Annotated in this window: 56 protein-coding genes (2 of these 56 running past the window's edge); 25 read left to right on the forward strand and 31 right to left on the reverse strand. The window is 61.5% G+C overall.

Features of this window, described 5'->3' with window-relative positions:
- A protein-coding gene (locus tag ACL9RI_RS16735; protein WP_422727645.1) for an alpha-2-macroglobulin family protein crosses the window boundary here: on the reverse strand, positions 1-1,270 show its start. Its footprint begins 4,460 nt before the window's first position; only the first 1,270 of its 5,730 coding nucleotides appear in the window; the start codon lies at positions 1,268-1,270; the stop codon falls past the left edge of the window.
- Between the two features lie 486 nt (positions 1,271-1,756).
- On the opposite strand from ACL9RI_RS16735, the gene ACL9RI_RS16740 reads away from it, so the two are divergent.
- Both ACL9RI_RS16740 and ACL9RI_RS16745 read left to right on the forward strand, forming a co-directional pair.
- A complete protein-coding gene (locus ACL9RI_RS16740) occupies positions 1,757-2,785 on the forward strand; it encodes an OmpA family protein (protein ID WP_422727646.1) in 1,029 nt (342 codons plus the stop codon).
- Positions 2,786-2,854: 69 nt separating this feature from the next.
- Positions 2,855-3,802 carry a YihY/virulence factor BrkB family protein gene (locus ACL9RI_RS16745; RefSeq protein WP_422727647.1) on the forward strand — a complete coding sequence of 316 codons (948 nt, stop codon included), beginning with the start codon at positions 2,855-2,857 and terminating at the stop codon, positions 3,800-3,802.
- 10 nt (positions 3,803-3,812) lie between these two features.
- Here ACL9RI_RS16745 and ACL9RI_RS16750 read toward each other — a convergent pair whose 3' ends face one another.
- The 3 genes from ACL9RI_RS16750 to ACL9RI_RS16760 form a co-directional block, all read right to left on the reverse strand.
- Positions 3,813-5,003: an AI-2E family transporter gene (locus ACL9RI_RS16750; RefSeq protein WP_422727648.1), complete on the reverse strand. Its 1,191-nt coding sequence runs from the start codon at positions 5,001-5,003 to the stop codon at positions 3,813-3,815.
- 90 nt (positions 5,004-5,093) lie between these two features.
- Entirely contained in the window at positions 5,094-5,405 is a 312-nt protein-coding gene (locus ACL9RI_RS16755) for a BON domain-containing protein (RefSeq protein WP_422727649.1), read from the reverse strand.
- Positions 5,406-5,524: 119 nt separating this feature from the next.
- The gene (locus ACL9RI_RS16760) at positions 5,525-6,079 is read right to left on the reverse strand and encodes a hypothetical protein (RefSeq protein WP_422727650.1); all 555 of its coding nucleotides are present in this window, start codon (positions 6,077-6,079) and stop codon (positions 5,525-5,527) included.
- 313 nt (positions 6,080-6,392) lie between these two features.
- On the opposite strand from ACL9RI_RS16760, the gene ACL9RI_RS16765 reads away from it, so the two are divergent.
- The gene (locus tag ACL9RI_RS16765; RefSeq protein WP_422727651.1) at positions 6,393-6,827 is read left to right on the forward strand and encodes a glycine zipper 2TM domain-containing protein; all 435 of its coding nucleotides are present in this window, start codon (positions 6,393-6,395) and stop codon (positions 6,825-6,827) included.
- Between the two features lie 41 nt (positions 6,828-6,868).
- A complete protein-coding gene (locus tag ACL9RI_RS16770; RefSeq protein WP_422727652.1) occupies positions 6,869-7,021 on the forward strand; it encodes a DUF3309 family protein in 153 nt (50 codons plus the stop codon).
- A 180-nt stretch (positions 7,022-7,201) separates the two neighbouring features.
- On the opposite strand, the gene ACL9RI_RS16775 is transcribed toward ACL9RI_RS16770, so the two are convergent.
- The 8 genes from ACL9RI_RS16775 to ACL9RI_RS16810 all read right to left on the reverse strand — a co-directional run bounded on the left by ACL9RI_RS16775 (position 7,202) and on the right by ACL9RI_RS16810 (position 12,706).
- Entirely contained in the window at positions 7,202-8,332 is a 1,131-nt protein-coding gene (locus ACL9RI_RS16775; protein WP_422727653.1) for a patatin-like phospholipase family protein, read from the reverse strand.
- 121 nt (positions 8,333-8,453) lie between these two features.
- Entirely contained in the window at positions 8,454-9,422 is a 969-nt protein-coding gene (locus ACL9RI_RS16780; RefSeq protein WP_422727654.1) for an IS1595 family transposase, read from the reverse strand.
- A gap of 129 nt (positions 9,423-9,551) precedes the next feature.
- The gene (locus ACL9RI_RS16785) at positions 9,552-9,896 is read right to left on the reverse strand and encodes a hypothetical protein (RefSeq protein ID WP_422727655.1); all 345 of its coding nucleotides are present in this window, start codon (positions 9,894-9,896) and stop codon (positions 9,552-9,554) included.
- Between the two features lie 62 nt (positions 9,897-9,958).
- Entirely contained in the window at positions 9,959-10,345 is a 387-nt protein-coding gene (locus ACL9RI_RS16790; protein ID WP_422727656.1) for a phage holin family protein, read from the reverse strand.
- Positions 10,346-10,362: 17 nt separating this feature from the next.
- Positions 10,363-10,665 (reverse strand): DUF883 family protein, encoded by a 303-nt coding sequence (locus ACL9RI_RS16795; protein WP_183676866.1) that lies wholly within the window; start codon positions 10,663-10,665, stop codon positions 10,363-10,365.
- Between the two features lie 78 nt (positions 10,666-10,743).
- Entirely contained in the window at positions 10,744-11,280 is a 537-nt protein-coding gene (locus ACL9RI_RS16800) for a ferritin-like domain-containing protein (protein WP_422727657.1), read from the reverse strand.
- Between the two features lie 116 nt (positions 11,281-11,396).
- Positions 11,397-12,275: an OmpA family protein gene (locus tag ACL9RI_RS16805; RefSeq protein WP_422727658.1), complete on the reverse strand. Its 879-nt coding sequence runs from the start codon at positions 12,273-12,275 to the stop codon at positions 11,397-11,399.
- Between the two features lie 17 nt (positions 12,276-12,292).
- On the reverse strand, positions 12,293-12,706 hold the full coding sequence (locus tag ACL9RI_RS16810; protein ID WP_422727659.1) for a DUF4398 domain-containing protein: 414 nt from the start codon (positions 12,704-12,706) through the stop codon (positions 12,293-12,295).
- A 256-nt stretch (positions 12,707-12,962) separates the two neighbouring features.
- Here ACL9RI_RS16810 and ACL9RI_RS16815 point away from each other — a divergent pair, with 256 nt between their 5' ends.
- Positions 12,963-14,996: an AsmA family protein gene (locus ACL9RI_RS16815; protein ID WP_422727660.1), complete on the forward strand. Its 2,034-nt coding sequence runs from the start codon at positions 12,963-12,965 to the stop codon at positions 14,994-14,996.
- Positions 14,997-15,201: 205 nt separating this feature from the next.
- A complete protein-coding gene (locus ACL9RI_RS16820) occupies positions 15,202-15,420 on the forward strand; it encodes a glycine zipper 2TM domain-containing protein (RefSeq protein ID WP_152244667.1) in 219 nt (72 codons plus the stop codon).
- A gap of 78 nt (positions 15,421-15,498) precedes the next feature.
- Here ACL9RI_RS16820 and ACL9RI_RS16825 read toward each other — a convergent pair whose 3' ends face one another.
- Complete coding sequence (locus tag ACL9RI_RS16825; RefSeq protein ID WP_422727661.1) at positions 15,499-16,242, reverse strand: Crp/Fnr family transcriptional regulator; 744 nt, start codon at positions 16,240-16,242, stop codon at positions 15,499-15,501.
- Between the two features lie 210 nt (positions 16,243-16,452).
- On the opposite strand from ACL9RI_RS16825, the gene ACL9RI_RS16830 reads away from it, so the two are divergent.
- The 4 genes from ACL9RI_RS16830 to ACL9RI_RS16845 all read left to right on the forward strand — a co-directional run bounded on the left by ACL9RI_RS16830 (position 16,453) and on the right by ACL9RI_RS16845 (position 18,565).
- Positions 16,453-17,106, forward strand: coding sequence for a glycine zipper 2TM domain-containing protein (locus tag ACL9RI_RS16830; RefSeq protein ID WP_422727662.1), 654 nt, complete (start codon positions 16,453-16,455; stop codon positions 17,104-17,106).
- A gap of 114 nt (positions 17,107-17,220) precedes the next feature.
- Entirely contained in the window at positions 17,221-17,526 is a 306-nt protein-coding gene (locus tag ACL9RI_RS16835; protein WP_422727663.1) for a hypothetical protein, read from the forward strand.
- A gap of 25 nt (positions 17,527-17,551) precedes the next feature.
- The gene (locus ACL9RI_RS16840) at positions 17,552-17,698 is read left to right on the forward strand and encodes a lmo0937 family membrane protein (protein WP_183676858.1); all 147 of its coding nucleotides are present in this window, start codon (positions 17,552-17,554) and stop codon (positions 17,696-17,698) included.
- 183 nt (positions 17,699-17,881) lie between these two features.
- Positions 17,882-18,565 carry an OmpA family protein gene (locus ACL9RI_RS16845; RefSeq protein ID WP_422727664.1) on the forward strand — a complete coding sequence of 228 codons (684 nt, stop codon included), beginning with the start codon at positions 17,882-17,884 and terminating at the stop codon, positions 18,563-18,565.
- Between the two features lie 72 nt (positions 18,566-18,637).
- Here ACL9RI_RS16845 and ACL9RI_RS16850 read toward each other — a convergent pair whose 3' ends face one another.
- Positions 18,638-21,484, reverse strand: a complete 2,847-nt coding sequence (locus tag ACL9RI_RS16850) for a M16 family metallopeptidase (RefSeq protein ID WP_422727665.1) — start codon at positions 21,482-21,484, stop codon at positions 18,638-18,640.
- 251 nt (positions 21,485-21,735) lie between these two features.
- On the opposite strand from ACL9RI_RS16850, the gene ACL9RI_RS16855 reads away from it, so the two are divergent.
- The 3 genes from ACL9RI_RS16855 (at position 21,736) to ACL9RI_RS16865 (ending at position 24,255) form a co-directional block, all read left to right on the forward strand.
- Positions 21,736-21,981: a hypothetical protein gene (locus tag ACL9RI_RS16855; protein WP_422727666.1), complete on the forward strand. Its 246-nt coding sequence runs from the start codon at positions 21,736-21,738 to the stop codon at positions 21,979-21,981.
- Between the two features lie 96 nt (positions 21,982-22,077).
- A complete protein-coding gene (locus ACL9RI_RS16860; protein WP_422727667.1) occupies positions 22,078-23,625 on the forward strand; it encodes a TerC family protein in 1,548 nt (515 codons plus the stop codon).
- A gap of 81 nt (positions 23,626-23,706) precedes the next feature.
- Positions 23,707-24,255 (forward strand): DUF3617 domain-containing protein, encoded by a 549-nt coding sequence (locus ACL9RI_RS16865; RefSeq protein ID WP_422727668.1) that lies wholly within the window; start codon positions 23,707-23,709, stop codon positions 24,253-24,255.
- On the opposite strand, the gene ACL9RI_RS16870 is transcribed toward ACL9RI_RS16865, so the two are convergent.
- Entirely contained in the window at positions 24,243-25,331 is a 1,089-nt protein-coding gene (locus ACL9RI_RS16870) for a porin (RefSeq protein WP_422727669.1), read from the reverse strand. The two genes, ACL9RI_RS16865 and ACL9RI_RS16870, sit on opposite strands and share 13 nt — an antisense overlap.
- A 324-nt stretch (positions 25,332-25,655) precedes the next feature.
- Here ACL9RI_RS16870 and ACL9RI_RS16875 point away from each other — a divergent pair, with 324 nt between their 5' ends.
- Together ACL9RI_RS16875 and cls are read left to right on the forward strand one after the other, a co-directional pair.
- The gene (locus ACL9RI_RS16875) at positions 25,656-27,764 is read left to right on the forward strand and encodes a site-specific recombinase (RefSeq protein ID WP_422727670.1); all 2,109 of its coding nucleotides are present in this window, start codon (positions 25,656-25,658) and stop codon (positions 27,762-27,764) included.
- Positions 27,761-29,152, forward strand: a complete 1,392-nt coding sequence (cls, locus tag ACL9RI_RS16880) for a cardiolipin synthase (protein WP_422727671.1) — start codon at positions 27,761-27,763, stop codon at positions 29,150-29,152. Before ACL9RI_RS16875 ends, cls begins: the two co-directional genes overlap by 4 nt.
- A gap of 44 nt (positions 29,153-29,196) precedes the next feature.
- On the opposite strand, the gene ACL9RI_RS16885 is transcribed toward cls, so the two are convergent.
- From ACL9RI_RS16885 to ACL9RI_RS16895, 3 genes are read right to left on the reverse strand one after another with little or no spacing between them, the layout of a single operon-like run.
- Positions 29,197-30,033, reverse strand: coding sequence for a metallophosphoesterase family protein (locus tag ACL9RI_RS16885; RefSeq protein WP_422727672.1), 837 nt, complete (start codon positions 30,031-30,033; stop codon positions 29,197-29,199).
- Between the two features lies 1 nt (position 30,034).
- Positions 30,035-30,955: a diacylglycerol/lipid kinase family protein gene (locus ACL9RI_RS16890; protein WP_422727893.1), complete on the reverse strand. Its 921-nt coding sequence runs from the start codon at positions 30,953-30,955 to the stop codon at positions 30,035-30,037.
- A gap of 8 nt (positions 30,956-30,963) precedes the next feature.
- The gene (locus tag ACL9RI_RS16895; RefSeq protein WP_422727673.1) at positions 30,964-31,692 is read right to left on the reverse strand and encodes a phosphatase PAP2 family protein; all 729 of its coding nucleotides are present in this window, start codon (positions 31,690-31,692) and stop codon (positions 30,964-30,966) included.
- Between the two features lie 182 nt (positions 31,693-31,874).
- On the opposite strand from ACL9RI_RS16895, the gene ACL9RI_RS16900 reads away from it, so the two are divergent.
- Positions 31,875-32,099 (forward strand): hypothetical protein, encoded by a 225-nt coding sequence (locus tag ACL9RI_RS16900; protein WP_183676844.1) that lies wholly within the window; start codon positions 31,875-31,877, stop codon positions 32,097-32,099.
- Positions 32,100-32,192: 93 nt separating this feature from the next.
- Here the strand turns inward: ACL9RI_RS16900 and ACL9RI_RS16905 are convergent, their stop codons facing one another.
- From ACL9RI_RS16905 to ACL9RI_RS16920, 4 genes are all read right to left on the reverse strand, one after another.
- On the reverse strand, positions 32,193-33,311 hold the full coding sequence (locus ACL9RI_RS16905; RefSeq protein WP_422727674.1) for an AI-2E family transporter: 1,119 nt from the start codon (positions 33,309-33,311) through the stop codon (positions 32,193-32,195).
- Between the two features lie 93 nt (positions 33,312-33,404).
- Positions 33,405-34,595, reverse strand: coding sequence for a DUF1501 domain-containing protein (locus ACL9RI_RS16910; RefSeq protein ID WP_422727675.1), 1,191 nt, complete (start codon positions 34,593-34,595; stop codon positions 33,405-33,407).
- A 9-nt stretch (positions 34,596-34,604) separates the two neighbouring features.
- Positions 34,605-36,146, reverse strand: coding sequence for a DUF1800 domain-containing protein (locus ACL9RI_RS16915; protein ID WP_422727676.1), 1,542 nt, complete (start codon positions 36,144-36,146; stop codon positions 34,605-34,607).
- 99 nt (positions 36,147-36,245) lie between these two features.
- Positions 36,246-37,160 carry a LysR family transcriptional regulator gene (locus tag ACL9RI_RS16920; RefSeq protein ID WP_422727677.1) on the reverse strand — a complete coding sequence of 305 codons (915 nt, stop codon included), beginning with the start codon at positions 37,158-37,160 and terminating at the stop codon, positions 36,246-36,248.
- Between the two features lie 107 nt (positions 37,161-37,267).
- Between ACL9RI_RS16920 and ACL9RI_RS16925 the strand changes: the two genes are divergently transcribed.
- Positions 37,268-38,281 (forward strand): zinc-binding alcohol dehydrogenase family protein, encoded by a 1,014-nt coding sequence (locus ACL9RI_RS16925; protein ID WP_422727678.1) that lies wholly within the window; start codon positions 37,268-37,270, stop codon positions 38,279-38,281.
- 43 nt (positions 38,282-38,324) lie between these two features.
- On the opposite strand, the gene ACL9RI_RS16930 is transcribed toward ACL9RI_RS16925, so the two are convergent.
- A complete protein-coding gene (locus ACL9RI_RS16930) occupies positions 38,325-39,593 on the reverse strand; it encodes a glycerate kinase type-2 family protein (RefSeq protein WP_422727894.1) in 1,269 nt (422 codons plus the stop codon).
- A 21-nt stretch (positions 39,594-39,614) separates the two neighbouring features.
- On the reverse strand, positions 39,615-40,931 hold the full coding sequence (locus ACL9RI_RS16935) for an MFS transporter (protein WP_422727679.1): 1,317 nt from the start codon (positions 40,929-40,931) through the stop codon (positions 39,615-39,617).
- 144 nt (positions 40,932-41,075) lie between these two features.
- Between ACL9RI_RS16935 and ACL9RI_RS16940 the strand changes: the two genes are divergently transcribed.
- Complete coding sequence (locus tag ACL9RI_RS16940) at positions 41,076-42,233, forward strand: sugar diacid recognition domain-containing protein (RefSeq protein ID WP_422727680.1); 1,158 nt, start codon at positions 41,076-41,078, stop codon at positions 42,231-42,233.
- Between the two features lie 43 nt (positions 42,234-42,276).
- The gene (locus ACL9RI_RS16945) at positions 42,277-42,630 is read left to right on the forward strand and encodes a YnfA family protein (protein WP_422727681.1); all 354 of its coding nucleotides are present in this window, start codon (positions 42,277-42,279) and stop codon (positions 42,628-42,630) included.
- Here the strand turns inward: ACL9RI_RS16945 and ACL9RI_RS16950 are convergent, their stop codons facing one another.
- On the reverse strand, positions 42,631-43,041 hold the full coding sequence (locus ACL9RI_RS16950; protein WP_422727682.1) for a TerB family tellurite resistance protein: 411 nt from the start codon (positions 43,039-43,041) through the stop codon (positions 42,631-42,633).
- Positions 43,042-43,065: 24 nt separating this feature from the next.
- Complete coding sequence (locus tag ACL9RI_RS16955) at positions 43,066-44,025, reverse strand: TerC family protein (RefSeq protein WP_422727683.1); 960 nt, start codon at positions 44,023-44,025, stop codon at positions 43,066-43,068.
- A gap of 126 nt (positions 44,026-44,151) precedes the next feature.
- On the opposite strand from ACL9RI_RS16955, the gene nhaR reads away from it, so the two are divergent.
- The gene (gene nhaR, locus ACL9RI_RS16960) at positions 44,152-45,051 is read left to right on the forward strand and encodes a transcriptional activator NhaR (RefSeq protein WP_422727684.1); all 900 of its coding nucleotides are present in this window, start codon (positions 44,152-44,154) and stop codon (positions 45,049-45,051) included.
- A gap of 36 nt (positions 45,052-45,087) precedes the next feature.
- On the opposite strand, the gene ACL9RI_RS16965 is transcribed toward nhaR, so the two are convergent.
- Positions 45,088-45,471 (reverse strand): c-type cytochrome, encoded by a 384-nt coding sequence (locus ACL9RI_RS16965; RefSeq protein WP_422727685.1) that lies wholly within the window; start codon positions 45,469-45,471, stop codon positions 45,088-45,090.
- A 98-nt stretch (positions 45,472-45,569) separates the two neighbouring features.
- Complete coding sequence (locus ACL9RI_RS16970) at positions 45,570-46,583, reverse strand: zinc-binding alcohol dehydrogenase family protein (RefSeq protein WP_422727686.1); 1,014 nt, start codon at positions 46,581-46,583, stop codon at positions 45,570-45,572.
- 95 nt (positions 46,584-46,678) lie between these two features.
- Here ACL9RI_RS16970 and ACL9RI_RS16975 point away from each other — a divergent pair, with 95 nt between their 5' ends.
- The 3 genes from ACL9RI_RS16975 (at position 46,679) to ACL9RI_RS16985 (ending at position 49,640) form a co-directional block, all read left to right on the forward strand.
- Positions 46,679-47,596, forward strand: a complete 918-nt coding sequence (locus tag ACL9RI_RS16975; RefSeq protein ID WP_422727687.1) for a LysR substrate-binding domain-containing protein — start codon at positions 46,679-46,681, stop codon at positions 47,594-47,596.
- Between the two features lie 124 nt (positions 47,597-47,720).
- The gene (locus tag ACL9RI_RS16980) at positions 47,721-48,167 is read left to right on the forward strand and encodes a cupin domain-containing protein (RefSeq protein WP_422727688.1); all 447 of its coding nucleotides are present in this window, start codon (positions 47,721-47,723) and stop codon (positions 48,165-48,167) included.
- A gap of 135 nt (positions 48,168-48,302) precedes the next feature.
- Positions 48,303-49,640, forward strand: coding sequence for a chloride channel protein (locus ACL9RI_RS16985; protein ID WP_422727689.1), 1,338 nt, complete (start codon positions 48,303-48,305; stop codon positions 49,638-49,640).
- On the opposite strand, the gene ACL9RI_RS16990 is transcribed toward ACL9RI_RS16985, so the two are convergent.
- The 3 genes from ACL9RI_RS16990 to ACL9RI_RS17000 form a co-directional block, all read right to left on the reverse strand.
- Positions 49,630-50,151, reverse strand: a complete 522-nt coding sequence (locus ACL9RI_RS16990) for a MarR family winged helix-turn-helix transcriptional regulator (protein WP_422727690.1) — start codon at positions 50,149-50,151, stop codon at positions 49,630-49,632. The genes ACL9RI_RS16985 and ACL9RI_RS16990 overlap by 11 nt on opposite strands.
- A 128-nt stretch (positions 50,152-50,279) precedes the next feature.
- Complete coding sequence (gene msbA / locus ACL9RI_RS16995; protein WP_422727691.1) at positions 50,280-52,118, reverse strand: lipid A export permease/ATP-binding protein MsbA; 1,839 nt, start codon at positions 52,116-52,118, stop codon at positions 50,280-50,282.
- Between the two features lie 122 nt (positions 52,119-52,240).
- Positions 52,241-52,615: a hypothetical protein gene (locus tag ACL9RI_RS17000; protein WP_422727692.1), complete on the reverse strand. Its 375-nt coding sequence runs from the start codon at positions 52,613-52,615 to the stop codon at positions 52,241-52,243.
- Between the two features lie 184 nt (positions 52,616-52,799).
- On the opposite strand from ACL9RI_RS17000, the gene ACL9RI_RS17005 reads away from it, so the two are divergent.
- Complete coding sequence (locus ACL9RI_RS17005) at positions 52,800-54,314, forward strand: amidohydrolase family protein (RefSeq protein ID WP_422727693.1); 1,515 nt, start codon at positions 52,800-52,802, stop codon at positions 54,312-54,314.
- A gap of 33 nt (positions 54,315-54,347) precedes the next feature.
- Positions 54,348-55,025 carry the 5' portion of a ribonuclease Z gene (locus ACL9RI_RS17010; RefSeq protein WP_422727694.1) on the forward strand. It continues 306 nt past the right edge of the window, so 678 of the gene's 984 nt are visible here — the first part of the coding sequence; its start codon is at positions 54,348-54,350; its stop codon lies off the right edge, out of view.

Genomic DNA, 55,025 nt, shown 5'->3' on the forward strand with positions numbered 1-55,025 from the left:
GCTCGATATTGCGCACGGTGACCGGCAGCAAACCATCGCCCTTCGCTTCCAGGATGCCGAAGGGCGCCGGGAATTTCAGCAGCGGCGGCTGCTGGCCGGTGCGCACCGTCATGGGAAAGCGTCCGCGGTTCAGCAAGTTGCGGCCTGCATCGTCCGTCAATTTATTCGGCAAGCTCAGTACAAAGCTGGCCTGTTCGGGGAATGGGCCTTTAAAAGTGGCGTCGGTGAGGAATTCCGCCTTTTCTTCTTCCTTCGATATCGACGGCGCATACGTCTTGCCGCCGCCTTTCAGGGTGATGGCCCGCACCAGCGCGGCTTTCACGGGCGCAGAAAACTGCACGCGCAGGGGTAAGAACGGGATGCACTGATCCTTGGGATTGCTGCGTTCGCAGCTGAACCTGGCCGTAAAGTCAGGCCGCGTCTTGTAATGCAGGCTTTGCGCCTTGTCCGTGGCAATCGGGTCGGGACCGGCTGTAGCGATGCCCGCGCCCCACACCAGTGTCACCTTGGCGTTGGCGGGGAAGGTGCGCTTGCATTGCAGCACCGTGACGGGCAGCGGCGGCGCGCCCTTGACAAACATGGGCAACCCCGCCTTCCACACCACGCCGCGCGACTTGAAATACACGTTCAGGTAGCGGTCGACGAAGTTCTTGCGCAAGGCCAGTACTTGTTCCAGCTGCTTGCCCTGCAACAGGCGCACGCCGATCTTTTCATTGATGCCTTCCGCACTGCAATACGCATTAGTCGTAATGCTGGCCTCGCTGGCCACGGCGTCTAGGCCCAGCACGAAAATCTGGTTTTCATCGATGTACGGCTGGCCATCGTAGAGCGTGGCCTCGACGATGGCCGGCCCGCCCGTGTCAAAACGGTAGCTGGCGGCGCCCTTCCATGTCTGGCCAGCCAGGTCTTTCACTTCCGGTTTCAAGCTAAAGGTACACGCCACGCCAGCGGGCAAATCGCGCTCGAAATCATAGCTCCAGTTGCGTTCATCGGCCCAGCGCCCCTTGCCCGCCACCACAACCGGCTCTGCCTTGCCGCAATCGACAGTGAAGGGATCGGCCAGGGCCATGTCGCCAAACGGCACCATCGGCGTGGCAAATTGCGCCCGCACCTGGCGCACGGCCTTGACCGTGCCCGTCGGCGAAAACACCGCCACGCCGCTCTCGGCCAGGGCTGGTAAAGCCGTGCCCAGCGGCAGTATCAACAGCGCCGGCAAACTGAAACGGGCGAGCCTGGAAAGAATAGCCTTATGGAAAGTAACCTTGGGCACGGAGTAACTCCTGAATAGAAAGGCGCGATAACGCCGAATAGGGGCAAAACGGAATTGTTTCTCTATCGAACGCGGCAGGAATACAACATCGATGTAATATCGGTTTTAATCGTCAACAGTATTGATAATATACAGTGACAAGTTAGAAATAAGTTGTTCGCCAGGCGGTAACAAACAACAGGAACTTCGTGCTTTTCCTTTTATGTCTGGCTTATCAAAATTTGCATCGTCGAAATGAGTTGTTTTTGTCGTCAAACTGCAACACCATTGATATACAACAATGCTTTGTGCGCTAACGCACCGACCGGTCGAACCTGGATCCGTATTCTCCAGTCCAACAGCAGTGCAAATGTTGCGTGTAGCGCACCTGTCCAGACCTGTCATCAAGCCGCATTTTATTAGTATTGATATTTAATTCTTATTAATGTTTGGCAGTCTGTGTTTGTAGGCAGTAGAGAAAATCTCTTTCAACGTTGGGAGTTACTTGTGAATAATCTAAAAAAAATCGCCGTTGCCGCCGCAGTCTTGTGCTCCGCCCTCGGCGCACAGGCCCAGGAAATTAACCCATCCTGGTATATTCAACCTAGCATCAATGCACTGAAACCCGATTCTGATTTCTCCACCGACAAAACCGGCTATGGCGCCGGTCTGCGCTTTGGTAAGCCTTTGTCGCCTGAATGGGATATCCAGTTCGGCACCACCTATGCCCGCTCGAAAGGGAACAATGGCACGCGCTACCAGCAAAATACGCTGGGCGTCGATGGCCTGTACCTGTTCAGCCGCGATCCTGCTTTCGCCCCCTTCGTGCTGATCGGTGCTGGTATGCAACGCGACAAGGATACCGGCGTACTGGGTGACCGCAGCAAGAGCTCGCCATACGCCAGCGTCGGCCTGGGCTTCCAGGGCAAGATCAACGACCAGTGGTCGACCCAGGTCGATATCCGCAACGTGCATGGCTTCCTGCGTGGCGATACCTTCGCCAGCAGCAAGGCCAACAACTACTACGTCACCGTGGGCTTGAACTACGCGTTCGACAAACCGCCTGCACCGCCGCCGCCGCCACGCCAGGAAGTGGCGCCACCGCCGCCACCTCCACCACCACCGCCGCCACCTCCTCCACCGCCGCAACCACGGTTCGAGAAGGTAACCCTGTCGGCGACGGAACTGTTCGCCTTCGACAGCGCCAAGCTGGGGGCGACACAGTCCAGGCTGGACGAGATCGCACGCGTGCTCAACGCAGCGCCGGACGTCAACAACGTGGTGATCAGCGGTTACGCCGACCGCATCGGTTCGCCCAAGTACAACCTGAAACTGTCGAAGGAACGTGCTGACGCAGTCAAGGCTTACCTGGTCAACGCCGGTGTTGCCGCCAACCGCCTGACGGCCGAAGGCAAAGGCTCGACCAATCCAGTCGTTACTTGCGATAACAAGAAACGCGCTGACTTGATCAAGTGCCTGGAACCTAACCGTCGCGTTGAAGTCGAGCAAATCACCATCGAACGCCGCGTACAGTAAGCATCAACCATCAGTGGAAGGCCACTGCACAAAAAGGGGCTACGGCCCCTTTTTTTATTGAAAGCCATTATGAGTACTTCCTCTCCCCCTACCCGCCTGGCCCGGCTGGGCCCCTTCTGGCAACAGATGCGCAAGGTCGTCGTCTGCTCCGTCACCGAATGGCTGGAACACCGCGCCTCGAGCAAGGGCGCCGCCCTCGCCTATTACACCCTGTTTTCCGTCGCGCCCATCCTGGTGCTGGTGATCGCCATCGCCGGCTTTTTTTATGGCCAGGCGGCCGCGCGCGGCGAATTGATGGAGCAATTGCAGGGCTTGCTGGGCAAACAGGGAGCGGAAGCCATCCAGCTGGTGCTGGCCGGCGCACAGAGCCACGAACAGGGGCGCATCGCCACCCTGATTGCAGGCGGCTTGCTGCTGTTTGGCGCCACCAGCGTGTTTGCGGAATTAAAGGCCAGCCTTGATGAGATCTGGCAAGTGCCACCGCTGAAGGAAGCGGGCGCCTGGGACATGCTGCGCACGCGCCTGCTGTCCTTCGGACTGGTGCTGGTGCTGGCGTTTCTGTTGATGGTGTCGCTGGTGGTCAGCGCCGCCATGGCGATCCTGCAAAATTTTTGGGAAGGCGTGTGGAAAGATGCCGCCGTGCTGTTTGCCATCCTGTCCAACCTGATCGGCTTTGCCGTCATCGCCAGCCTGTTTGCCGTCATCTACAAGATGCTGCCCCGCGTGCGCCTGTCCTGGCGCGACGTGATGATCGGCGCGCTGGGTACGGCCTTCATGTTTTCGCTGGGTAAATATGCGATCGGCGTGTATATCGGCAACAGCGGCGTGGCCAGCAGCTATGGCGCCGCCGGTTCGCTGGTGGCCCTGCTGCTGTGGGTCTATTACTCGGCGCAAATCTTCTTCCTGGGCGCCGAATTCACGCGCCAGTTCACCTTGCAGCTGGGTAGCATGAAAGACATGGAAAAAACAGAAGATGGCGATGTGGTCACCAAGATTCTCAAGCACCACCAGTCGTAGACAACAGGATTTACTCTCCTAAAAGCTCGGCAACCACTTCCATGCCTTGCACGCGCTCGGCCACGACCTTGACGATCACGATGATGGGCACGCCCAGCAGCAAGCCCCAGACCCCCCATAGCCAGCCCCAGAACAGCAGGCTGATGAATACCGCCGTGGGGTTCATGCGGGCGATGCGGCCCGTCATCCAGGTAGTCACAAAGGTGCCGACCAGGGTGGCGATGCCCATCGAGGTGGCCGTCACCAGCAAGACCATTTCCAGCGATTCGAACTGCAAAAAGGCCACCAGCCCGGTGGCCAGGGTGATCAGCAGCGGACCGAAATACGGCATGATGTGCAGCAAACCGGCCACGATGGCCCAGGCGCCCGCGTTTTCCAGGCCGATCAGGCGCAGCGCGATCCACATCAGCAGTGCCAGCAAGCCATTCGTCACCAGCAGCATGAACATATAGTTCTGGATCGAGGTATTGATGTCTTCCAGGATATGCACCGTTACTTTCTTGCGGCTCAGCGACGGCCCCGTCAGCTTGACCAGCTTGCGCTTGAAGGTATCGCCGGACAGCAACAGGAAAAAGACGAGGAAAATCACCATGGTGGCCTGGCTCAAAAAGCCTGCCAGCCCCAGCGAACCGGCCCAGACCCAGTCCATCACCTTGAAATTGGGTGCATCGGGTTTGCTGGCGGCACGGCGGTCGGCACGGCGCGCCTCGGCGCCAGCCGCTACCTGTTCGATTTCATTGGCCACGGCTTGCATTTTTTGCAATGTGCTTTCCTTGCCGCCCGTGCTGGCGGCGATCAAACGGGCCAGCTTGTGGGTGGCGGCCGGCATTTCTTCGACGATGGATTCAAACTCGCCCTGCACGCGCTCGATCATGACGAGCGAACCGAACAGTATCAGGGCGGTGATGACGGTGGCGCCGGCGATGCGGGGCACGCGGATTTTTTCCAGCCAGACGACAAGGGGATTGAGGGTATAGGCGATGAAAATCGCAAAGACGACGGGGATCAGGAATTTCTGCGCCCATTGCAGGGCAAACACAAAACAGACGGTGGCGATAATGCCCAGCGCGACGCCGCGCGCATTGACGTGCAGCGGCAATTGCAAGGGGCGCTCCAGCGGCCCTGCGACAACGCTGGCGCTTGCTTCCGTCGGCGCAAGCTCGGCCGGCTCGGTGCTGCCCTCAGCTGGCGGAGTATTCATGGAGTCTCTTCTGCCCCGGCGGTTCAAGCCTGTTCAAGGCGATCCGCAGCACCGGCCAGGGGCCAGGTGCTGCGCAAGGCAATCCGGCGATTACTTGACGTGGAGATCGTTCTTGACCGATTTCACGCCTTTCACGCCGCGGGCAATTTCAGCCGCCTTGGCAATCGAGGCAGGATCGGCCACGAAGCCGCTCAATTGCACCACGCCCTTGAAGGTTTCCACGTTGATTTCCGTCGATTTCAGGGTAGGTTCATTGAAAATGCTGGCCTTGACCTTGGTCGTCAGCACGGAATCATCGACGTATTCGCCCGTGCCTTCCTTGGTCGGGGTCGATGCACAGCCGGCAACGGCGAACAGGGAAGCGACGAAAAGACCGGTGGCGATGGATTTGGTGAATTTCATGATTTTTTTCCTTTTGAATGGACAATTAACAGTCAAACAACGTGCTCGAACGAGCTTTTGATACAACTTTTCATACTGCTACGCATACCAGCCGCTTCCTTGCGCCCAACTATCGGGCCTCATTCATCGAACTGGATTTTTGCAGCCTTGATACAGTCATCCCTGGCTGCGCCGGCGAATGCATCGCATTTTTCTGCTGCGACCTTGTACTCGGCTTTTCTTTTTGCTTCACGCGCATCGCTGCGCGCTTCGATCACCTTCTTGTCTGCCTTGGCATCGGCCAGGGCGGCAATCTTGGTGGACTTGGCCAGCTTGACGCACACATCCTTGTCATTGCCCGTCAAGGCACCGCAGCGGGCCAGGTCGACATCGTAGTTGGCGTCGGCAATCTTGACCCGTGCCCTGGTATAGGCACGCAAGGTGTTCGTGTATTGCGCCTGCGCTACCGCTTCATCGTAGGCACGCACGGCCTTCGCTTCGGCAATACAGACATCTTTCGGATTACCGGCGACGCCATCGCACTGGGCGCGTGCCGTCTTGTACTTGGCAGCCGCCTGTTGATTCGCCGATTGGTAGAGGGCCTTCGCCTCGGCGCTGGCCGCGACAGCCTGGCCAGCCCAGCCAGCGCAAACCAGGCTGACGAGCACGGCTGCGACTAGTTTGTTCTTCTGCATAAACGACTCCCTGATTCCAGCATCAGAATCTTGTTGCTTCTTATCTATTGGCTAAACAACTACTTGCTTGGCATGACTACCGTTTTACGTGGATAGCGCCGTGCCTTCTGTACGCTGCCGTACACAAGCATGCTTATTGTGAAACAGTGGGGGAATCTGTCGTTAATCGCGCACAAGCACCGGCTTCAGCGCTGCAGGGGAGGACGGAAAAGTTCTTGCAGCGATGACAATTAAGTACGTGCGGCAGCGTACAGACCCGGCATGGCGCCGTGTCTAAGATGGACTCACACTTACACCACGTCAGGAGAATAAAATGAAAACCAATGCCACCTTGGCTGCACTGATGCTCGCCGCCACCGCCGTACTGAGCGGTTGCGCCAATACCGGTCCATCGCAAAACTATGGCGCGCCCCAGGGCGACTATTCCACCTACGGCACCATCGATTCCATCCAGGTAATACAGGGCGGCAGCAGCAGCGGCGCCGGCGCCATCGTCGGCGGCATTGCCGGTGCGCTGCTGGGTAACACCATCGGCTCAGGTGGCGGCCGCACTGCCGCCACCGTCGCGGGCGCCGTCGCCGGCGGCGTGGTCGGCAACCAGGTGGAAAACCGCCAGCAATCCGGCTTGAACTACCAGATCAGCGTACGCCTGGACAATGGTGAATACCGCACCATCGTGCAAGACAACGCGAACAACTTGCAACCGGGTAACCGCGTGCGCATCGTCGACGGCCGCGTCTACCGTTAATCATCTCAATCACCAATAATGAACAATAACAAGGAGATACCATGGGCACCATCATCCTGATTATCCTGATCCTGGCCCTGGTTGGCGTCCTGCCCACCTGGCCGCATAGCCGCAACTGGGGTTACGGCCCCAGCGGCGTGGCCGGGTTGATCGTCGTCATCCTGCTATTGCTGCTACTGACGGGCAGGCTGTAAAAAAAGGCGCTACGGCGCCTTTTTTTACATCTCAATCTGTTTTCTACAACGCCTAACAAAACCGTAGCGAGCGGATGCGAGTTGTGGATGAGAAGCGGCGCTGTGCTTGCACGGGGCCGCCGAGGTAGTGAGCATCGCAAGACGCAAATCTCGACGCGCAGCAGGTTTTGATAGGCGTTCTTAGGCGGCACGCTCGTACGGTGGCAGCTCATGCACGACCAGCGGCGTGTCTTGCGTCACAAACTCCAGCCAGCCGGCCGCCTTGATGGCGCGCAAGGCATCCTGGTAACCCTGCTCCCAGCGCCATTCGATAGAACCCTTGGAAAAATTGATGTCCTTGGCCGCCATATGCCAGTCGCGGCCCGCGTAGGGCAGGCGCACGATGTGCATGGTACTGTCGCAGCCCAGCGCCACCAGTTCTTCCGTTTGCTGGCGGTTATGCGCCGTATCGGGCAACTTGGCATACAGTTCGCGCAATTTGTGCTGCAGGGTGTGCGTGCTGACGTAGTCCTCGATATGGCGTTTGGAACGCGACGCAAACGTCACATCCTTTTGCCGCGTCTGCACTTCGTCCAGCGTGGTCGGTTCCGGCCCTTCCGAGCTCCACAAGTCCACCATGAAGACCAGCGTATCGACGTGCGGCGTATCGTCGAGCACGGTTTCCAGCGGCGTATTCGAATACAGGCCGCCATCCCAGTACAGGTCGCCATCGACGCGCACGCCGGCAAAACCGGGCGGCAAGGCGCCGCTGGCGCGGATATGGTCGGCGGTCAGCTGTTGCTGCTGGCTGTCAAAACTGGTCAGGCTGCCGCATTTGACGCGCAGCGCATTGACGGTCAGGCGCATGCCGCCCGGCTGGTTCAGGTAATCGAAATCGACCAGTTCATTCAGGGTGCTGGTCAGTTCGCTGGTATCGTAAAAGCTGGCCTGCTCGGGTTCGACGCTGATCCCGGCGGGAAACAGGCTGAAATGGCGCGGCTTGAAAAAGCCGGGCACGCCGCGCAAAACGGTGTCGAGGGTGGCCAGCCAGATATTCGAGCGGCGCTGCTGGTCGGAAACGCGGGTCATGTCGATGCTGTCGCGGTGCGAAATGCGCTCCCAGAACTGCTTCAGGCGCACAAGCCGGTCTTCTTCCTTGTTGCCGGCCAAGATCGCCGCATTGATGGCGCCAATCGAGGTGCCCACTACCCAGTCGGGCGCCAGGCCATGTTCGTGCAGCGCGTGATACACGCCTGCCTGATAGGCGCCAAGGGCGCCGCCGCCCTGCAGCACCAGCACGATGCGCAGGCGCGAAGGATTTAACGGATTCATCGTTGTCGTCAAGATAGCCCCATCCATAGTCTGCGTGCGGGTGTGCACCGTAAGCCATTGTAAGGGATAGTGCGATCGCCTGCCCGTGCACACGTCCCGGACCGGGAGCGCAAAAAAAAGGCTATGTCACCGTCAGGTTTGGGAACTCTCCCAAGGTTGCCTTCAATAATGTTTCAGCAGACAGGATGCGCCTGGCATCGAGTATCCAGCGCCAGCCTAGGTAATTCGGTAGATAACGCGTGGCCACGCCATGAAAAATGCTGAGCCATCCGCGCAAGCGGCTGTGATACGCGTTGACGTTCTGCACGTGGGCCGCGCCGCGCACGCGGATGCCAGCACGCAAGTTGACGGCTTGATGGCTGATGCCCGCTTCCCGGGCAAACGCGGCATACGCCGCATGGCCATCGGTCACCAGCAAAATATCCTTGTCGATCACGGGCGGCAAGCAATGCAGGAGTTGCTTCTTCGTGATGGGCCCCTTGCCAGTGACGAAAGCGATGGTTTGCCCGGTGCGGTCGCGCGCCACCAGGATGCAGACCTGTTCGCTGGAAATGCCGCGTTGGCGGGCGTGACCACCACGTCGGCGTGCCGGACGCCGCAAATGCCGCGCCCCTTTTTCCGATTCCAGCAGATACAGCTCATCAGCCTCGGTGATGCCATGCAGGCAACGCGGACGGTCGGTTTTTGCCAATGCTAAAAAACGGTGGCGCCAGCGAAAGCTGGTATTGCGGTGAATGTCCAGTTGCTGGGCAGCCTTGCGTACCGAGTCCGAGTTCAGCAAGCAATTCGCGTAGTCCAGCCACAAAGATTTATGGCGTAGATGGGCCAGGGGCGTACCCGTGAGCGCATTGAATGTTTTGCCACAAGGCACGCAGCGATAACGCTGCAGATCGTTGGCGCGGCCGTGCCGGTGCATATGCCGCGAGCGACATGCCGGACAGCATAATCGCGCTTGAGCCGTGCCTTCGATCAGCGCAGCGGCCGCCTGCCCGGGCGGCGCGCCGCCCAGCAGTTTTATTCCCTCCAAGCGTTGATGTCGAGAAAGCTTGGCGAACTGCGCGATCAATATCTGCCATTGCGGTTGTAGCATGGCGGCCTCCCTGGTGACTGCTCTGATCAGTCAGACCTCAGCCTTGCAGGCAGGTTCCCCTATTTAATGAGGACAGAGCCCAAAAAAAACGCCGTCGATGACGGCGTTGCGATGCAGCAGGTTTGTGTCTCAGCGCTGGCGCTTGCGGCGCAGCCAGCTGGTGGCCACGGCGGCAACCGCCACCAGCGCCAGGGCCGGCTTGACCAGCTTGCGGCGGCCGATGAAGGACAGCGCCGTCAGCACATAGGGCATCGCGCCCTGCAGGCGCATGCCACCCGGCGCCAGCAAGGATTCGACACGGTGGCCGGCAAACCCGACCGCCGTCTCGACCACGCCTTGCAACAGCGCCTCGGGACGCAGGGCATAGCCCACGTTGGCGCGCGCATGCACGATGCCCACGCGATACAGCTCGCCCTGGGCAATCAATTGCTGCTTGCGGGCGGCTTGCGCCGCCAGTTTGTCGTGTTCCGACATGAATTCTCCCGGTGAACCGGCGCGGCCGGCACGGGCAGGCCCGTGCCAGCCGCGCCTGGCAACTACATCAGCATGTCGCGATCAGCCTTCAATTCCGCCATGGTGGCCGGCATGGACAGCTTGCCCTGGCTCAGCATGGCCCGCGCATACAGGACCAGGCCGATGGCCAGCAGCACGAATACTGCCGTCATGATCAGGAGGATCTTCCAGCCCAGGCTATCCCAGGCCAGGAAGACGATCAGCACGCTGCCATACGCGATGGCAAACAGGCCTGCCACCGTCGCCAGTGCAAAGATGACGATCAGCTGCAGTACATGATTGCGCACTTCCGACAGCTCGATGGTCGCCAGTTCCAGCCGCGACAACATCAGTCCGACAGCGTTCCTGGCCAGACCGGCGAATGAGGCGATCAATCCGGCCCCCTGGTGAGACGAAGCAGACTTGTCCATATCGCTCCCAGGATGGATTACTTGCGGCCCAGGATGAAACCAACCAGTACGCCAACGCCAGCGGCAACCGCCACCGTGCGCCATGGGTTTTCTTTCACATAGCCATCGGCCTGGGCCGCGATCTGCTTGGTGGCGACGATGGCCGAAGCCTGGGCTTCCTGTGCCTTGACCAGCGCGGCGTCCAGGGTCTTCATGCCCTTGACGCGCACTTCGTCGGCTTTTTCGCCCGTCAGTGCGGCGGCGGCGCTGAACAGCGCTTGCGCATCCTTGACCAGAGTCTTGACATCGTTATTGACGGTGGTGATATTGTTTTCCAACATGGTTTAACTCCTCAGCGGTGGATGAATGATTTTAATTTCTAAGTTTTAAGTTCTGACACTTAACTTTACTACAGCATGCTATTCCATCAGATCGCGCATGTCATCGGCGTGCTCTTCTTCTACTGCCATGATCTTGATCAACAAATGCCGCGTGGTCGGGTCGCTATCGCCCAATTTCACAATCATCTGGCGATACGACTCGATCGCCACGCGTTCGGCGATCAGGTTGGCACGCACCATGCTTTGCACGTCGTCAGAGTCATCATACTCGGCATGGCTACGCGCGAGCAATGTTGCAGGATTAAAATCTGGTTTTCCATTCAATTGCACGATGCGTTCGGCCAGCCAGTCGGCATGTTCCTGCTCTTGCTCCGCATGTTCAAGGAACTCGGCCTTGATCGTGCCATTATCGCGCCCGCTGACGGTGTAATAGTGGCGTTTGTAGCGCGCGATGCACACCAGCTCGGTCGCCAGCGCGCCATTGAGCATGTTGATGACTTCCTGGCGGTCGCCCTGGTAGCCGGCCGTGACGGCGCCGTCATCGAGGTTCCTGGCGGCGGCGCGGATCGCGGCCGTATCGATACCGGCGGGGATGGCAACAGAGGTAGCACTCATGATGATTCCTTTCTGAACTGATTGGGTATCCACCGGCCGCCAACAGGCATGCGGCCGGTGCTGCCTTTTACTACGCGTGATACTGCACGCTTAATACTGCACGCTTGAGACTGCGCTTAACGGCGGGCGGGAATGGCCGTGTTGTCTTCCGACAGCACGATTTCCACGCGGCGGTTCAACTGGCGGTTCGATGCCGTATCGTTGCCGGCCGCCGGGTAGGCAGCGCCATAACCGCGCGTGGCGATGCGGTCGCGGGCGATGCCCTGGTCGAGCAGCGCATTGCGCACCGATTCGGCGCGCCGCTGCGACAGTTCCAGGTTATGCGCGGAACCACCGGTGCTATCGGTAAAGCCTTCGATCAGCACGGTGCGCTGGGGATTATTCTTGAGCACATCGCCCAGCTTACGCGCCGTATTCGTGCCATCGGCCGTCAGGTTGGCCTGGTCGGTGCCGAACAGCACGTCGCCCAGCGTAATGACCATGCCGCGCTCGGTTTTTTTCGCCGCCAGGTCATTCAGTTGCAGTTGCAGCGCAGCGGCGCGGGCCTGGGCGTCGCGCAGCGAAGCTTCCGCATTTTGCGCCTGGGCCTGGGCCGCTTCGGCGCGCGCCGTCGCCTGGTTGGCTTCCTGGGTGCGCGCATCGAGGCGCAACTGGTCGCGCTGCTTGCCGGCATTGGCGATATCGGCTTCCGCTGCTTTTTGTTTGGCAATTTCTTGCGCCGTGGCTATTTTTTGCTTGGCCAGGTAGGCCAGCTTGTCGACTTTTTCGCTGTCATCGCGGCGTTCGGCGGCGGCATTGGCCGCTTCCAGCGCAGCGCTCGCTTCGCGGAATTCACGCGGGGCATAGGTCGACACCAGCGGATTCGATTGGGCGGCCATGTAGTCGCCGCGGGTCTGGTCCAGCAAGCTGGTGGTGGTGGGAGCGGAGCTGCAGGCGGCGACCAGGGCGGCCATGGCCAGCAGGCCGGGGATGGTGGTGTAGGTAGATTTTTGCATGATGGGTTCCTGGCTTCTTATTGTTGGGGAGCTGCTTGCTGGTTGGCGCGGTTCAGTTCTTCGCGCATGACGCGGATGTTTTCGTTGATTTCATCGGCGGCCGTGGTGGCCTTGGTCGAATTGGCCTTGCTTTGCGCCAGCTTGGCATCGGCTTGCGCCTGGTCGGCCAGTTCGCTGGCCCGTTTGTAGTCGCGGTCTTTCAGGGCCTGGTTGGCGAGCGCCATTTTTTCGCGGGCCGAACGCATCTCATCGGGCGCCAGCTCGGCTGCGCCGGCACTGGCTGCGTTAGCGACGGCGGCGCGCGACACGGCAACGTCGGCCGTCGCAGGCGTTTTCATGCTGGAGCAGCCAGCCATCAGGAACACGGAGGCAGCAACGGCGCCAGCGGCCAGCTTGCTCAGGGGGAACGTCAAAAGATCTCGGCTTGTCATTTTTTTTCTCCTGGAGAACATGGGTCGATCAAAACTGCATCAGGGAACAGAACTACGAACAGAACTGCGTTTGCTGTATGACGTTATAGGCCGCCCCTCCCCTGCTATCCGTTCGGTGCCGCACATAGAGTAGGCAATCGACAAGATTGATTTCCACAAGGTGCGCCAGCGCACCATACAGCGCTTGCCAGCGCGGCAACAAGCGCTTTGCTGTAGCATCGACAAGTTTCCATTGCCACCTGACAGCAAGCACGCCATGCCCCTTTCCCGTCGCCAGAAAATCAGCCTCGCCAGCGCCGCCGTGATATTCGCCATTCCCGTGGCCGCCATCGCCGTGCTGAGCCATGCCGACTGGAACCGCGCCAAGCCCTGGCTCAATGCCAGGGTTAGCGAAGCGCTGGGCCGGCCGTTCGCCATCGAGGGCGACCTGTCGCTGACCTGGCAGCAGGCCGGCGGGGGGACGCAGCCGGGCTGGCGCGGCTACCTGCCCTGGCCGCATTTGCAGGCGACCAAGGTGCGACTGGGCAATCCTGTCGCCATGACAAGCGATAGCGCCGACGCGGCCACCGTCAGCCAGCTGGCGTTCTCGCTCAACCCGCTGGCCTTGCTCGACAAACAGATCGTGATTCCCCAGTTGCGCTTTGACGCACCGCAACTGCATCTGCTGCGCAAGCAGGATGGCCAGAACAACTGGACGTTCGACCGGCAAAATCCCTCGTCGCCATGGCGGCTGCAGCTGCAAAGCGTGGTCTTCAGCAAGGGCACGGTCACCCTGGCGGACGCCGTCACGCAAGCGCAGCTGCGGGCCGATGTCGATACCCTGAGCGGCGATGCGCGCTATGGCATCGCCTGGAAACTGTCCGGCATTTACCATGGCGACCAGGTGCAAGGCGATGGCAAGGCGGGCAGCGTGCTGTCGCTGCAGCAAGACAGCACGCCGTTTCCCGTGCAGGCCAGCATACGGACAGGCAAGACATCGCTCGCGATCGAGGGCACCCTGACGCGCCCTACCCGCCTGGCCGCGCTCGATGTGCGCCTGAAAATAGCGGGACCCAGCATGGCCCGTCTGTATCCATTGACGGGGGTATTGCTGCCGGAAACGCCGCATTTCAGTACCGAAGGCCATTTGACGGGGACGCTGGCGCCCGGTGGCGGCGACTGGGTCTATGACAACTTCACGGGCAAGGTCGGCTCCAGCGACGTGCAGGGCAAGCTGGCCTTTTCAGCACGCAAGCCACGCCATCTGCTGCGTGGCGAAGTCCACTCGCGCCTGCTGCAATTTCGCGACCTTGGTCCCCTGGTGGGCGCCGACTCCAGCGCCAGCAAGTCGGAACGGGGCGTGACGCAACAGCAGCCGGCGGGCCGCGTATTGCCGGTGGAAACCTTCAAGACGGAACGCTGGACCAGCCTCGACGCGGACGTGCGCTACACGGCCGACAAGATCACGCGCGACGCCGACCTGCCCATCAGCGAGCTCGACACGCATGTGCTGCTGAGCGACGGCGTGCTGTCGCTGGCGCCGCTGAACTTCAATATCGCGGGCGGCACCCTGCGCTCGCAGATCAAGCTCGACGGCAGCGGCAAGGTGATCGCCAACGGCATCGCCGCCGAATTGACGGCCAGCGCGCGCCATCTGCGCATCAAGCAATTGTTTCCCCGGCTCGACGCCTTGCAGGCCAGCATAGGGGAAATCAATGGCGACGCCTCGCTGTCGGCCATCGGCAATTCCGTCGCCAGCCTGCTGGGCAGCTCGAACGGCGAAGTACGGGCCCTGATCAACCGGGGCAGCATCAGCAAGCTGCTGCTCGAGGAAATGGGCCTCAATATCGGCAGCGTGGTGCTCGCCAAGCTGGCCGGCGACAAGCAAGTCAAGCTCAATTGCATGGCCGCCGATTTCGTCGCCACCAGGGGCTTGATGCAGACGCGCCAGTTCATCGTCGACACGGACGACGCCGTGCTGCACATCGATGGCACGGTCAACCTGGCCAATGAAAAACTGGACCTGACCTTGCAACCGGACAGCAAGGGCCTGCGCATCTTTTCGCTGCGCTCGCCTTTGTATGTGCATGGCACTTTCAGCCAGCCTGACGTCAGCGTCGACAAGGGCGTGCTGGCCCTGCGCACGGGCGGCGCGCTGGCGCTGGCGACCGTCGCCCCGTTTGCCGCCCTGTTACCACTGGTCAATACCGGCCCTGGCGACACCAGCGAATGCGCAACGCTGCTGGCGCAGGCCAGGGTCAAGCCGGTGGCGCCGCCGCCTGGCAAGCAGCCAGTCAAAAAAGCGCGCTGAGTGGCGGCAGATGTAGCGCATTTACAATTGTTACACACCTATGTGCGTTGTCGAACAGACCCTTCCTTGCCCTGATCCTATCCTGAGACCGTGCCTGAAACACCAGAAACGTGACGCGAGGCCCAAGCACCGGCCGGGCCTGTACTTGGCCCCATATCCGCCCAATGTCTGCGCCACGGAATTCGAATCTAAAGGAGAAACCATCATGCAAACCATCAAAAAACTCGCCGCGACCACCTCGCTCGCCGCACTCGTATTGAGCCTGACCGCCTGCGCCAATATGTCGGGCCAGGACAAGAACACCGCCATCGGCGCTGGCGTCGGCGCCGTTGCCGGCTCCGTGCTGACGGGCGGTAGCGCCGTCGGCGCGGTCGGCGGCGCCGCCGTCGGTGGCGTGATCGGCAACCAGGTCAAACCGAAGTAAGCATGCTGAAAAAAGCGGGACGGGCGCCGTATGGCCCGTCCCGCTTTTTTTGCGTCTGCTCACGCACGAAAAACCGGACTAGATAAAGACATTCGCCATGCCGATCGCGCCCACGTCCTTGACCAGCTCATAACAACGGCAGGAGACCGCTTCCAGCCCGGCCGAATCGAGGATCTCGATATTGCCGCGGCTATAGGTAATCAGTTTTTGCTGCTGCAGCGCGCTGGCCGCCTTGGTGACGCCGACCCGGCGCACGCCCAGGGTATGGGCCAGGAACTCGTGGGTCAGATGAAATTTTTCGGATTGCAAACGGTCGCGCGTGATCAGCAGGGAACGGGCCAGGCGCGCTTCGAGCACATGGAAACGGCTGCAGACGGCGATCTGGATCGCCTGCGCCAGCAAGGTGTCGGTATAACGGTACAACAAGCGTTGCAAGGAATCGAGCTGGGCGAATTCGGCGCAGAAATCGTCACGCGACATGCGGCTGGCACTGCCGGAACGTTGCACCACGGCCCGCACTTGCGCCAGCTCATGACCGAGGGCGACGGAGGCGCCCAGTACGCCTTCGCGGCCAACGGAACCGACCTCCAGGGTCATGCGTCCTTCGGCCACGGCCAGCAGCGAGATCAGGCAGTCGTCGGGAAAATAGACATGGGCGATGGGATGGCCAGGTTCGTACAGCACGTCGCCCACGTCCACCGTGACGGTATCGAACAGGGCCGCCAGGTGGTGCAGATCGGACTCGGGCAGGCTGGCCAGCAAACGATTGCCCGCAGCGGAGGGGCTCACGCCCGAGCGGCCTGCTTCACGGGGCAAGTTCATGGTGGCGGTCATAGCTGGTTTTGCCTTTTCCTTGGTGTCGTTACATCTCGACATGATTTTTACTTAGGCTACGGTGCGGCCACCGTCCTGTATGTACGGTGACGCACGGAAGCCGATGACACGGAGCAGCACACTGATTCAAACGACAAAAACAGCAGCACCAGACAAAACGCTTTATTGATTACCTACAGAAACATACAGGAGCATCTCATGACCACTACCAAATCCGCCCACCCACTCGTCCTGGCAGCCGCTGTTGCCGTGCTGCTATTTTGCGGCGTCGGCACGGCCGCCCTGATGGGCTGGCTGCCGTCTTCGCAAGGCGATGCCCGTCCGCTCGACGCCAGCACCTCGAGCGCCCAAATGGCCGCGCTGCAAGCCAGCCAGCCACCGGCCGGCGTGCAGCCGCTGGCCGCCCTGCCCCAGCAGCCGGCACAGCCGCAACCTCAACAACAAGCTCAGCCGCAACTTCAGCCACAACCTCAGCCTGAACCGCAAATGGCGGCAGCGCCTCCAGCGCCACCGCCCGTCTGCGGCAATTGCGGCGTGGTCGAAGCCATCCATGAAATCAACACGCGCGCTGCGGGCAGCGGCGTGGGCGCGGCGGGCGGCGCGGTGGTCGGCGGCTTGCTCGGCCATCAAGTGGGTGGCGGCCACGGCCAGCAGATCGCCACCGTGCTGGGCGCCATCGGCGGCGCCGTGGCCGGCAACCAGATCGAAGGCAATGTGCGCGCCACGCATAGCTACAACATCGTCGTGCGCCTGGACAACGGCAAGACGCGCACCATCCACCAGAGCGCCGCGCCAGGCTGGCGCCAGGGCGACCGCGTGCGCATCGTCAATGGCGGCTTGCGCGCAGGCTGAACCTCCGCGTAAGTTTTCTATTTGACAATGTACGTTGGCGTACAGATGCGCTGGCAACGGCGATGGATGATGCAGGCAGGTGAATTCCACCGCACAGCGACCACGGGAGGCAGCATGGAAAACGACAAGACGGGCAGCAAGCGGATCTGGCTGAGCTTTATCGGCGGCGGCATGCTGGCGACCACGCTCGGCTTTTGCGCGCTGGACCTGTCGCCGTCGCCGGCAACGGCGCCCGCGTTCGGCATCATGCTGCTGCTCACGGGCGGCCTGTTCAGCTGCATGGCGGGCGCCATCGGCCTGGCCGGCATGCTGGCCTGGATACCCGGCATGGCCGAAATCGACAAGGGGCCAGAACTAAGTCAGCGTTATGTACGGCAGCGTACAGTGCGCAAGGCCTTCAAGGCAGACAATCCATCATGACAATTTCACTCCAGGAGACTCCATCATGCTTTACACAATCGCCGTCGTACTCATCATTCTCTGGCTGCTGGGCCTGGTAACTTCCTACACCATAGGCGGTTTCATCCATATTCTGCTGGTCATTGCCGTGATCATGATCCTGCTGCGCCTGATCAGCGGGCGAGGTTTATAGACTGGTCCGCTGGCCCGGTCCATGCAATAGGGCGAAAGCCGGCGGCGGCGCGCGTGCAAACGGGCGCCGTCTTTGCATGCACTTTTGTATATGTTTGTAAGCAATTGCCAAACAAGATATTTTTGCAGTAACGTGTGCGGGTAAGCTCTGGGCACGTCCCATAACAACATCAGGAGAAAATCCATGAAAGCATTCAAAACCGGCCCTGGCGCCAAATCCGTGGCCGGCATGCTGGCCCTCACCCTGGCCATCTCCGGCTGTGCAGATATGTCCGCCACGCAACGCGGTACGGCCACGGGCGCCGGCGTCGGCGCGGGCCTGGGCGCGCTGATCGGCGGCACCACGGGCAATGGCAGCGCCGGCCGCACGGCCGGCGGCGCCCTGCTGGGCGCGGCGGCCGGCGCGGTGGTCGGCAATATCTGGTCGAACCGCATGGAAAACCAGAAACGCACGATGGAACAAGCCACCCAAGGCACGGGCGTGCAAGTGACGCAAACGGCCGATAACCGCCTGAAAATGGAAATCCCCAGCGATATTTCGTTCGATACCAACCGCGCCGACATCAAGGGCAATTTCCGCCCCATCCTCGACCGCTTCGCTGCCACCCTGAACGACAATCCGAACACCACCGTCAGCATCATCGGCCATACGGACAACACGGGCAGCGACGCCATCAACCAGCCATTGTCGGTAGAACGCGCCGCCCATACGCGCGACTACCTGGCCATGCGCGGCGTCTCGCCGACCCGCATCGTCACCGAAGGCCGCGGTTCGCGCGAACCGATCGCCTCGAACGCCGACGCGAACAGCCGCGCCCGCAATCGCCGGGTGGAGATTTACGTCGCAGAGCTTGCTCCACGTCAATAATTTTCATCGAAGTCCCCATAAAAAAACCGCTGGCAAGTGCGCTTGCCAGCGGTTTTTTTTACGTGCCAAGGATTACTTCGAGGTGCTTGCCTTGGTCCCGCTCTCGCCTTCCTTGGTGACCTTGGCAAAGTCGCCGGCCGTCACGATCGATACGGCTTCCGGCTTCAGGTAGTCGCGCAAGCCCTGGTTCACTTGCGCCAAGGTCAGGGCGGCTACTTTCGCTTCGAGGTCCTTGTCGTAAGCCATGGTGCGGTCTTCCGCCAGATAGCCTGCCAGTTCGCGCGCCAGGCCAGTGTCTTGCGTGCGCCCCACTTCTTCCGATTGCAGCCAGCCTTTCTTCGCTTCGACCAATTCCGCTTCCGTAAAGCCATCGGCCAGCACCTTGGCGATTTCCTCGCGCAGGGCCGCTTCGACCTTGGGCGTATTTTGCGGTGCGCTGATGGCATAAGCCATCCAGTAAGCAGCCGGTTCACGCGATGGCACGTTCAGTTGCGAAGAAACACCATACGACAAACCTTCTTTCTGGCGAATGCGGTCCGCCAGACGGCTGCGTAGCGCGCCGCCACCAAGCATGTGGTTGGCCATCAGCAAGGCTGGGTAGACGGCAGCATCATCCTTGAGGGGAAGCGGCTGTATCGCGAACAGCACGCTGTTGGCCTTGTCCGGTGTTTCCAGGGTGATTTTCTCGCCGCTGACCGGTTTCACGGCAGCGGGAATGCGTACATAGGGCTGGACCGCTTTCCAGTTACCGTACAGGCTGGCCACTTGCGCTTTCAGCGCGGCCGGATCGAAGTCGCCGACGGCGGCAAAAGTGGCATTCGAAGTGCCATAGTAGGCAGCATGGAAGGCTTTGACATCGGCTACCGTAACCGCTTTCAAGTTGGCCAGTTCGGCCGGCAGCGTAGCCACGTGGCGGACATGGCCTTCCGGCGTGGCGTCGATCAGGCGGCGGAAGGCATTGATTGCCTGCGGTTGCGGTTCAGGCAAATCCTGTTCCGCCTTGGCAACGCGCTCACGCTGCAGTTCAGCGAATTCCTTCTCGCTCAGCGCAGGCTTTTGCAGCACTTGCGCCAGCAATTCCATGGCCGCCGGCAAGTTGTCGCGCTTGCCCACCAGTGTGGCTGTTACGCCTTCCGGGCCACCCTGTATCATCACTTGCATACCCAGCTGATCAAACTTGTCCTTGACTTCCTGGCGCGACAATTGATCGGTGCCACGCACCAGCAGGTTGGCCGTGTAGGCACCCACCGCAGCCTTGCCGCGCAAGCTCTCTTCCGTACCCAATTGCAGCTTCAATACCACGCTGACCGTATTGCCCTTGGTTTTCTTCGGCAGCAAAGCGCCTTTCAAGCCATTCGGCAAGGTGAAACGCGTGGTGCGCGCTTCGATATTGGCCGGGCTGGGGTCAAACGCTTCGCCTTGCGCCACCACGGCGCGGCCCGTGTAGCCGGCCAGCTGCGACGCCACATCGGCGTAAGCTGGCACGACGGTGCGGTCCGGCGTATCGGTCGGAATGAAACGGCCCAGGGTGCGGTTCGAGGTTTTCAGGTATTTCTCGGCCGCTGCCTGCACTTGCGCCGCCGTCACCTTGTCAAGCTGGTCGCGCTGCAGGAAGAACAGGCGCCAGTCGCCGGCCGCCAGCGATTCCGTCAGGGCAATCGTCAGCCGCGCCGTATTCGAGGTCGCCAGCTCGATCTGCTTGCGCATGTTTTGCTTGACGCGCGCCACTTCGGCTTCCGTGACCGGATGCGATTTCATGTCTTCCAGCACGGCCAGCATGGCGGCCTGGGCCGCGTCGAGGTCGCCACCGACCGGCACCAGCGCGCCGAATATGTTATAGCTTGGCTCCAGGTTGCTGACCGAATTGAATTCGACCTTGCTGGCCAGCTTGGTTTCCACCAGCGCCTTGTGCAAGCGGCCCGATGGCGCATCGGTCAGCACTTCACCGAGCACTTCAATCGCCACCGCTTCCGGGTTGCCCGATGGCGCCACATGGTAGCCGGCGCCAACGAACTGGGTGCCGCCGCTGCGGCGCACGGTGACGGAGCGTTCGCCATCCTGCACCGGCTCGGCCGTATAGGTCGGCTCGATCACGCGCGTGGGCTTTACTATCTTGCCAAAAAAATCATTGATCTGCTTCAATACCTTGGCTTCGTCGAAGCGGCCGGCCACCATCAGCACGGCATTATCCGGCTGATAATACTTGTGATAAAACGCGCGTAAACGGGGAATATTGACTTGTTCGATATCGGAACGGGCGCCGATGGTCGACTTGCCATAATTATGCCAATCGTAGGCGATTGCCTGCATGCGCTGGGTGGTCACGCGGATCGGATTGCTCTCGCCCATCTCGAACTCGTTGCGCACCACCGTCATTTCGCCCTTCTGGGTAGCCGGATTCCACAAGTCGTTCTGGTCGATCGTGGCGTTGACCATGCGGTCCGCTTCCAGCGCCAGGATCTGGCGCAGGTTGTCGTCGTTGGCCGGGAAGGTGGCGTAGTAATTGGTACGATCGTACCAGGTGGTGCCGTTGAACTGCGCGCCCGTGGAATTCAACACTTCGACCGGGGTTTTGCTCCCCTTCTTGACGCCGAAATTGGCGCTGGGCTTGAACAGCAAGTGTTCCAGCAAGTGGGCCATGCCCGTTTCGCCATAGTTTTCATGGCGCGAACCGACCAGGTAGACGATGTTGGTGGTCAGGGTAGGCTTGCTGGCGTCGGGAAACAGCAGCACGCGCAAGCCATTGGCCAGGCGGTATTCGGTAATGCCTTCGACCGAGGTGACTTTGACGGCAGCAGCAGGCGTGCCGGTTTTCTGGGTCTTGACGGTTTCAGCAGGGGTGGCGGCAAAGGCCAGCGATGGCAGGAGTGCCGGCGACAGCAGGCCAGCGGCAAGCAAAAGAGCGGTAATCGGTTTCAAGTCAGCTTCCTGGTAACACTACGTTAATAAAGAATATTCATGGCATCAGCGCTGCGTCTTCGCCGATCATTGAAATTATTACTATTCAACAATTTACGGCATGCTTGCCAATTGCGCAAGGTCTGGTCACGGGGCCGTCATATGCCCGTGTTATACTCGACCGTTCCAGAACTATCTGCCTGTATATGAGACGAGCTCTCGTCCTGCTCTGCTTTCTTGTTTTCACCGTACTTCCCCAGGCATACGCCAGCATGGCGACCGCCAGCCCTGCCCTGCTCCAGCCTGTTGCTGCGGCAGGCGACACCGTTACGCCCATAGCTTTCCAGCAGGCCGGCGACCTTTCCGGCGCCGAAGAATACGATCACGATCCCGTCACACCATCGCACGCGCTGCGCCAGGCACTGCCCTTTTACGCCATCATCTGGCAAGCGGGACCCGGCGCACTTTCCGAAGCGGACGTGCGGCCGGCCATGCGGCCGCCGCGCGTCCGCCACTGATCACACCGGCATGGTTCAGACATGATTCGCGCCTGAGGTACTGCGCCACCAGGCAAGCTCGACAATTTTTGATTTTATATTTACAAGGTTACACACATGGAATGGTTACTTGACCCGACAATCTGGGTCGGCCTGCTGACGCTGGTCGTACTGGAAATCGTACTGGGTATCGACAACCTCATTTTCATCGCCATCCTGGCCGAGAAACTGCCACCGCACCAGCGCGACAAGGCCAGGGTGCTGGGGCTGACCCTGGCGCTGGTCATGCGCCTGGGCTTGCTGACCCTGATTTCCTGGCTGGTCACGCTGACCACGCCGCTCTTTTCCATCTGGCAATTCTCATTCTCGGGGCGCGACCTGATCCTGCTGGCCGGCGGCCTGTTCCTGCTGTTCAAGGCCACCACCGAGCTGCATGAACGCCTGGAAGGCGTCACGCATGCCGAAACCGGTCCCAAGGTGTATGCCGGCTTCGGCCTGGTGGTGGCGCAGATCGTCGTGCTCGACGCCGTGTTTTCGCTCGATGCCGTGATCACGGCCGTGGGCATGGTGGACAACCTGTACGTGATGATGGCTGCCGTGATCATTTCCATCGGCGTCATGATGGCGGCTTCCAAGGTGCTGACGCGCTTCGTGAACGCCCACCCGACCGTGGTGGTGCTGTGCCTGAGCTTCTTGCTGATGATCGGCCTGTCGCTGATCGCCGAAGGCCTGGGTTTCCACATTCCCAAAGGTTATCTGTATGCTGCCATCGGCTTCTCGGTGGTGATCGAGTTCTTCAACCAGCTGGCGCGCCGCAACTTCCTCAAGCTGCAATCGTCGACGCCGCTGCGCGACCGCACGGCGCAAGCCGTGCTGAGCCTGCTGGGTGGCCGCAAGGGCCGCGAAGTGGTCGAAGAGCATGAAGTGCAGGCGCAGCTCGATACCTCGGCCTTCGGCGTGGAAGAACGCAATATGGTCAGCGGCGTGCTGACCCTGGCCGAACGTTCGATCCGCTCGGTGATGACGCCGCGCGGCGACGTATCGTGGGTGAACCTGAACGACAGCAGCGAAAAGATGCTGCAACTGCTGCGCGAAACGCCGCACAGCATGATTCCCGTCTGCAAGGATGACCTGGACAATGTGGTCGGCATCGCCCGCAGCAAGGATTTGATCGAAGACCTGGTGTCGCACGGCGAGATCGATCCGCTCAGCATGCGCGAAGCCATCGTCATGCCGGAAGCGGCCGGCGTGCTGAAAGCCATGGAAACCCTGAAACGTTCGCGTGGCCAGCTGGTGCTGGTAGTCGACGAGTTCGGCACCGTGCAAGGCGTACTGACGCCGATCGACATCCTCGAAGCGATCGCCGGCGAATTCCCCGACGAAGACGAGCAGCCGGACGTGGAAAAACTGGGCGCCGACCACTGGCGCATCGATGGCGCGACCGACTTGCATTATCTGGAGCAAGTGTTCGAGAAAGATACCCTGGTCAGCGAAGATGGCGAATACAATTCGCTGGCCGGCTACCTGCTGGCGCATTTCGAGAACATGCCTGCCGTGGGCGAAGTGCTGGAGCTGGACGGTTTCCGCTACGAAATCCTGGAAGCGGACGAACGCCGCATCGCCAGCGTGGACGTGCGCCGCATCGCGCCCGATCACACGCTGTAAATCACACCTTGTAACAAAACGGCAAGCGTGCCACGCTTGCCATGCCGTATGCTGGGGTCTGCCATTCTTTGGAGACTCCAGATGCAACCATCCCCGCTACGCCTGACCTTGCTGACCTGTGCAGTACTGGCCGGCCAGGCCCACGCCCAGACGCCAGCGCCCGTCATCAAGCCGGGCCTGTGGCAAATCGATAACAAGATGAGTTCACCCGATGCGGCCACCGACAATGCCATGGGCATGGTGCTGCAGCAGCTGGGCAACCTGCCGCCCGATCAGCGCAAGCAGCTCGAAGCGATGGCGGCCAGCAACGGCGTGGCCATGCCCACCGTGGGCGCCGACGGCGCCGTGCGGGTGACCGCCTGCGTCACGCCAGCCATGGCCGCGCGCCAGCAGATACCGACCGGCCAGCCCGGCAATTGCCAGTCGAACAATCAGCCCATCGCGGGCGGCATGCAGGTAGCGTTCAGCTGCACCAATCCCAAGTCGAGCGGCACTGGAAAAGTCGTGTTCAACGGCGACCAGGCTTTCAACATGCAATTGAACGTGACGACCAGCGCACGCGGCATGCCGGAACAGGTGAATGTGGCCAGCACGGGCAAGTGGCTCAGTGCCAGCTGTCAGAAGCCGTGACGGAAACCCATATTAAAAGCGGCATCGCCACGGCCCGCATCGCTGGCATTGCCGACCGTGTAGTGGGCGCCGTTCCTGTTCTGGATCTTCGCGTAGGACGCATAGAAATCGCTGCGTCTTGACAGGGAATACGTGAGGCCCACGGCGACCTGGCTGGCGTCGCGGTTGGCCAGGTCGCGGTCATCCTTGTGCACGAACGAGGCCAGCAGCTTGAAGCCGCCCACAGGCACGGATACGCCCAATAAAGTGTCGCGGCTGTCCGACGAGGACATCGACAGGGCCAGCGAACTGTAGGCATTGCTGGGGTCCCAGGGCGAACTGCCATACCCCTTGTTGACGCCGACGGCAGCAAACGCTGTCGCCACACCCAGGTCCACATTGGCCGCCACCAGCGTGTTGCGCGCCGACATGTCGACCGAAGGCGCGCTGCTGGTGGCCAGGATCAGGCTATTCTTGCGCTGGTGCGATACGCTGATATTCACGGCGCCGGCCGAGTAGCCGATGGTGGCGCCATAGGCGCGGTTATTCGCGCTGCTATACGGTGTCTCGCCGAAACTGTAGATGGCCGACGCGCTGACGCCGCGCAAGGCTGGCGTGACGTATTTGACGGTATTGTCATAGCGTTTCACGCTGTAGCCGGCCAGGTTGCTGGCGCTGCCGGCCATGCCGCCCTTGAACGGGTCGGCCACATCGGTCAGGGCCAGGTATTGCGGATTGTACTGGCGGCCCAGGGTCAGCGCGCCCAAACGGCTGTCGAGGCCCACATAGGCCAGGCGGCCAAATAAACGGCCATCCTGGTCCGACTGGCCGGTATCGTTGAGCACGCCCGCTTCCAGCGTATAGACGGCGGCCACGTCATTGCCCAGGGCTTCGCGGCCCTGCACGCCCAGGCGCGAGCCGGAAGCGACACCGCCCGAGACCTTGGTGCTGGCGCAATCGCTGGCGCAACCGCGTTCGGCCACGATGCCCGCGTCGAGCACGCCATACACGGTCGTGCTGGAGCCTGTCTGGGCCTGCGCCGATAGCGCACAAGGCCCGAATCCCATCACAGCAAGCGCGAAATACGAAGGCTTCATGATAAATATCTCGGTGAGGTGAAAAGAAAACTTCCCGGTATTGATCAAGATCAAGCACGCTGTGCATTACGACCTTAGTGTCACGTTATCCTCGCTTTTTGGCAAGCAATCTGTGCGGTGTACAACAGAAACCCCAGCCTAGCCCCTGGAACGGCGTCGCATGCTGACAACAGACAAATAGTGACCATGATTGCGTGTTTTGCTGCAAAATAAGGACAAAAGCAACGCCTGTCTTCCATCATGGTTCGTTGCCGAACGTTGCGTGATTTGACACAGGCGGTACACTACTGGTTTTACCGACAGCGGCTCGCCCGTTTTTCCTGCATGCTAGCTATCCTCGAACGCATTGACCCCTACACCAGCAACATCGACTTGCTGGTGGAATTATTTAACTCACTGCGTCCCAAGCGACCGCACGACAGCGCCACCGCCATCGCCAATGTGCGCACCCTGCGCCAACTACTGAAAGGCAATCCCGCCCAGGCCCGCGCCCTGCACGAATACGTGCTGCGCGTGCTGGCCGCGCGCCGCCACGCCAGCCTCTACACCGATATCGGCGTGCTGTCGAACAGCGGCTTTTTTACCGAACTGAAACGCCGCATCGCCTACCGCATGCTGCCGCCCGCCTTGGGCGATGAATACCTGAACGACGCGCTCGACCAGGTGCTGTACCTGAAGACCGACTACATCTGGATCAGCAACGTGCCGGCCGCCGACTGGCTGGAATTGTTCGACGTGCTGACGGCGGACGAGATCGAACTGGCCGTGGGCGATGGCAATATCATGCTGCCAGGCATGCTCGACGCCATCCGCACCCTGTCCTACCGCGTCTGCGCGATGGGGCTGGAACCGGAACTGACGCGGTTTCATAATGAAATCGAAGTCTTCCAGTCGCCGTTCATGGTGCAAAACACGGAAGTAAACGCCTACCTCGATGCCTACACAAAACTGTTGCACGGCGACCCGGAGCCGATCGAAGATGCGCGCCATCTGCTGGTGATGCTGGACCAGTGCGACGCCGTGATCGCCAAGATCCGCAAGAAAGCCTTGTACCAGGGCACCAGCATTCCCCTCACCTATTTGCTGGTGGCCCTGGCGCAAAGCATAGACCGATTGCGCAAGCTGCTGTTCCTGGTCGATACCAGCGGCGAGCTGCCTGGTTCGCCCAATGTCGACATCGCTGCCGTGACGGTAGACGCCACGCAAGACTTGATCGATGCCCGCCCGATCAGCCGGCGCCGCGCGGGCGCCGTCTCGCTGGCGCTGGAACTGATCAGCGCGCACAACAACAAGTACAAGGTCAGCGACCTGTTTTCCGACAATATCAACTTACTAGCCCGCAATGTGACGGAAAACGCCAGCCGCACGGGCGAACACTACATCGCGGAAAACCGCCGCGAGATGGGCGGCATGTTCCTGTCGTCGGCCGGCGCCGGCGTGATCATCGGCTTCATGGCCCTGTTCAAGATCTTGATGTCGTATTTGCGCTCGGCGCCGCTGGTCGAAGCCTTCATGTTCAGCATGAATTATTCGGTCGGCTTCATGTTCATCCACCTGCTGCATTTCACGGTGGCCACCAAGCAGCCGGCCATGACCGCCTCGCGCATCGCCGCCGGCCTGCACAGCAAGGATGGGCGGAATATCGACCTCGACAGCATGGCCGAGCTGATCACCAAGGTGTTCCGCACGCAAAACATGGCCGTGCTGGGCAACCTGGCCACGGCGATTCCCACGGCCTGGCTGATTGCGCTCGGCTACAAGGCCATCACCGGCCATCACCTGGTGTCGCCCGACAAGGCCATGCACTTGCTGCACGATATAGACCCGATCGGCACGCCGGCCGTGTTTTACGCCATGATCGCCGGCGTGTGCCTGTTCGTGGCCGGCCTGATTTCGGGCTATTATGACAACCAGGCCCTGTACACGCGCTGGGCCCAGCGCATCGCGCAATTGCGCGGCCTGGGGCGCGTGATCGGCCAGGAAAGGCTGCAGCGCCTGGGCCTGTATCTGGAAAACAACCTCGGTGGCTTGATGGGTAACTTCTATTTCGGTATCTTGCTGGGCACCATAGGCACCCTGGGTTTCCTGGTCGGCCTGCCCATCGATATCCGCCACATCACCTTTTCGGCAGCCAACTTCGCCACGGCGCTGGTGGGACTCGATCACCACATGAGCTGGCAACTGGCCGTCAAGTCGCTGTCGGGCATTTTCGCCATCGGCACGGCCAACCTGCTGGTCAGCTTCGGCCTGGCGCTGTGGGTGGCGCTGCGTTCACGCCAGGTACGCTTCAAGCATGGCGTGCAGTTGCTGAAAATCCTCGGCAAGCGTTTCCTGAGGTCGCCCATCACCTTCTTCTTCGGCAGCAAGAATCCGCCGCCACCGGCACTGGCCGATGAATCGGCCGGCGCCGCGCCACCCAGGGGCCACAAATGACAAAGAGGCGCATGCGATCTTATTTCCCCTTGATCCTGCTGTGCTGGGTCATCGCCGCATGCGCCTCCTTGCCCAATGTTAAAAACCTCAATACCGAGCTGGCGCCAGCCGCCACGCCCAAGGTGATCACGGGCAAGGGCGCCGTGCTCGATGTCAACAGCCGGGCCGCCCTGCTCAACAAGCGCTGGGCGAAGTCCGGCATGGATTTGAAGACCCAGGCCGCGCTGGAAGAGGCGGCCACCGGCGTGCCCCTGATCAAGGGCAACAAAGTCACCCTGCTGTTTGACGGCCCGCAAACCATGGCGGAAATGTTCAAGGCCATCAGCGAGGCCAAGAGCAGCATCAACCTGGAAACCTATATCTTCGACCAGGACCCGCTGGGCCTGAAGTTTGCCGACATGCTGATCGAAAAACAGCAGGCGGGCGTGACCGTCAACGTGATCTACGACAGCGTGGGCACCATCGGCGTGCCGCAAGCGTTTTTCGATCGCATGCGCGCAGCCGGCGTACATTTGGTCGCCTTCAATCCCGTCAACCCGGCCAAGCTGCGCGGCGACGAATGGAAGATCAATAACCGCGACCACCGCAAGGTGCTGATCGTCGATGGCAAGATGGCTTTTACGGGCGGTATCAATATCAGCGACACCTACGCCAAGAGTTCGCTGTTCCGCTCCAAATCCAAGGACAAGGACAAGGACGACGTGGGCTGGCGCGATACCCACGTGAAAGTCGAAGGCCCGGCCGTGGCCGCCTTCCAGTGGCTGTTCATCCGCACCTGGGCCCAGCAGGATGCGGCCGACCTACCCGATGGAAATTATTTCCCCGTGCTCTCGGAAGTAGGCGACAAGCTGGTGCGCGTGGTGGCCAGCGAACCGGGCGGCGGCTTTGAAATCTACAAGGCGTATATCCTGGCGATCCAGGAAGCGAAGAAATCGATCCACATCACCTCCGCCTATTTCGTACCGGACGAGCAAACGGTCAATGCCCTGATCGCCGCCGCCAAGCGGGGCGTGGACGTGAAAGTGGTGTTGCCCGGCGTGTCGGACAGCGGCCTGGTATTTCACGCCGGCCACGCCCTGTACGACCAGCTGCTGGCCGGCGGCATCCGCATCTTCCACTTGAAACTGGCCGTGCTGCACGCCAAGACAGCCGTCATCGACGGCGCCTGGTCGACAGTCGGCTCGACCAATATCGACATGCGCAGCTTCCTGCACAACAGCGAGCTGAACGTAGTGGTGCTGGGCGACAGTTTCGGGCGCGAAATGGAAAACGCGTTTCAGGAAGACTTGCGCGACTCGGAAGAAATTACCAAGGCGAAATGGGAAGCGCGGCCGCTGTCGGACCGTATCAAGGAATGGTCGGCCCGTTTCATGAATTATTGGCTGTAGGAGTGCCTGCCAAAAAGTCCATGGCGTTGTTGCGGTGTGATTGTTCAGGCACTGCCGGCATTGCTTAACGCTCTTTGACTGGCCCACACCCCGCCAGACCGCGCAAACGCCTCCGTGCTGACCTTTTCAAAATCGCGGCTCTCGTCGTTCCAGCTATAGCGCTCGACGCGTATGCAGCTGGAATCGATGCGCAGCACATTGAAGGAATTCGATTCCCCCCTGCCCCGCGTGGAGGTGGCCGTGCCGGCCTGCACCATCAGGGCCGCGTAGCCGTCTATCTTGTAGCGCTCGGCCGTGTTGCCGGCCACGCTGGCGTGCAGATGGCCGGCCAGCAGCAGGTCGACGCCGCATTCGGCAAACATGGCCAGCGCCAGCGGCGCGCGGTCGACCAGGTCTTTAAGGTTGAAGTTGGGAGGCAGGTCGAACGGGTGGTGGGTGACGATGATGCGCGTCAAGCCTTGCGGCAATTGCCCCAGGCGCGCGCGCAGGGCAGCGATCTGTTCATGGCTGATGCGGCCATCCTTGAAGGTCAGCGAACGGGCCGTGTTGATGCCCAGCACGGCGATTTCATCATCGACGTATTCGGGCGACAGGTCGTGCGTCACATGCTGCCGGTACTGGCGCAGCGGCGTCAAAAAACGGCTGAACACGTTGTACAGCGGCACGTCGTGATTACCGGGCACAACGATCTGCGGCCCCGGCAAGCTGTCGAGAAAGTGACGGGCCGCAATAAATTCGGCGCTGCGGGCGCGCTGGCTCAGGTCGCCGGAGACCACCACCACGTCCGGCTCCAGCCGCTCGACCAGCGCCCGCAACGGCGCCAGCAGCGCAGCATCGACGCGGCCGAAGTGCAGGTCGGACAAATGCACGATGGTACGCATCTCAGCCCTCCGCTTTCAGGGAAGCAACTGGCACGATCACCTGCAGCGCGGCGGGCCGGATGCGATAGCGCAGCGGTGTATTCATCACCGTCACTTCACCATCGGTGGCCACGCGCAGGCGCCGGTGATGGGTGGCGATGTCCATCTCGGTGGCCGTCAGCACATCGAAATCCTTCGCTTGCGACAACTTGCCGAACAGCGCGTGCAAGGCCAGCCTGACCAGCCCCAGGCGGCCGGGGCGCTGCGCCACGTACAGGCTCAGCCTGCCGCTATCGAGCCGTTCCCGTTCACCGATATTCAAGCCTTGCATCAGGTATTCGTTATTGCCGATAAACACGAACGGCGTACGCCGTGCATGCACTTCGCCATTCAGTGTCAGTTGCACGTTGAGGAAAGGATAGCGGCGCAGAGCGGCAATCAAGGCCCAGCTGAAAGCCAGCCACTTGCCCCGCCCCAGGCGGCGCTGCTGCTTTTCGCGGTCGCGCACGATGTCGGGATACAGGCCCAGGCTGGAATTATTGAGGAAGATGCGGTCGTTGACTTCGCCCACATCGACGGGCACGGCCACGCCGCCAGCCACGTTGGCGATGGCCGCATCGAGATCGAGCGGAATCTGCAAATCCTTGGCGAAATGGTTCAAGGTGCCCAGCGGCAAGACACCAAAGCGCGTGCCCTGGCCCTTCTCCACCACCACGGAGGCGACGGCGTTGATGGTGCCGTCGCCTCCGCCCGCCACCACGATCTCGACGCCATCGGCCAGCGCCTGTTCCGCCGTGGCCATCATTTCGGCGCCGCTGGTGGCCAGGGTGATGGCCGCGTCGAGTCCCACGGCCGCGAATTGCCCTTCCAGCTGCCGGACCCAATCGGGCGCATAACCGCAACCGGCAGCGGCATTGATGATGACGGCGACTGTGGACAGGATGACTCTCCTTATTGGGTTGGACGAATAGCCCGGCGGCGACGCAGCGTCGACACGCCGGCAATGCAGATGGCCAGCCAGCCGGCACTCTCGGCCATTGCCGCCAGCACGTCGCTCAGATAATGCGCGCCCAGGTAAATGCGGCTGAAACCCACCAGCGCCGCCATCAGGAACGCACCCAGCGCAATCATCACCCGCTGGCCCCAGGCGCCAGGCGCCGTGCGGCAAATCAGGTAGGCGCCCAGCACGCCATACAGCGCCGTCGAGGTGGCCGTATGGCCGCTGGGAAAGCTGTAGGTCTCCAGCACCGTTTGCAGCAGCGGCTGTTCAAAGCTGGGCCGCAGCCGTCCGAAAACCGACTTTAACAGGACGTTGAGGATCATGACGCCCGGCACGGAGATCAATAAGGTCAACAGCCAGTCACTGGCGCGCTGGCGGTAAAAATACCAGGCCAGCAAGGCCGTCAGCACCAGCGCGCCGAGCACGCCATGCAGATTGGTGAAACATAGCAGGAAAGCCGTCAGCCAGGGCAGCGCGTGCTGGTTGAACCAGTGCGCCACCTGCAGATCGATGACCGTGATCTGTTCGGCGCCCATCACGGCTTCGGCAATCTCGTGGAATACCGCCATGGCGAGCAGCATCAGGACCACGCCGACCGTCAGGTGCAAGCCCAGTGCGCCTTCGGGCGACAGGCGCGCGGCCAGGAAACGGCGCAGCTGCAAGGTCCAGCGCGCACTCATGTCTGTGTCATCCTCGTGTCACTCCCATGTCATGCTTGTGCAGCAAACTGGCGATTGCTGGTGGATCGAAAAAACCACAAAAAAGAAAAAAGCACTGTTTATTCATACAGTAGCTGTGTTTTCATACAGTAGTTATGCTATTCTGATGACTCGTTCAACACATCTCCCTCAAAGGAATTGTCATGGCAACATTGAATAGCGGTTTTGGCCCACGTTTCGGCCTGGAATATGCTCCAAGCTCTTTCCTGGTCCGCATGGGCAAGCGCGAAATCCTCGTCTGCCGCGACTTCCGCAAGCGCTATTACACGGTCAATCCCCTGATCGAGTGCGGCACGGGCATCGAGCCGGGGTATGTTGAAGTGCTGCTGATGCGCCGCTGGCTCCTCATCCTGTCCAAGGCGCATTAAGCGGGTTTTCATCGAGAAAGCCACACCCCCACCCGGCCGCTTTCATCACGCACCAGTACCGGTCAGCAGCAACAGCGCATGACCGACCCCTCATTACTGCGTGCGTTCCGGTGCGGCCGGGCTGGCAGGTGTTTGATGTGCAGCAACTGGCGCCAGGTCAAACACGTTGGCCTCGTACCACAGGGTAACGAAGAGCACCATCACGACCGGGCCGATAAACAGGCCCACCAGTCCCAGGGTTTCCACGCCGCCCAGGATACCGAACAGGACGGCCAGGAAGGGCAGGCGGGTAGCGTTGCCGATCATCCCCGGGCGCACGAAATGGTCCGCCACGAACAGCACCACGGTGCCCCAGACGGCTACGCCAATGGCGCCGCCCACACTGCCCTGCACCAGCAGCAAGGCGGCGGCGCACAGATAGGCCAGCGGTGCGCCGAAGGGGATGATGGCCAGGATGCCGGTGGCAAACGCCCACAGTACGGGCGATGGCAAGTCCGTGATCACATACGCCACGCCGATCAGCGCGCCTTCGGCCAGACCCACCAGCACCAGGCCATTGACGGTGGCGCGGATGGCGGTCGGCACTTTTTGCGCATAACGGCCCCAGCGTTCCGGACGCAGGAAATGGCTGCCCAAGGCGGTGATCTGGCGCGTCAGCGCTTCGCCATCCTTGTAAAAGAAAAACAGGCACAAAAAAGCCAGGCCGAAATCGACCAGGCGGTGAAACACGTCGGTGCCGAAGACGCGCAAGATATCGCGCGCCGAATGAAAACCGCCCACGGCGCCGCCCGCCAGCAGATGGCCCAATCCATGCGGCTGGCTCAGGGTGGCTTGCCACCAATCACTGATGGCGCTGCCGGCCAGGGGAATGTTCGCCACCCAGCCAGGCACGGGCAAGCCATTCATATTGGCATTGACGACAAAGTTGGCCAGCACGGGCATTTCGCGCGCCGCTTGCGCCAGGCCGAACAACACGGGGATGATGAAGATGCAGGCCGAGGCCAGGGTCAGCAAGGCGGCCGCGATGATGGGACGCTGGCCCAGCGCGGCGCGCATCCGCACATATAAAGGCCAGGTCGCCACGCATAAAATGCCGGCCCACACCAGCGGCAGGAAAAAGCGCTGCATCACAAACGCCGTCAAGGCGATCAGGGCCAGGGAAAAGCCTGCGCTGACGATATCTCGCTGAATATCGCGCTGGGTATCGCTCATATACATCCATTCATGCCCGGCATCCAAAAAAAACCGGCTAAAGTTAAGCTATGCTACGCGACGATCGCGCAGGCGTAGCGTAACACGGGCATGCTACACCAGCCCCAGCTGCACCGGTTTGGCGCCCGCAAACACGTGATCGAGCTGGGCCGTGCTCAGGCTGAAGGTGCGCTGCAGCAAGCCACCCAGTACGGCCCGATATTCATTGAGCACTGGCATGTCGCGGTTCTGGAACAGATTCGGCTGGCTGATGGCCACTTGCTCACCCGCCACCTGCTTGCCGCGGATGCCGCCGCCCAGCACCCAGAACACGCTGCCATGGCCGTGGTCCGTGCCCCGGTTACCGTTTTCGCGGAAGGTGCGGCCAAATTCGCTGACCACCACCACCACCGTATTGCGCCATTCGCTGCCCATTTCCTGCGAAAACGCCGATAAACCGCGTCCCAGTTCATCGAAACGCCCCGCCAGGTAACCGGTGCCGGCGCCCTGCCCCACGTGCGTATCCCAACCACCCACGTCGACAAAGCCGATGTTGTACTTGTCTTTCATGAGCTTGGCGATGCGCTGCGCCTCGAGTGCGAAACCCTTGGTACTGATGGCGTTGCGGTTAGCCGCCTGCATCTCGCCGCTCAGTTCCTTCATCACATCGTCGCGCACGACAAAGCCTTCGCTGACAGGCTTTTGCAAAGCGGTGTTCTGGTACATGGCGGCAATAATCCTGCTTTGCCGCTCATCGATACCGGACTTGCCCAGCGAGCGCAGCGCCATGTTCGGCACTTGCACGCCGCCCTGGAAGATCAGCGGCAACTGGTCGGTAAAGGAAATGGCGCGACTGGTCTTGTCGCCATTCAAGCTTTGCGCCAGCCGGTTCATGAAGCCCGAGCGGAAATCGCGGCGCCCATCGAGGCTTTGCCCCAGCTCGATCGTGTCCTGCGTTTCAAAATGGCTGCGCGTCAAGTCGGTCGTGCCCGCAAACGGCACAAAGGCTGCTTCGCCGCTATTGAACAGGGGATAAATGGTGTCGCGCAAGGCAGGATGCAGCGCCCAGTCGGCGTTCAGGGCCAGCGCGCCATTGTCTGCGCCGGGCCGGGGAATGGCGATATTGGGCCGGGCAGCATAATAAAAATCGCTGCCGATCGGCACCAGCAGGTTGTTGGCGTCATAACCGCCCCGCAAGAAGACAAACAGCAGCTTGGCATTCGTGGCGGGCGCGGCCAATAAATTGCCCGCATGGCTGAACAGGGGCGCGGCGGCCAGCGCTTTTAACAGATCACGGCGTTTCATGATTATCCTTTAGCGGTGCATCATCTCTGGGGAGGACAGCAAGAAAGTGTTCCATTCCTGCGGCGAGGCCGCCTGGTCCAGCGCCTGGCGGGTGGCCGGACTCAGGGTGGCTTGCAGCGACTGGAAATACAGGGCGTTCGATAATTGCGGGAAGGCCATTTTCTCTTGCGGCTGTGGGCCATCCGTCTTGAACAGGCCGGCGCTGCCCGAACCGATGGTGCGGGCAATTTCAAAACGCGTCGTCATTTGCCCCGGACTGGCCCAGGCGCTTTCAATCAGGGGATAACCATCAGGCGTCTGGCGTCCGTACAGGGATTCGCCCATGCGCGACAGCCAGTTCAGCATCGGCCCCGCATTCAGGATGGGCTTGTCGTCATAACTGAGACGCACGGCCGACACCACGTATTGCATCGGGTCCTTGAACTTGTGGCCCAGGGATTGCTGGAATTCCTTGCTGGAAAACATGGTTTGCAGCACGGCGGAGATCAAGCCGTCGCTGCGCTGGAAAGTTTGCGCCATCCGTTCCACCAGGGTTTCGGGCGGCGTGTCGCCCACAAAATACTGGGCCAGCTTGGCACTGATGAAATGGGCCGTGGCAGGACTGCGGCTGAGGCGGTCCAGCGCTTCGTCCAGCTCGGCCAGGCCGCGCCCTTTCACTGTTTGCCCCAGGAATTGCTTGTCGCCATAGTCGTGGCGGTTAGGGTTGAATTCAAACAAGCCCCGACGCACGTATTGCGCTTGCAGCGCCGGTTTGACCCTTGGCGTATCCCTGCCCAGGTTGACGCCCACGCCGGTCAGGATGCGCGCCAGTTCCTGCACATCCTTCTGGCTGTAGCCGCCGTTCACGCCCAGGGTGTGCAGCTCCATCAGTTCGCGCGCATAGTTTTCATTGATGCGGTTGACGGCATTGGCCTCGTTGTCCAGATAACGCAGCATGGCGGGATGGTGGACGGTGGCCGACAGCAAGTCGCGGAACTTGCCCAGTGCATGCGGCGTGATGGCGTTGACTTCGTAATCGCCGACCATCGCGCGCAGGTTATGCTTGCCCTGGTGCACGCTGAAATGGTTGAGCCAGAACCAGCTCATCTGCTGCTGCAACTGATTCGGCGCATACACATCGAGCAACAGCGAGCGTGTGGCCGCTTCGCGGGCCAGGCGGTTCATTTCCTGCTGATATTCCTGCTGCGCCTGCTGCTTGGCGGCATCGTCGGCCACCGCGCTGGCATCCTTGCGGCGCTGCTCGATATTCATCACCAATTGATCGAGCGGCAACTGGCTGATGGTCATGGCGTCGATCTGCGCCTGTATGCTGGCCGGCAAGACCACTTTACCTGGATGCAATTGTTCCTGCAAGTAGCGATCCCAGCCTTCACGCTGCATCTGGCGCACGCTGCTGCCATTCACGCCCCAGCTGATACGTTCCAACATGGCAATACTGTGCGCAGGATTATCTGCCTGCACAGGCACGGCTGCCGGCGGCGGCGTGGTGGCGCAGCCGGCCAGCAAGGCCGAGGACATCAGGGTGGCGGAAAACAGGCGGGTGTTGAACATGGCGATCCTTCAAGCGGTTTCAACCAGAATGCACGAGCGTACTCTCCGGTTGACCTGCGCATGATTGCCATTTGCAACGAGATGTAATCAATAATATTTTTAAAGCAAGTTTGTAGCCACGGCAGCACACTGTTCGCGCAAAAAGTCGCGCAACTGCAACACCAGCGGCGTCACCTGTGCCCGGTGCGTGCAGACCAGGTGCAAGGGCGTCGGCTCGCCCGCCACCTCGGGCAGCAGCACTTGCAGGCGGCCGGCGGCCAGGTCGGCCGACAAATCGAGCCGCGATTTATAGGCGATGCCCAGGCCGGCCACGGCCCAGCGGCGTACCAGGTCGGCATCGTCGGCGCTGCGGTTGCCGCGCACTTGCACGGTCACCTGCTCGCGTTGCGGCAAGCGGTAAAACGTCCAGCGGTCATGCAAGCCGTCTTCCAGCGCAAAGCACAGGCAGTTGTGATACTGCAAGTCTTCCACCGACAGCAACGGGCCATGTTCACGCACATAGGCCGGGGACGCCACCAGCACCCGGTCATTGGCGGGCGCAATCGGCATGGCGATCATGGTGGAATCATCTTGCTGCCCGTAGCGCAGGGCAATATCGACTTGCTGGCGCACCATATCGGCCACCCGGTCGCTGACGCTGAGCTGGTAATGCAGCTTGGGATGGCGCAGCTGAAACGCATCGAGCCAGCCCAGCATGGTATTGCGGCCCAGGTCCGACGGCATGGCGATTTTCAAGGTTCCGCCGAAACTGTCCTTGTCCGCCAGCAAGGCGTCGCGGCCCGCGCGCAGCACCCGCAGCGCTTCCCTGGCATGCTCGATATATTGCGTGCCTTCCGGCGTCAGGCTCAAGGAACGCGTGGTGCGGGCTAGCAGGCGCAGCCCCAACTCCCCTTCCAGGCGCTTGACGGCGGCGCTGGCCAGCGCAGGCGAAATGCCCACCTCGCGCGCAGCCGCCGACAGGCTGCCCCGGTCGGCCGTGCAGACGAATACCTGCAAGTCATCGAGTCTCAGCAATTTTCAGGATTCCTTTGAAAGTGTTTCGGTACGTGCCATCTTTTTCTTTGAAAGAAAAGAAACCATCATACGTCATCTACACTTTTCTCTTAGCCAAGGACACCCCCATGAAAGCGATTGCCTACCATCACAGCCTGCCCATCACCGATGCCGACGCCCTGCTCGACATCGAGCTGCCCACGCCTGTCGCCACGGGCCGCGACTTGCTGGTGGCCGTGCACGCCATTTCCGTCAACCCGGTCGATGCCAAGGTGCGCAAGAACCGCCAGCCGAAAGACGGCCAGCCGGAAGTGCTGGGCTGGGATGCGGCCGGTGTCGTCACCGCTGTCGGCCCGGACGTCAGCCTGTTCAAGGTGGGCGACAAGGTCTGGTATGCAGGCGCCATCAACCGCCCGGGCAGCAATAGCGAATTCCAGCTGGTCGACGAGCGCATCGTCGGCCATATGCCGGCCAGCCTCGATTTCGCTCCCGCCGCTGCGCTGCCGCTGACGGCGATTACCGCCTGGGAATTGCTGTTCGAGCGCCTGCAGATCAGCCGCGACAAAAATCTCGCCGGCAAGTCCCTGCTGGTCATCGGCGCCGCTGGCGGCGTCGGTTCGGTACTGGTGCAACTGGCACGCCAACTGACCGGGCTGACCATCATCGGCACGGCCTCGCGGGCCGATACGTCGGCCTGGGTGACGGAATTGGGCGCGCACCACGTGATCGACCATAGCCAGCCGCTGGCCGCTGAAATCACGCGCCTGGGCTTGCCGCCCGTCGATTATGTGATCAGCCTGAACCAGACCGACAGCCATTTCGAGCAGATCGTGGAACTGATCGCGCCGCAAGGCAAGTTCGCCCTGATCGACGACCCCGAGCACATCGACGTGCGCAAGTTAAAGGGCAAGAGCGTCTCGCTGCACTGGGAACTGATGTTTACCCGTTCCCTGTTCCAGACGCCGGACATGATCAAGCAGCATGAATTGCTCGACGAACTGGCGCAACTGGTCGACGCGGGCACCATCAAGACCACGGTGGCCGAACGCTTCGGCGCCATCAACGCGGCCAACCTGAAACGCGCGCACGCTCTATTGGAAAGCAATACGGCCAAGGGCAAGATCGTGCTGGAAGGGTTTTAACCCCAAGCGCAAAAACGACCATGAACTTATTTACTCTGCTTATTTAATGTGATGCAGTAACCAAAACAGCCCTGAAATCATTGACGTTGGTCAAGGTCGGCCCCGTGATCACGGCGTCGCCCAGCGCCTGGAAGAAGCCGTGGCCGTCGTTGTCGTCCAGGCTGTCGCGGGGCTTGATGCCCAGCGACCAGGCGCGCTGCAGGGTGTCTGGCGCCAATACCGCGCCGGCGATATCTTCCTGGCCATCGACGCCATCCGTGTCGCCCGCCAGCGCAAACACGTTCGCTTCGCCGTCGAGCGCAATGCCCAGGGCCAGCAGGAATTCCACGTTGCGCCCGCCACGGCCGGTGCCGCGCACGGTGACGGTGGTTTCACCGCCCGACAACAAGACGCAGGGAGCCGCAAACGGCTGGCCGCGGCGCGCCGCTTGCTGGGCCATGCCCGCCATCACCTTGCCCACCTCGCGCGCCTCGCCTTCCAGGCTGTCGCCCAGGATATAGGGCGTGACGCCGGCCGCGCGCGCCACGCCAGCGGCCGCTTCCAGCGCCATTTGCGGCGTGGCGATCAGGGTGGTGTGCGTATTGGCCAGGCGCGGATCTTCGGGCTTGACCGATTCGCCGCGGCCGCTTTCCAGCACGGCGCGTATGCTGTCCGGTAACACAATCCCATAACGGCGCACAATCGCCAGCGCATCGGCGCAGGTGGTGGCGTCGCCCACGGTGGGGCCGGACGCGATATCGCCCAGCTTGTCGCCAGGCACGTCCGATATCGCCAGGGTCACCACTTTTGCAGGATAACAGGCAGCGGCCAGGCGGCCGCCCTTGATCGCCGACAAGTGACGGCGCACGCAATTCATTTCACCGATATTGGCGCCCGACACCAGCAAGGCCCGGTTCAGGGCTTGCTTGTCTTCCAGGGTGACGCCATCGAGCGGCAGCGCCAGCAACGATGAGCCGCCGCCCGAAATCAGGCACAGCACGGTATCGTCGGGACTCAAATTGCTGACCAGCGCCAGGATGCGGCGCGCCGCGTCCATGCCGGCCGCGTCGGGCACCGGGTGCGCCGCTTCCGCAATTTCGATGCGCTGGCACGGCACGGCGTAACCGTAGCGCGTGACGACCAGGCCCGACAATGGCCCCGGCCAGTGCTGCTCCACGGCCTGCGCCATGGCGGCCGAGGCCTTGCCGGCGCCGATCACGATCAGGCGCCCCTTGGGCACGGGCGGCAGATGGGGCGGCACGCAGTGCGACGGTTGCGCCGCCTCGATGGCGGCGCTGAACATGGCTTTCAGCAAGGCTTGTGGAGTGCTCATCATGGATCCCTGCGACACTGATTAACGGTTGACGGTCTTGGCCGGCACGCGCAGCACCAGCATGGCGCCCAGCAAGAGCACGGCCGACAAAATATACAGGGCCACGTCGGTGCTGCCCGTCGCATCCTTGATCCAGCCGACCAGGAAGGGGCTGACGAAACCGGCGATCTGGCCCAGCGAGTTGATCAAGGCCAAGCCACCGGCGGCTGCCGCGCTGCCCAAAAAGGCGGTCGGCAAGGGCCAGAACATGGGCAAGCCGGACAAGACGCCCATGGTGGCCAGCGACAGGCCGATGATGGCGATCACCACGTTGCCATGCGCTTGCGTGGCCAGCATCAGGCCGCACAGCGCCATCAGCAGCGGGCCGCTCAAGTGCCAGCGGCGTTCCTTGTGGCGGTCGGCCGAACGGCCCACCCAGATCATGAAGATGCTGGCGCACAAGTACGGAATCGCGCTGATCCAGCCCACCGTGACGGGGCTGGCGTAACCGAGCGACTTGACGATGGTGGGCAGCCAGAAATTGATCGCGTAAACACCCATCTGGATGCAGAAATACACCAGGCCCAGCATCCACACCTGGCCATTTTTCAAGACGCTGGCAAAGCTGTCGACCGTATTGGCGCCGGCGCGGCGCTGGCGTTCATCGTCTTCCAGGTCGGCCAGCAGCAAGCGCTTTTCTTCCGTGCTCAGCCACTTGGCTTGAGGAATGCCGTCATTGAGCAGCACATACACCAGCAAGCCCAGCACGACGGTCGGTATGCCTTGCAGCAAGAACATCCATTGCCAGCCGGCCAGGCCGTGATGGTCGGCAAAGAATTCCATCATCCAGCCCGACAAGGGGCTGCCCAGCAAGCCGGAAATGGGAATCGCCGACATGAACAGGCCCATGATGCGGCCACGGCGCGAGGCCGGATACCAGTTCGTAAAATACAGCACGATGCCGGGGAAGAAACCCGCCTCGAACATGCCGGTGATAAAGCGCAAGATATAAAAGGCGGACGGCGTGGTGACGAACATCAAACACGCCGAAGCGATGCCCCAGGCGATCATCAGGGTGCCGATGACCTTGCGCGCGCCCAGCTTGTGCAGCAGCAAGTTGCTGGGCACGCCGCTGGCGACGTAGCCGATAAAGAAGATGCCGGCGCCCAGGCCGTACACGCTTTCGCTCCACTGCAAGGCGTCGAGCATTTGCAGCTTGGCAAAGCCCACGTTGACACGGTCCAGGTAATTGAACAGGTAGCAAATGAAGATGAACGGTATCAGGTGCAAGGTGACCTTGCGGTAAGCGCCTGCGCGCACCTGGTCTGTGGCTGTGACTGCGCCTTGAATGGGGGCCATGCGTGTCTCCGGTGTATTTTTTATGGAATCTGCTCAGGCCATCGTACAATCGCCGTCACTTACCGTCATCGTGCAGATGCATGAAAAAGAATATTCATACAGATAAATTATTGTGCAAACGCATAAAAAATCCAAAACCACACCATGCTGACCATTGATACTTCCCTGGCACAGGACATCGTCCAGCGCACCATGCACATCATGCCCTTCAAGGTGAACGTGATCGATGTCCGCGGCGTGATCCTGGCCAGCGGCAGTCCCGAACGCATCGGCGACCTGCATCCGGGTGCGCAACTGGCGCTGGCGCGGCGGGCCAGCGTGGAAATCGATGCGGTGGCGGCCAGCAAGCTGCCCGGCGCCAAGCCGGGCATCAATTTACCGCTGATGCTGCGCGGCGAGATCTGCGGCGTGGTCGGCTTGACGGGCGAGCCGGATGCCGTGCGCCAGTTCGGTGAGCTGGTGCGCGTGATGGCGGAAATGATGCTTGAGCAAGCCCAGCTGGTCAGCGAGTTGCAGCATGAAAAACGTTATCGCGAGGAATTCCTGTTCCAGCTGGTCTACCGCACCGGCATCCCCGATACCAGCATGCAAGCCTGGGCGGCGCGCCTGGCGCTGGACTTGCGTCAGGCGCGCGCCATGTTCGTGCTGGAAGTACAGGACTTCGGCGAGCGCCTGGAACAAGTGCTGGGCGAGCTGCAGCAAGTGCAGGCCGCGCTGGCGCAGCGCTGGCCCGAGCTGCTGACGGCCGTCGTCTCGCCCGGCGAACTGGTAATACTGGAAGCCTTTCCTGTTGCCGGGCCGCAGCAGCCGCGCGCGGCGCTGGCGCAAAAGCGGCTAGTGGAATTGCAGCAGGTGGCGCAATCATCGCTGCAATCGCCGTGCACCCTGGCCATGGGCGTGGCCCTGCCGGGCCTGGACGGCGCCACGGCCTCGTATCAATCGGCCAAGCAGACGGCGCGCGTGGGCCGCGCGCGCGACAGCAGTCATGAGCAGCGCGTGTTTTCCTACCTGGACCTGAGCTTGCCGGTGCTGCTGTCGGGCCTGCAAGACGGTTGGCAAGCCGAGCAGTTACGCCAGACGCTGTCCCGTTTATTGCAGCACGACCGCAAGTCGGGCGCCCTGATGCGTACCCTGGCGGCCTGGTTCCGCCACCACAGCCACGCGACGGCCACCGCCAGGGCTTTGCATATCCATCGGAACACCCTCGATTACCGGCTGCAAAAGATTGCCGAACTGACGGGGCTGGACCTCGATGATACGGATGACCGGCTACTCTTATATGTCGCCCTGCAGCTCAATTAATTACAATCACGCTTTAACTTTAATTTTTAATAACAGGAACACGATGTCAGCAACCCTGGAATGGACTTCCCTGGCCCGCACCTTCGGCCTTTTCACCGTCACGGCCATCGCTGAACTGCTGGGCTGCTACCTGCCCATGCTGTGGCTCAGCAACAAGGGCAGCGCCTGGCTGCTGCTGCCGGCCGCCCTCAGCCTGCTGGCCTTCGTCTGGCTGCTGACCCTGCACCCGGCCGCCAGCGGCCGGGTCTATGCCACCTATGGCGCCATCTATATCGCCACCGCGCTGGGCTGGCTGTGGCTGGTCGATGGCGTCACGCCAGCCTGGACCGATATTGCCGGCGTGGGCCTGGCCCTGGCTGGCTCGGCCGTGATTGCCCTGGGCAGCAAGACCGCCTGATCAACGCGTATGCCGGTGGAAGTTGGTTTCCGCCGACCAGGCATTGCTGGCGCGCGTCAGCAAGACCGCTTCGCCATCGGCCAGCCAGCCGTCGGCATCGGCGATCTTCCACATGGCGTGCAAGAGCTTGCGGCGCAAATCCGGATCGGCAATCTCGGCCAGCAGGTTGTCGATCACGGGGTTGCTCAGCTGTACCGCGCCATTCACCGTGGCGCTCGCCGTCAGCATGTCGTCGCACAACTCTTGCAGCAAACGCTGGAATTCAGGCACATCCATCTCGATATGGTCGAGGATCCTGCTGTGCTGCAAAGCCTGCAATTCCGAGCTGGCCAGGTTGCCGTCCACGATCATCATCAAGGCCAGCAGCCGCCCCGCTGCCTGGGGGCTATTTACCGCATACGTACGCATCATCATTCCTTCCAGTTAAGTTCACATTTACTTGTCACTGCGGCGTATCCATACGCTCGCCACACAACTTGCCGCGATCAGCACCGCCACCACGACCAGCGAAGCTTGCACCGGCACGTGGTACCACGGCATGATCAACATCTTTGCGCCGATAAACACCAGCACCATCGCCAGGCCATACTTGAGCAGATGGAAGCGTTCCGCCACATCGACCAGCAGGAAATACAGGGCCCGCAAACCGAGGATGGCAAACAGGTTCGAGGTGAACACGATGAACGGATCGGTCGTGATGGCGAAGATGGCGGGGATCGAATCGACGGCAAACACCAGGTCCGTCACCTCGATCAAAATCAATACCAGGAACAGCGGCGTGACATACAGCAAGCCGCCCTTGCTCACCGTAAACCGTTCGCCGTGATCGCCCTCGGCCACCCGCAAATGACGCCGGGCAAAGCGCAGCACGGGGTTGTTGGCGACGTCCGGCTCGGCATCGGCCGCCACCAGCATGCGCATGCCGGTGATCAATAAGAAAGCGCCAAACAGGTACAGCACCCAGCTGAATTCACTGACCACCCAGGCGCCCGCCATGATCATCACGGCGCGCATCACGATGGCCCCGAACACGCCGTAAATCAAGACCCGGCGCTGGTACTGGACCGGGATCTGGAAGGCGCCAAAGATCAGCAGGAACACGAACACATTGTCGACCGACAGCGCTTTCTCGATCAGGTAACCGGAAAAGAATTCCAGCGCCTTTTGATTGGCGACTTCAGGCCCGACCGTGCCGTTCAGATACCACCACAGGCCACCATTAAAAGTCAGCGCCATGCCGACCCACACCAGCGACCAGATCGCCGCTTCCTTGATACTGACCTTGTGCGCCTTGTTGCCGCCGAACACAAACAAATCCAGCGCCAGCATCAGCAGCACGAAGGCGATAAAGCCGGCCCAGACGGGCGCTGTTGCAATACTTTCCAGGCCGTTCATCCACCACCTCCTCTTCTATTTAGTCATATCAAGCAGCCATCATAGGAGCAAATAACACATCGAACAAATCGAATATAATGAAGACATAAATCGAAAATATCGATGTATTAAAACCGGGGGAACAGCATGTCGACGCTCAACTTCAAGCACTTGCGTTATTTCTGGATGGTGGCCAGGACGGGCAGCATCGCCCGCGCGGCCGAACAGTTGCATTTGACGCCGCAATCGATTTCCGGGCAGCTGAGCGACTTTGCCGAGACCCTGGGCGTGGAATTGTTTCGCCGCAACGGGCGCAAGCTGGAATTGACGGATACGGGCCGGCGCATCCTGCGCCATGCCGAAGACATTTTCAGTACCGGCGATGAATTGCTGGAAATCGTGCGCGACCAGTCGCGCACCAGCACCACCACGTTCCGCGTCGGCTGTGCCGATTCCGTGTCGAAACTGATCGCTTGCCGCCTGGTGGAACCGGCCTTGAGCCTGGATCAACCGCTGCGCATGATTTGCCGCGAAGGCAGGCTGGCCAGCCTGCTGGCGGACCTGGCCGTGCACCGGCTGGACCTGATCATCGCCGACCGCCCCATGCCGGCCCACCTGAGCGTGCGCGGTTTTAACCATTTATTGGGAGAAAGCGGCATGACCGTGTTTGGCACGGCGGCCCTGGCGTCCAGCTTGCCGGGCGAGTTTCCCGCCTGCCTGGATGGCGCCCCGCTGCTGCTGCCGGGCGAAGACTATGCCATCTACGGCCGTTTGCTGCAGTGGCTGGGCGAAAACAACTTGCATCCACGCATCGTTGGCGAATTCGACGACAGCGCCATGATGCAGGCGTTTGGCCAGTCCGGCGCCGGCCTGTTCTTTGCTCCCACCGTGATCGCGCGCCAGGTCTGCGAACAATACGCGGTGGTGGCGCTGGGCCAGGTCGACAGCCTGGTGGAGCAGGTGTACGCGATCACCACCGAGCGCCGTTTGCGCCACCCGGCCACGGTGGCCATCAGCCAGAGTGCGCGGCGCGAGCTGTTTGCATAGATTGTTTGCAAGCAAGCCTGGAATGGCTGCGGGACATCACCGGTTCTTTACAATCACGGCACTCATGTATTGATGCAAATCACGAAAATCCTGCACCCGCCAGGCGTATGGCGCCAGCTTGACGCCATTCTCGCGCAGGGTTTTGGGTATCAAGTCGCCATTGGGACGCAGTATGACTGACGACACAATCACGCCCGGATAATCATGCAGGCGTTTTTTGAAGGCGGACGTCGTCAGGTCAGGGGTCGGAGGAGTGCTTTTGTTCGCCAGGGGCCCGGTTCCCCTGAGATCTGCTCCGTGGCATACGGCGCATCGCTGCATATAGAGTTTTTTCCCATTGGCATTATCGGCAAGCGATGGGGGTGCTTGCATCAGCGATAAGAGTGCGAGTGTCGCGATGAATACTGTTTTCATTGTCATATGGTCTTGTGGCATCAATCGGATCTGCAGCGACAGCAAAGCCCCTCGCACCCGCGAGAGGCCAGCTGACCGGCCGGCATTGTGCCACTAATCCCGGTTTAATCCTCTTCTGCCAACACGATTTTCCCGCAGCCACCACCACGTTCGATCATGCCGTGCGCCAGCGCCAGGCTGGCGGCTCCTGGCGCCAGCCGCTGCTGCAGAGTGCTGCGCAATACGCCCTCTTCCAGCAAGCGCGCCACCCGCTGCAGGATGTGGTGCTGCTCGATCATGTCCGGCGTGCCATACAAGGGCCGCGTAAATACCATTTCCCAATGCAGCGACACGCTCTTGGCTTTCAGCGGAGCCGCATCGAATTGCTGATGATCATCGATGACAGCCAGCTTGCCGTGCGGCGCGATGATCTCGGCCAGCGCCGCATAATGCTGCGCCGTATTCGACAAGGCGGCAATATGTGTCACAGCAGGAACGTCCAAGGCAGCGACCTGCGCTGCCAGAGGCAGGCTGTGGTCAATCACGTGATGGGCGCCCATGCTGCGGCACCAGTCTGCGCTGTCCGGGCGCGATGCGGTGGCAATCACCGTAAAACCCGTCAACTGGCGCGCCAGCTGGATCAGCAGCGAACCCACGCCGCCCGCACCGCCCAGCACCAGCAGGCAAGCACGCTGCTGCCGGTCGCCTGGCTTGATTTCAAAGCGCTCGAACAGCAATTGCCAGGCCGTCAGCGCCGCCAGCGGCACGGCAGCGGCCTGCGCAAAACTCAGCTTGGCCGGCATGGCGGCGGCAATGCGCTCATCGACCAGCTGGTATTCGGCATGGCTGCCCGTGCGGTCAAATGAACCCGCGTAATACACGCGCTGGCCCGGTTGCAACAGACTCACCTCGCTACCGACCGCTTCCACTACGCCCGCCGCATCCCAGCCCAAGGTGCGCACCGTGTCCGGCACCGGTACCAACCCCGCGCGCACCTTGGCGTCGAGCGGATTGACGCCCACGGCGTGCACGCGCACCAGCACGTCGCGCGGTCCGGGCACAGGTATGTCGACTGTCGTATCGAACAGGCAATCGGGATCATCCACCTTGCTACCCAGCTTGAAAGCTATGCTCTTCATAAAGACTATCTCCATGTAAAAAACCCATGGTAAGCCGCTGCGCAACAAAGAAAAATATGCTTCAATGCGTTTTACTACTGACCAAACTGTCATGAATGCATACCACTGATAACTTGTCCGGCGTGTCCCTGTTCGTGCAACTGGCGCGGGCCGGCAGCTTTGTCGCGGCGGCCCGGCAAGCGGGCATTTCGCCTTCGGCCGTCAGCAAAAGCCTGGCCCGGCTGGAGCAGCGCCTGGGCGTGCGCCTGTTCCAGCGCAGCACGCGCCAGCTGAGCCTGACGGCGGAAGGCAAGCTATTTCTTGCACGCAGCGAACACATCCTGGCTGAAATGCAGGCGGCCCAGCAGGAGCTGGCCGGCCATCAAACGCCGCAAGGCAAGCTGCGCCTGGGCTTGCCGGAACTGGGGCAATTCCTGTTGCCCGTGCTGGCCGACTTTGCCGAACAGCATCCCGCCATCGCACTGGAGCTTGACTTCAGCGATGGGCTGGCAGACGTGGTGGGCGACGGCTTCGACGCCGTGCTGCGCATCGGTGCGCCGCGCAACTCGCGCCTGGCCGCCCGCAAGCTGGCCCAGTTCCATTCCTGCGTGGTGGCCTCGCCCGCCTACCTGGCCAGTCATGGCACGCCGCTCACCCCCGCCGAGCTGCAGCAGCATGCCTGCCTGCATTACCGCTTCCGCCACAGCGGCAAGATCGAAGCCTGGCAATTGCGCCTGGAAGAAGATGCGCCACCGCTGGAACTGCCCCTGTCGATGGTATGCAACAACCTGGAAGCGCGCTTGCACTTCGCCCAGCGCGGCCTGGGACTGGCCTGGCTGCCCCACTTCCATGTGCGCGCGGCGCTGGCCGACGGCAGCCTGCGCGAAGTGCTGGCGCCCTACGCCGTGCACGACCATCCAGCCCACAGTTGCTGGCTGTTATGGCCTTCGGGGCCGCATCTGGCGCCGAAAGTGCGTGCCTTGATCGATTTTTTTGCCGAAGCGGGAAGTCTGTTGCGCAGTATCGAAAAATAAGCACTCTTTCGGCTGATTATTGCCAGAGCAGATATTTCTTACGGAAAATAGTTTCTATATGATTGTATCGCTGCAAGCAGGCGCGGTCATGGCCTCGCGGCAACCTTACCAACCATGGAACTGAATGATGCGCTTGATATCGAAAGCAGGAACCGTCGTCACCCTGGTCATCGCCGGATGGCTGGCGATGGGCACCGCGCAGGCAACAGAGTCCGCGCCCGCCGTCAAAGTCGAGACCCTGTCGAAGACCAGCAGCGCCTGGGATGGCGAAGCATACACGGCCTACCCCACGGGTACGCCGGAAGTCACGGTATTGAAAATCACCATCCCCGCCCACTCGGAACTGCCCTGGCATACCCATCCGATGGAAAATACCGGCTACATCCTGTCCGGTGAGTTGACGCTGGAAAAAAAGGACAATGGACAGAAAATGGTCTTCAAGCCCGGGCAAGTGGTCAATGAAACCATCGGCGAAGTCCATCGTGGCTTGACGGGCGACGAACCGGTGGTGCTGATCGTGTTTTATGCGGGACAAAAAGGCATGCCCCTGTCTGAAAAACCGCTGCCTTGACGGCTTTGCGATAGCCGCCGGGATCCCTGAGCGCCAAGTAATAAAGTAGCCCCAGCAAAATACATTTGCCCAAATATAGGTTTATAATCGCAAGTCTCCCCGACGCCCAGCGCGCCTCCTTCAGGACTTGCCGCAATGAAACACCTGCACGATATCCCTTCTGCTTTCAAGCATGAGTTTGCCAACCCGCGCCTGTGGTGGACGCGCGCCGTCGTGATCGGCATGGCGGCCATCGCCGGCCTGGTGGTGGTCGGCTTTACCTGGCTGGCAGAAAGCGCGCTCGACCTGTTCCTGCATTTCAATGCCAAGGCCTGGTGGCTGGTCCTGCTGTGGACGCCTGCCCTGGCAGCGCTACTCGTCTGCCTGACGCGCCGCCATGCTGCGGGCGCTGCCGGTTCCGGCATTCCGCAAGTGATGGCGGCGCTGGACCCGGCCGTCAGCCCTGCCGACCGTTCCCTGTTCGTCTCGCTGAAATTAAGTCTGAGCAAAATCGTCCTGACGGCGGGCGGCATGCTGGGTGGCCTGTCGCTGGGGCGCGAAGGTCCGTCCGTGCAGATCGCGGCCGGCGTGATGCTGGCGGCGCGCCGCCTCTTGCCGCGCCACACGCAGATCAGCGCCCATTCCCTGCTGGTGGCGGGCGGCGCGGCTGGTATCGCGGCCGCCTTCAACACGCCGCTGGCGGGCGTCATGTTTGCCATCGAGGAATTGTCGCGCACGCCGGAACAGCGCAATAGTGGCCTGATCGTGGCCGGCATCGTGCTGGCTGGCTTGATGGCCGTGTCGATTAGCGGCAACGCCACGCATTTCGGCGTGATCCACCCCGGCCCCATCGCCATGGCGCTGGCCTTGCCCGGCTTGCTGGTGACTTTGGTGGCGGGCGTGGCGGGCGGCCTGTTTTCGCGTTTGCTGCTAGCCTCGGCACGCGGCAATCCGCTGGGCAAATTATCGGGCTGGCGCAGCCGCTACCCGGTACTGTTTGCCGCCGTCTGCGGTTTGCTGGTGGCGGCCATCGGCATCGCCAGCCACGGCGCCACGTTTGGCAGCGGCACGGGCGCCACGCGGGCCATGCTGGCGGGCGACACCAGCATGCCGGCCGCCTTTGTCGGCTTCAAGTATGTGGCAACCTGGCTGACCGTCTGGTCGGGTGTGCCGGCAGGCATCTTTGCCCCCTCGCTGGCCATCGGCGCCGGCATCGGCCATGACATAGCGCAATTGTTACAGTACCCGTATGCGCCAGCCCTGATCGCGCTGGGCATGGTGGGGTTCCTGGCGGCCGCCACGCAGGCGCCACTGACGGCCTTCATCATCGTGATGGAAATGGTCGATGGCCACAGCATGGTGCTGAGCCTGATGGCCTGCGCGGTGGTCGCCAGCACGGTCTCGCGCGTGCTGAGCCCGCCGCTGTATGGGGCGCTGGCGCAATTGCAGTTGCAGCGATTGCCGCAACCGTCGACATCGCAAACTACATCGTAAAGGTAAACGGCTGCATGCCGGCCTGGCGGTCATCGGGCGTGACGACGGCCAGCAAGGCCGTCAGTCCCTGGTTCAGCTGCGCCAGGCTGGCGGCATCGAGCTGGGCCAGCGCGCTGGGCAGCAAGCCACGCGCCGGCTGCGGCGCATCGGCGATCACGAGCTGGCCCTGCTCCGTCAAGGTCAGGGTGACGACGCGCTGGTCGGGCTGGTCGCGCGCCTTGCGCACATAGGATTTCTTTACCAGCGCATCGACCAGGTTGCTGGCCGTAGTCTGGTGCAGCGACATTTTCGTCGCCAGTTCGCCCATGCGCAGGCCCGGCTGGTCGTGCAGCTCCTGCATCACCCATAATTGCGCACCGGACACGCCACACTGCTTCTCGATCTGCGCCGAGTGCCGCTGCGCCGCGCGCATGACCACGCGCATGTTTTGCAAGGCCAGGCTGCGCGCCCGTTCCACTTCGCCTGGACCAGGCGCCACATTGACCGTTGCCGACGCTTCGCGTTCTATCACCACTGTCTCCCGAGATTATGCCGCCCCTCCGGGCCGCAAACCCGCATGATACCTGCAATGCTGCCTCAGGAGCATGGCACCGGCATCAAGGGGTCGCACGGCCCGATACTTTTCCCGCCAGCGCAGGCTCAGACACTGCCCGGCGTAACCGGCTCGCGCGACAGCTGGCTGGCATGCAGGCGCGCATAGGCGCCATTGCGTTCCAGCAAGGCGGCATGGCTGCCCGATTCCACCAGTTGGCCGCCCTGCATCACGACGATGCGGTCGGCGCTTTCTATCGTCGACAAGCGGTGGGCGATGACGATGGTGGTGCGGTCGCGCATCAGCACTTCCAGCGCCGCCTGCACTTGCCGTTCGGATTCGGTATCGAGCGCGCTGGTCGCTTCATCGAGCAGCAAGATCGGCGCATCCTTGTACAGCGCGCGGGCGATTGCCAGGCGCTGGCGTTGGCCGCCAGACAGGCGCGAACCGTTCTGGCCGGCCGGCGTCGCATATCCCTGCGGCAATTGTTCGATAAAATCATGGGCATAGGCGGCGCGCGCGCACGACTCGATGCGGGCCTGGTCCGGCGCCGGATCGCCATACGCGATATTGGCCGCCATCGTATCGTTGAACAGGATCACATCCTGGCTGACCAGGGCAAACTGGCGCCGCAAGGCCAGCAATTCGTAATCGCGCAGATCGACCCCATCGAGCAGGATGCGTCCGCTGCTGACGTCGTAGAAGCGTGGCAGCAAGCCCAGCAAGGTGGTCTTGCCGCCGCCGGAACCGCCCACCAGGGCCACCGTTTCGCCGGCCGCGATGTCGAGCACAATATTGTTCAGTGCGGTTGGCGCATCGGGATCGTCGCTGTAGCGGAAATTCACATTCTGCAAGGACAGATTACCCTGCACCACCACTGGCGCAGCCGTGCCCGGATCGGGTTCGACCGGCGTATCGATCAGGGTGAAGACGGATTCGGCCGCCGCCAGGCCACGCTGCAGCGGTTCGTTGATTTTGGTCAAGTTCTTGATGGGCGACTGCATGGCCATCAGCGCACCCATGAAGGCGACGAAGGCGCCGGGCGTGATGGCGCCGCTTTGGGCGCGCAGCATGGCGAAATAAATCACGGACGACAAGGTGATACCAACGAGCATCATGATGAAGCCGGAATTGACGGCCGAGGTGGACGCATGCTTGACGGCCAGTTGGCGGTTCAGCTTGACGACGCGCAGGAAACGTTTCTTTTCATATTGCTGGCCGCCAAAGATTTTCACCACGCGCTGGCCGCCGATGCTTTCGTCCAGCACGGAAGTGAGTTCGCCCACGGCTTGCTGGGCGCTCTTGCTCAGATGGCGCATGCGGCGCCCGGCCAGGGTCACCACCAGCGCGACGATGGGCAGGGACGCCATGCAAAAGATGGCCAGCTTGACATCTATGCTGAACAGCAAGACCAGGTAGCCGATGGTGGCCACCGAATCGCGCACCATCACGTTAAGCACGTTCAAGCCCGCCTGCGATACCTGGCTGGCGTCGAAAGCCACGCGCGATTGCGTCACGCTGGTGGTGGTGGTGTCAAAAAAGCGGCTGGGCAAGCGCATGATGGTGGCAAACATCTGCTCGCGCAAATCGGCTTGCACCCGGCTCGACAGCCATACGGAACCGTAGTCGCCGGCAAAGCTCGACACCATGCGCAAGACGGCCAGGCCCAGGATGGTGGCCGGGATCACCCACAGCTCCGTTTGCCCCGCATGCGTGGGCAGGATACGGTCCACCCAGCCTTGCAGCGTGGCCATCATGCCCGTCACCGGCGCAGCGTGTACCGTGGCGGTGCTGCGCATGGCGTCCACCACGTTTTGCAACTGGCGTATCAGCAGCACGTCGGTGGCAGACGCCACGCCCACGGCCAGCAAGGTGGCGGCGACAATCGCGCCGTAACGGCGAAACTGGCTGACCAGGCGGAAAAACAATCGGCGGCTCTGCTGCATGGAGGTGACAATGGTAAAAGGGAAAGCGTGATTTTAACGCGTGGCGGGGTTTCCCTAGAAGAAACTCTCCAGGCCAGCAAAGGAATCAGCCTCCCGATACAACAGCCTAGCTAAGGGAACGATCAGGTTTTCGCCACTTTCCAGTTTTCACTACCTGATTTGCACAGTTTCAATTTCAGCGTCTGGTCCTGCCCCTTGGCCGTCAAGGCCAGCTGCAAGGTACGGCACACCTGGGTATCGGTCTTTTCCGTCCCGCTGGCCGTGATGTCGGCATGGATGCGCACGGAATTGCGCAAGCCTTCATTGCTCCACTGTCTGGTTTCACCATCTTTCTGCTCATTGAGCGCCTGCGTGGCCGCCTTGGTCAGGGCGGGACTGTCGTATTTATTCAGATAAGCCATCGGCGTTTCAGCCAGAAAACCCAGGCCCACGGCGCCAGCCGTGCCGCTGGCGGCGACCAGCAACAGCGCAGCGGTAATTTTTTGACAGTTTTTCATGAACATGCGTGATCTCCTCGATTAAGCATCATCAGGCGTTCTGCTGCAAACGGCATGCGGGTCCAGCATGGCGGACCACGTGTCAATTCTATATTTGTTTTCGTAAAGCAAGTGCACGCTTGACTCCGCTTAGCGTGCGGCTTTCAATGAGCGCTCCAATACACCGGCATAAGGGATGATCGCCATGGCACTGATTCAGACTGCATTGACGACAACAGAACAGGCACTGGCCAGCGCCTGGCAGACGGGCAGATTAAAACCGCGCGCCTGCGATTGCGGCGGCACCGTCTTCAATATCCTGTACCAGCGGGTGATGGCGGACATGCGGCGGCGCCAGTTCCTCGGCGGCACGGCCGCCATGCTGGCGCCCTTTTTGGGGTTGTCCAGCGGCAATGCCATCGCCCAGCAACCGCAGGCGCCGCAGCGGCCCTTGCTGCTGACCAATCTGCGCCTGTTCGACGGCAGCGGCAAGCCACCGCGCGCGGGTCTCAACGTGCTGGTGACGGGCAACATCATCACCGCCCTGCCGCCGGCCGGTGAAAAGATCGAAGGCGCGCAGATCATCGATTGCCAGGGCAAGCTGGTGATGCCGGGCCTGATCGACGCCCACTGGCACACCATGCTGGCCGGCATCAACCAGGCCACGGCGATGACTTCCGATGTCGGTTATCTGTATCTGGTGGCGGCGCAGGAAGCGCAGCGCACCCTGCTGCGCGGCTTTACTTCCGTGCGCGATGCGGGCGGCCCCGCGTTTGCGCTCAAGCGCGCCATCGATGAAGGCATCGTAATCGGTCCGCGCATCTTTCCTTCGGGCGCCATGATTTCGCAAACTTCGGGCCATGGCGACTTCCGCCTGCGCTCGGAAGTGCCGCGCGCAGCCAACGCCCCCTTGAGCACGGTGGAATCGGTGGGCGTGGCCATGATCGCCGATGGCGAAACGGAAGTGTTACGACGGGTGCGCGAGCAATTGATGCTGGGCGCGACGCAAATCAAGATGCTGGCCGGCGGCGGCGTGGCGTCACTGTACGACCCGCTGGACAGCACGCAATACTCGGAACGCGAACTGCGCGCCGGGGTGGACGCGGCTGCCGACTGGGGCACCTATGTGATGGCCCACGTCTACACCCCAAAAGGCATACAGCGCGCCATCCGCGCAGGCGTGCGCAGCATCGAACACGGCCAGCTGGCCGACGACGACAGCGCGCGCATGATGCGCGACGGCGGCGTCTGGTGGAGCTTGCAGCCATTCCTGCAAGACGAAGACAGCAATGTCTATCCCGATGCGGCGCGCAGGGCCAGCCAGCGCATCGTTTCCGAGGGCACGGTGCACGCTTACGCGCTGGCGCAAAAATACGGCATCAAGACGGGCTGGGGCACCGATATCCTGTTCAATGCCAAGATCACGCCCACGCAGGGGCGGCAACTGGCCAAGCTGACGCGTTTTTACGACCCGTTGACCTTGCTGGCCCAGGCAACCGGCCAGAATGGCGAACTGCTGGCTTTGTCGGGAGCACGCTCACCTTACGCCGGCCCCTTGGGCAAGCTGGCCGTGGGCGCGCTGGCCGACTTGCTGGTGGCCGATGGCGATCCGACGAAAAACCTGGATTTCCTCGCGCAGCCGGAGCAAAACCTGCTGCTGATCATGAAAAACGGCCGCATCTACAAGGACAAGCTGGGCGCGCAACCAGTTGGCGGATAGCCAAGTACGAGCGCCTGCCGCATAATATGCGGCATGTTCAAACTGACTTTCCTCGGCACCTCTTCTGGCGTGCCCACCCGCTACCGCAACGTCACCTCGCTGGCCGTGCAGCCCGCCACCAGCCGCGACTGGTGGATGGTCGATTGCGGCGAAGCCACCCAGCACCGCTTGCAGCGTATTCCCCTGTCCGTGCATGACCTGGCCGGCATTTGCATCACGCACGTGCATGGCGACCATAGCTACGGCTTGCCGGGCTTGCTCGCCAGCGCGTCCATGACGGGCCGCAAGCGGCCCTTGATCCTGATCGCGCCGCCTGCCATCAAGGCCTGGATCGATGCCACCTTGCTGCATACGGAACTGTTTTTGACGTATCCCCTGATCCATATCGATGTCAACGATAGCGCAACCGTGCACCAGGAAGCGGGCTTGACCATCAGCCGCCACGTCCTGTCGCACCGTGCCGACAGCGTGGCCTTCCGCTTTGCGCTGACAAGCAGCAAGTGGAAACTGGACAAGGCCGCCCTGCAGGTCCGCGGCCTGCCGTCCGGCCCGGCCTGGGGACAATTGCACGCAGGCATTGATGTACAACAGGACGATGGCAGCATCCTGCTAGCCAGCGACTTCCGCATCGCGCAGACCGAGCGGGCCACCATCGTCATCGGCGGCGACAACGACACGCCCTCGCTGCTGGCGGACGCCTGCGCCGGTGCG

Origin of the sequence: Janthinobacterium sp. Mn2066 (assembly GCF_049319705.1) — a bacterium.
Classification (GTDB): domain Bacteria; phylum Pseudomonadota; class Gammaproteobacteria; order Burkholderiales; family Burkholderiaceae_D; genus Janthinobacterium.

What these genes read in the sequence shown, in the direction of transcription:
- ACL9RI_RS16975 (WP_422727687.1), top strand. Translation starts at nt 46,679, where the DNA reads ATGCATACCACTGATAACTTGTCCGGCGTGTCCCTGTTCGTGCAACTG.
- ACL9RI_RS16825 (WP_422727661.1), bottom strand. Translation starts at nt 16,242, where the DNA reads ATGAACTTGCCCCGTGAAGCAGGCCGCTCGGGCGTGAGCCCCTCCGCT.
- ACL9RI_RS16765 (WP_422727651.1), top strand. Translation starts at nt 6,393, where the DNA reads ATGAAAACCAATGCCACCTTGGCTGCACTGATGCTCGCCGCCACCGCC.
- ACL9RI_RS16780 (WP_422727654.1), bottom strand. Translation starts at nt 9,422, where the DNA reads ATGCTACAACCGCAATGGCAGATATTGATCGCGCAGTTCGCCAAGCTT.
- ACL9RI_RS16745 (WP_422727647.1), top strand. Translation starts at nt 2,855, where the DNA reads ATGAGTACTTCCTCTCCCCCTACCCGCCTGGCCCGGCTGGGCCCCTTC.
- ACL9RI_RS16795 (WP_183676866.1), bottom strand. Translation starts at nt 10,665, where the DNA reads ATGTTGGAAAACAATATCACCACCGTCAATAACGATGTCAAGACTCTG.
- ACL9RI_RS16845 (WP_422727664.1), top strand. Translation starts at nt 17,882, where the DNA reads ATGAAAGCATTCAAAACCGGCCCTGGCGCCAAATCCGTGGCCGGCATG.
- ACL9RI_RS16875 (WP_422727670.1), top strand. Translation starts at nt 25,656, where the DNA reads ATGCTAGCTATCCTCGAACGCATTGACCCCTACACCAGCAACATCGAC.
- ACL9RI_RS16955 (WP_422727683.1), bottom strand. Translation starts at nt 44,025, where the DNA reads ATGAACGGCCTGGAAAGTATTGCAACAGCGCCCGTCTGGGCCGGCTTT.
- ACL9RI_RS16860 (WP_422727667.1), top strand. Translation starts at nt 22,078, where the DNA reads ATGGAATGGTTACTTGACCCGACAATCTGGGTCGGCCTGCTGACGCTG.
- ACL9RI_RS16965 (WP_422727685.1), bottom strand. Translation starts at nt 45,471, where the DNA reads ATGACAATGAAAACAGTATTCATCGCGACACTCGCACTCTTATCGCTG.
- ACL9RI_RS16760 (WP_422727650.1), bottom strand. Translation starts at nt 6,079, where the DNA reads ATGCAGAAGAACAAACTAGTCGCAGCCGTGCTCGTCAGCCTGGTTTGC.
- ACL9RI_RS16805 (WP_422727658.1), bottom strand. Translation starts at nt 12,275, where the DNA reads ATGCAAAAATCTACCTACACCACCATCCCCGGCCTGCTGGCCATGGCC.
- nhaR (WP_422727684.1), top strand. Translation starts at nt 44,152, where the DNA reads ATGTCGACGCTCAACTTCAAGCACTTGCGTTATTTCTGGATGGTGGCC.
- ACL9RI_RS17005 (WP_422727693.1), top strand. Translation starts at nt 52,800, where the DNA reads ATGGCACTGATTCAGACTGCATTGACGACAACAGAACAGGCACTGGCC.
- ACL9RI_RS16810 (WP_422727659.1), bottom strand. Translation starts at nt 12,706, where the DNA reads ATGACAAGCCGAGATCTTTTGACGTTCCCCCTGAGCAAGCTGGCCGCT.
- ACL9RI_RS16895 (WP_422727673.1), bottom strand. Translation starts at nt 31,692, where the DNA reads ATGAGTGCGCGCTGGACCTTGCAGCTGCGCCGTTTCCTGGCCGCGCGC.
- ACL9RI_RS16950 (WP_422727682.1), bottom strand. Translation starts at nt 43,041, where the DNA reads ATGATGCGTACGTATGCGGTAAATAGCCCCCAGGCAGCGGGGCGGCTG.
- ACL9RI_RS16970 (WP_422727686.1), bottom strand. Translation starts at nt 46,583, where the DNA reads ATGAAGAGCATAGCTTTCAAGCTGGGTAGCAAGGTGGATGATCCCGAT.
- ACL9RI_RS16835 (WP_422727663.1), top strand. Translation starts at nt 17,221, where the DNA reads ATGGAAAACGACAAGACGGGCAGCAAGCGGATCTGGCTGAGCTTTATC.
- ACL9RI_RS16770 (WP_422727652.1), top strand. Translation starts at nt 6,869, where the DNA reads ATGGGCACCATCATCCTGATTATCCTGATCCTGGCCCTGGTTGGCGTC.
- ACL9RI_RS16905 (WP_422727674.1), bottom strand. Translation starts at nt 33,311, where the DNA reads ATGAGCGATACCCAGCGCGATATTCAGCGAGATATCGTCAGCGCAGGC.
- ACL9RI_RS16865 (WP_422727668.1), top strand. Translation starts at nt 23,707, where the DNA reads ATGCAACCATCCCCGCTACGCCTGACCTTGCTGACCTGTGCAGTACTG.
- ACL9RI_RS16785 (WP_422727655.1), bottom strand. Translation starts at nt 9,896, where the DNA reads ATGTCGGAACACGACAAACTGGCGGCGCAAGCCGCCCGCAAGCAGCAA.
- ACL9RI_RS16915 (WP_422727676.1), bottom strand. Translation starts at nt 36,146, where the DNA reads ATGTTCAACACCCGCCTGTTTTCCGCCACCCTGATGTCCTCGGCCTTG.
- ACL9RI_RS16935 (WP_422727679.1), bottom strand. Translation starts at nt 40,931, where the DNA reads ATGGCCCCCATTCAAGGCGCAGTCACAGCCACAGACCAGGTGCGCGCA.
- ACL9RI_RS16885 (WP_422727672.1), bottom strand. Translation starts at nt 30,033, where the DNA reads ATGCGTACCATCGTGCATTTGTCCGACCTGCACTTCGGCCGCGTCGAT.
- ACL9RI_RS16790 (WP_422727656.1), bottom strand. Translation starts at nt 10,345, where the DNA reads ATGGACAAGTCTGCTTCGTCTCACCAGGGGGCCGGATTGATCGCCTCA.
- ACL9RI_RS16945 (WP_422727681.1), top strand. Translation starts at nt 42,277, where the DNA reads ATGTCAGCAACCCTGGAATGGACTTCCCTGGCCCGCACCTTCGGCCTT.
- ACL9RI_RS16930 (WP_422727894.1), bottom strand. Translation starts at nt 39,593, where the DNA reads ATGAGCACTCCACAAGCCTTGCTGAAAGCCATGTTCAGCGCCGCCATC.
- ACL9RI_RS16840 (WP_183676858.1), top strand. Translation starts at nt 17,552, where the DNA reads ATGCTTTACACAATCGCCGTCGTACTCATCATTCTCTGGCTGCTGGGC.
- cls (WP_422727671.1), top strand. Translation starts at nt 27,761, where the DNA reads ATGACAAAGAGGCGCATGCGATCTTATTTCCCCTTGATCCTGCTGTGC.
- ACL9RI_RS16855 (WP_422727666.1), top strand. Translation starts at nt 21,736, where the DNA reads ATGGCGACCGCCAGCCCTGCCCTGCTCCAGCCTGTTGCTGCGGCAGGC.
- ACL9RI_RS16755 (WP_422727649.1), bottom strand. Translation starts at nt 5,405, where the DNA reads ATGAAATTCACCAAATCCATCGCCACCGGTCTTTTCGTCGCTTCCCTG.
- ACL9RI_RS16750 (WP_422727648.1), bottom strand. Translation starts at nt 5,003, where the DNA reads ATGAATACTCCGCCAGCTGAGGGCAGCACCGAGCCGGCCGAGCTTGCG.
- ACL9RI_RS16985 (WP_422727689.1), top strand. Translation starts at nt 48,303, where the DNA reads ATGAAACACCTGCACGATATCCCTTCTGCTTTCAAGCATGAGTTTGCC.
- ACL9RI_RS16940 (WP_422727680.1), top strand. Translation starts at nt 41,076, where the DNA reads ATGCTGACCATTGATACTTCCCTGGCACAGGACATCGTCCAGCGCACC.
- ACL9RI_RS16980 (WP_422727688.1), top strand. Translation starts at nt 47,721, where the DNA reads ATGATGCGCTTGATATCGAAAGCAGGAACCGTCGTCACCCTGGTCATC.
- ACL9RI_RS16910 (WP_422727675.1), bottom strand. Translation starts at nt 34,595, where the DNA reads ATGAAACGCCGTGATCTGTTAAAAGCGCTGGCCGCCGCGCCCCTGTTC.
- ACL9RI_RS16830 (WP_422727662.1), top strand. Translation starts at nt 16,453, where the DNA reads ATGACCACTACCAAATCCGCCCACCCACTCGTCCTGGCAGCCGCTGTT.
- ACL9RI_RS16900 (WP_183676844.1), top strand. Translation starts at nt 31,875, where the DNA reads ATGGCAACATTGAATAGCGGTTTTGGCCCACGTTTCGGCCTGGAATAT.
- ACL9RI_RS17000 (WP_422727692.1), bottom strand. Translation starts at nt 52,615, where the DNA reads ATGAAAAACTGTCAAAAAATTACCGCTGCGCTGTTGCTGGTCGCCGCC.
- ACL9RI_RS16870 (WP_422727669.1), bottom strand. Translation starts at nt 25,331, where the DNA reads ATGAAGCCTTCGTATTTCGCGCTTGCTGTGATGGGATTCGGGCCTTGT.
- ACL9RI_RS16815 (WP_422727660.1), top strand. Translation starts at nt 12,963, where the DNA reads ATGCCCCTTTCCCGTCGCCAGAAAATCAGCCTCGCCAGCGCCGCCGTG.
- msbA (WP_422727691.1), bottom strand. Translation starts at nt 52,118, where the DNA reads ATGCAGCAGAGCCGCCGATTGTTTTTCCGCCTGGTCAGCCAGTTTCGC.
- ACL9RI_RS16925 (WP_422727678.1), top strand. Translation starts at nt 37,268, where the DNA reads ATGAAAGCGATTGCCTACCATCACAGCCTGCCCATCACCGATGCCGAC.
- ACL9RI_RS16820 (WP_152244667.1), top strand. Translation starts at nt 15,202, where the DNA reads ATGCAAACCATCAAAAAACTCGCCGCGACCACCTCGCTCGCCGCACTC.
- ACL9RI_RS16775 (WP_422727653.1), bottom strand. Translation starts at nt 8,332, where the DNA reads ATGAATCCGTTAAATCCTTCGCGCCTGCGCATCGTGCTGGTGCTGCAG.
- ACL9RI_RS16800 (WP_422727657.1), bottom strand. Translation starts at nt 11,280, where the DNA reads ATGAGTGCTACCTCTGTTGCCATCCCCGCCGGTATCGATACGGCCGCG.